We start from the raw sequence: 55,859 nt of genomic DNA, 5'->3' as shown, positions 1-55,859 counted from the left end.
CCTCGGCTTGATCATGCCTTCATGCCTTCATGCCTTCATGCCTTCATGCCGCAAGCCCTAGCAGTGCTTGCGATGGGCGTCACTCTTGAGGGGCGGACGGACGAGGCTCGCCGATGAAGCAGCCCACCACCACGAAACGGTCAAAACCTATGCCCCCCGTCACGCTGATGTCTCCTGCCACTGTCCAGGCGTGGGCCTGAAGACCATCCGAGCCCCGCTCCAGACCAAAGAAAATCGCATAGGGCACGCCATACAGCTTCAGCAGGCAACGCGCGGCAACCACCTGGGTGAAACAGGTGGATAACCAGGGGGTGTAACGGGCAACGGACTGCACCGTCCGGCCAATCATCCGCGCCCGGTTCCGCTGCCTCGGGTCGAGCGGCGCGGCAACGCTGTTCAGCTCGACCGCGCGACCGAGCCATGGAGCCACCTTCGCGAAGGGGATGACCCCAAGCAGCAGACGGGCGAGGCCCAGCACACTCCATACTGGCAGAGCCCAGAACAACTCGAAGCGTGAACGCCTCCGCAGCCATGAAAAACCACGTTGCACCACGTGCATACCCTAACGACTCAAAAGATCACGGAACCCGTAGGGCGATGGCCCAAGGCATATGAAGGAAGATAGGAGCCTGCGCAGGCTACCCAGCCAGGCTCACAACACCGTGTTTGACCAACTCCCGAACGAAAACCAGCATATCGCGCTGGCAGGTCGGCTCATCGACCTCATACTCGGCATGGATGGCCCGCACCAACGCCTCGACGCTCGCTGGCTGCTCGAGCAGCTCCCATATGCGGGTACCGACGCCGCTGATACCAAAGTACGCCCCACGCTCGATGCTCATCATCACGATGTCACCATTCATGTCGGCTGCGACGAGATCAGGGTTGCGGGCAATCAGGCTGTGCGGGGTAACTTCGACCATGGAAATCACATCTGGAATACTGAAGGGCCTGGCGAGCCTACCAGCCCAAGCCGCGCTGCATCCAGGCTTTTCATACCGGCGATGGATACATGAGAGGCGTTTGAGCAGGTCGGAAACGACCTTGCTATTTTCTTGCCATATGATTTTGCGCAATACTGGCACTTTCCATTCAGCTTCATCTGGAGAGACGCGTTATGGAACAGCAGAAAACAGCAACCGAAGCCGATTGCCTCAGTGTCACCAGCAGCGCAGCCACCAAGAAGTCCTATACCCCTCCTCATATCGAAGCGCTGGATGCTCAGGCCACGCGAATTAACGCATCTACTGGCAACGACGGCAATGGTCCGACAACTGGTTCTTGAGCACTCGGGCACTGCCCTTTAACGATTGTTGCCCTCGACATAACGGATGTAGTGCGCGGCTGCCATGCCGCGCATGAATTTCAGCCGATAACTTTTGATAACACCAGGCTTGTCCCAGCCATCTTTCGGCCAGCTGTCCAGCAGCCGCTGCATACCCTCCACATCGAGCACCCGTGCCACATCGGGGTGTTCTGCCAACTGCCGCAGCTCCTCACGTAACCGAGGTAATTCCCGAGCGATACCTTCGTACCAGTCCGCTGACTGGTAGCCTTTGCTGAAACTGTTCAGAATCTCCGGCGGCAGAATATTGGCCATCATCCGGCGCAGCAGCCAGCGTGTTTCGCCATTGCGCAGGTACTGGTGATCCGGCACGGACAGGCAAAACTCCACAAGACGCAAATCACTGGTCGGGTCTCGCACCTCGAACCCATACAGATCAACGGCCATCCAAAACTCGCCTGGGTCTCGCCGCTCTATCACGGCAATGCGCATCTGCCGACCATCATGCCAAGGCCGATAGCTGATATCCCAGCCCGTGTCGCGCGCCCGCTCCGTCAGCGCCATCTGACGCATCCATTCAGGGTTGATCGGTGAGTAATCGGTCAACGGCCCGGAGCGGTCGATGCGGCGCCCCAGCCAACGCCACACGGGGCGAGGCAACGAAGGCAAGATCGACTTACCGATCAGCCGCAGCGTGCTCTTGCGGTGAGCAGCTCCATAGGCGCGAAGCTCCCGCCACCAAACGCGCCAGCTACCGCGCCGAAGCAGTGACGCCAGATAGGTTTCACCGCTGTAGGAAATACTCATGTTCCCGAGCTGGCCGGTAAGCAAAACCTTGCATCCCAGTGCCTGCACCCGTCGATGAATGGCGCTTACCCACGCCATATTGCAGGGCGACAGGAGCAGAGTATCCGTGGCCTCTATAACTGACAGCAGCGCCTCCGCCGCAAGGGCATCGCCACCGCGAATCAGCTCATGGTCGATGTTGGGAAAACGTGCAGCCACGGCCGAGGCGCCAATACTTTCATCACCGTGCTGCCCCCTGGGTACGGGGCCGTCAAAACCTTCACGAGGTACCGCCGTGAACGCATGAAGACGCTGGTTGCTCTCGGCCAACTGCTGCGCGGCAAGCGCCGTTACGGTAGAGCTGTCGAAACCGGAGCTCAGCTGCGAGGCGATCGGACCAGATGAGCGCAGGCAGTTGGCAACGGCACGCTGCAGAAGCGTTTGGAAGGTTTTCAGGTAATCGCTGTCATGAGGCAATTTAAGTTCGCGTTGCCTATCGAAGGAGTGATAGCGACGGCTACTCACCTTTCCACTCTCAAGGACTACCAATTGCCCTGGCTCCACCCGATACACATCCTTGAATGAGGATTCCGGGCCTTTCAACGGCAACAGTGCCAGACGGTCGAGCATACGTATTTCGCACAATTCCCGGGGAACACCCGGCACGCAGAACAGCCCCTTGGGCAGGCTGGCAAACGCGAAAAAGCGCTCCTGGCGGTGCCAAAACAGCGGACGCTGTCCTAGCGGATCGCGAGCCAACCATAGACGCTGCCGCAACGGCTGCCAGAAGGCGAGCGCATAGGCACCATACATGTGCTCGACCGCCTCGGTGTCCCAACGCTGGCATGCCAGGAAGGCCAGATCGCTGTCAGCCAGGGGCGCGCTGTCGGCATGGGAGAGGCCAAGCTCCTCGGCCAGCTCCTCACGATTATCCAGTCGACCGTCGAACACCAATACACATGAGGCATCCGTGCCTACCAATGGCTGTCGGTCGAAACTGGCTTCCGGCGTCGTTCGCAGCAGGGTGTGCAACAACCCCGTTCCATCCTGCCGCCATTGATGCTGCGCATCCGGCCCATAAGGCGCAAAAACGGCCTGCATCCGATCCAGAGCGGCGCGATCCACGGGCTGTCGGTCAAGTCGAATGATACCGGCGATGGCACTCATGATATTCCTCTAGCGCAAGGCGCCATCCTGGGGCTGGGCTGATAACCAATCCAGCGCATCCTGCAGATAGCCGAAGCGAGCCATTACGTCTTGGTGATCCGTAACGATACGGCGGACCTGTTCGACGCTCAACGTGTCACGCCAGCCCCCGCACTCGCCACGCCGAAAGAACTGCCCGTTTGGTGCCTGGCGCTCCCTGAATCCGCTGCTGGCCTCCTGGGCGGACAATTCATGAAAGGAGCTTAAGGAGATCGCTCTCTTGATGCTCGCCGCGTCGCAAGGCAACCCCAAGAACCTGGCGGCACCGGCAAAGGTCTCCAGGGGAGTGTCATGCATGTCCTCGTAGCGAATTACGTGCATCGGGGCGCCTGTTGCATCGAGCCAGCTGAGCACATGCCCCGACCACGACAACAGCTTTTGCCGAACCTGACGACTGAGGCCACGAGAACCACTACAGAATGCCTTGTCAGGATCGCCCATTTGCCGAATCGCATCGTCCAGGCTGCAGCCCAGGTGATGGGCATATGAAGGAGCCACATCGAGCGGGTTTCTGATGATATAGAGGGTGCCCGACAGGTAGGCCGGATCGTTCAGGCCATCGATCACGCAGGCATCATGAATTTTGTAGTATGTGTCAGCTCCATTGATTGCAAGCCAGCGGTAAACGGCGGGGCGCAATTCATCAATCTCATCAGCAGGCAGGTCGGCGGTGTCGAACCCCAGTACGTCGTCCAGCAACTCCCGCTGACTGGCGATGCGGCCCTCGGTGAGTTGGTTGATCGAGTACGGATCGGACGAGTCGCTATTCAAATTACTCAGAAATACACGGAACCATGTATTTCCCGATTTGGGGTAAGAGGCTAGCCAGTAGAAGCCTGCCATGCTTCAGCCCCGCTCTTGCATATCGACAAGCATCGCCTCGATCAAACCATCCAGGTCAAAACCCGCGTTAGGTCGCAGGGCTTGCACCACGTGAGCGTCACCGGCCAGATCGCCGCAACGCTTGAGATGATCAGCGCCCCTGCCCATCCCCTCAACGAAGTGACGTCGATAGGTATTGTGCAGCAGCGGCATGAAACGTTGCATGCCCAAAGTAGGATGAAACTGCGGTCGCCCCACCGGTCCCTTGTCCAACTGGTAAATCCAGCGAACAGGCACCGGCTGAGGTTCGAACTGCGATCCCAGGGGATAATTGAACTTGCACACCCCCGGGCGTAATCGATGAAGACTGTCGGTATCCACGCCCAGTCGATCAGCCGAATCGCGCCATAGCTTGATCCTGGGAAAACCAGGCAGCGCCCGGCCCGCAGCATCGATCGGCACCACATCGTCGGCGAGGATTGAATAGCCTCGCTTCAGAAACCCACCTGCCAGGGTGGACTTACCGACTCCCGATGCGCCGACGCACACCAGACACTGATCACCGATACGAATGGCATTGCCATGCAGGACCAGCAATCCACGCTGCGCCAGCAATGCACCAATAGCCGAGCCCAGCAGGAATAGGCGGACGCTGTCCTCATCCGCTCCAGGCTCGACCTGAATGACGATGCTGCTACCTTGCCGAATCAGAAAACGGCCAACTTTCGGTACGCCCAGCCACAGCTCGTCACTGGTACACCAGGTATAAGGGCCAATTTGCCGACGGCCGCCATCTGCACCGTTTCCGACATCCCCCATGCGAATCACGACATCGGGTCTATCGGTACACTGCGCCCCCAGGAGCTCAGGGAGAGCGAGCTCGCTGTCGATCAGGAGCTGATAAGTCCAATACTGTTGCGAAACTGCCATATCGAGACTACATGCGAAAGGAGAAGCACTCGGAACATCTTCACTTGCGGGCCGAGCACTTGATACCGCTGGATTGACACGAGCACTGCGACCGCAATGCGGCATGCAACCTGTGCGGGCAAACCAGCCCCGTAATTGAGTCGCGAGACTACCAGCTCTCCAATCCTGAATGCATCCCGATTTCCACTCTTCACCCTCCTGCAAATACCTGCCCGTGAACACCGAATGGGAATTTCCCTGCTAGGCGATTTCGCGTAAAACGGGTATACGACGATCTCCCATGTCGAGGTAGCCATGACACAGCAAAAAGACACTGCCGCATCAAGTGCCGACGGCACCACTAGTGCAGGACTTACTACTGGCAAGCAGCCTTATGTCGCGCCAAGCCTGGAGCTACTGGACATAGAGGCCACACGCAATGGTCCAGGAGTTGCGCCTGATAGTGGTGGCATCGACTTCTCCTGACCTGCCCCCCGACTGCAGTACCACACTGAACTTGGCAGCGGCCGCTTACCGAGCAGGACGACATCGCTATAAATTCCCCTGCCCTGCGATTTCGCGTAAAACGAGGGCGCTTGCATTCCACGTCATCATGAGAGGCACTACCCCATGAATCATCAGAAAGCCGCTATCGAAACCGACTGCATCAATGCCGCCAGCAATATGGGTATCTCGAGTGCCAAAAAGGCCTATGTCGCCCCCAGTGTCGAGGTGCTGAATACTGATGACACGGAATCTGGCCCCGCAGGTATCTACGACGGAGCCACGTTCTCCTGAGTGCTTTTTCTGCCACTGCCACTTAAATGCGCAGCATCTATACCCCGTACAAGCCCCAGTTGGTGACTGTGGCTTTGCGGGTGCATTTCAAGAACAATGTCCTGCCCGACTGTTTTCAGCCTGTAGATCAAGCCCGGCGTACATGGCATTCGCAAATCCCGGAGCAAATGAAACGCTAGTGCTTCGCCAGCGATCATCTCCAGGAGCTCTATTCAGCGACGCACTCGAACATGTTGGGAGCATCTATCAGCGCTCCTGCCTGTAAGCTCGGCAGTTGGCTTTGCACTCAATCTCACCCCAAGGGGGCTCATCATGGAACAGCAGAAAACCACTACCAAAACCGATTGCCTCATTGTCGACGATGACAAGAGCATGACGAACACCAAGAAACCCTATGAGCCCCCTCGTGTCGAGTCTCTGAGCACCGATGCTACGGAAGCAGGGGCCGCTGGCGTCTCGGACGCTGGAATCTTTTCCTGAGTGCATGGGCCCTACACCTCAGCGGTTGCTGCCTTCGACATAGCGGATGTACTGCGCGGCGGCCATGCCGCGCAGTAGCTTCAACCGATGGCTGTTGATGACGCTGGCCTTTTCCCAGCCACTTTCAGGCCAGTTGTCCAGCAGCTCACGCAGCCCCTCCACATCGAGCATCTGCGCCACGCGAGGATGCTTCGCCAGCTGCTGTAGCTCCTCCCGCAACCGCGGCAGCTCCCGAGCGATACCCTCGTACCAATCCGCGCCCTGGTAGCCCTTGCTGGTGACGGCGGTAATCTCCGCGGGCAAGATATCGGCCATCATCCGACGCAATAGCCAGCGTGTTTCCCCATTACGCAGGTATTGGCTGTCCGGGACGGACAGACAAAACTCCATCAGGCGCAGGTCGCAAGTCGGATCACGCAACTCGAGCCCATACAGGTTCGCGTTCAAGAAGTACTCGCCGAGGTCTACCCGCTCTATCACGGCAATACGCATCTTCCGGCCATCGTGCCAGGGCTGATAACTAAGGTCCCAGCCACTCCTTCGGACGCGTTCAGCCAACTCATCCCGCCCGAGCCAATCGGCACGAATCGCCGAGTAATCCGTCAGCGACGCATAGCGATTGAGACGGCTAGCCAGCCAACGCCACAAGGACCTGGGCAGCGAAGGCACGATCGATTTTCCAATCAGTGCCAATCTGCTTCTGCGGTGAGTAACCCGATACGCGCAGAGCTCTCTCCACCAACTACGCCAGCAGCCACGCCGAAACAGCGCCGCCAGATAGGTTTCACCCGTATAGGAAATGCTCATGTTGCCGAGTTGCCCGGCAAGCAAGACCTTGCAGCCATGCGCCTGCGCCCGACGGTAGATCGCGTTCAACCAGATTATGTTACCGGGAGCCTGGGTGATGGAATCCGCAGCCTCGATACCCGCCAGCTGTTCGTCCGCAAAAGAAGCGTCTCCCGCTCCGCTGCGCACCACCTCATGGTCGATGTTCGGAAAGCGTGCCGCCAACGCCTTGGCTCCTGCACTCTCATCCCCATGCCGCCCCTTGGGTACGGGCCCGTCAAAGCCCTCTCGCGGAGCAGACGTGAAGGCATTGAGGCGTTGATCGCACTGGCTCAGTTGGCGTGCTGCCAGCGCTGTTACGGTCGAGCTGTCGAAACCGGAGCTCAACTGTGCAGCGATCGGCCCGGAGGAGCGCACGCAGTTGGCAATGGCACGTTGCAGATGCCCCTGAAAGGCTTCCAGATAATCACTGTCGTGGGGCAGTTTCAACTCGCACAGCGCATCGAAGTGATGGTAGCGCCTGCCGCTCACCTGCCCGCCCTCGAGGATCAGCAACTGCCCGGGCTCCACCCGGAACACATCCTTGAAATAGGACTCAGGGCCTTTCTGCGGTAGTAACGCCAAATAGTCGAGCATGCGCGCTTCGCACAACTCCCTGGGCACACCCGGCACACAGAACAGCGCTTTAGGCAGGCTGGCAAAAGCAAAGAATCGGTCTTGGCGATGCCAGAACAGGGGACGCTGCCCCAAGGGATCGCGAGCCAGCCAAAGACGCTGGCGCAACGGCTGCCAGACGGTCAGCGCGTAGGCGCCGTAGATATGGTCGACGGCCTGCGTATCCCAGCGCTGGCACGCAAGCCCGACCAGCTCACTGTCCGCCAGGTGTGCACTGGCAGCATGGGGTAGGCCAAGCTCCTCGGCCAACTCCTCACGATTATCCAGCCGCCCGTCGAACACCAACACACATGCAGCATCAGTGGTAACCAATGGCTGCTGGTCGAAACTGTCCTCCGGCGTGATCCGTAGCAGCGTACGCATCAAACCCACCCCCTCGTGCCGCCACTGATGCTGCGCATCCGGCCCGTAAGGTTCGAGAACGGCCTGCATTCGATCCAGAGCGGCACGGTCCACAGGTTGTCGGTCGAGGCGAATAATGCCGGCGATTGCACTCATGATGTTCTCTTGCGCCCAGCGCTATCTTGGGTTTGCGGCGAATGGCCAATTCAGCACTCCAGGTGATAGGAGTCGCCCTCACCTACGGCTGGATGCGCAAAACTACTGGCTTGGCAGGTACTCCGCTAGCCTTTCAACCTGCGGCAGGCAATGACGAACCTGCCCCTCGGTTGCTCCCACGGACCAATCCAGCGCGTCAAACTCGTATCCATCTTGTTGTTCCGCCACCCTCTAGCGGAGGGAGCACCGCCCGGTAAGTATCAGGCCGCTATCGCCGATGTAACAGCCAACAAAAGCAGCTAGCGACCTCACCGCCCCCAATCTGGGGTACGGGGCATAGAACTCTTGCCCTCAATATTGAGGTGTCTATTCGCGGGACGCGTCAGAAGATCAGCCAAATGCTCGAACAGCACAGCACTGACCTGATCAACCCTTTTCAACACCAGAGCATGACGATAGTAACGCGTGATCCCCTGGCCGCTGCCTATGGCCACCAAGTGGATAGCACCCGCGGCAATCCGTGCGATGGTGTGGTGCAAATGATCTTCGAGATAGCCACGGCCGTTGGCGCTGGCCGTGGCCTCATCGAACGGTATGCCATCCGAAAAGACGATCAGAATCTTCCTTGGCTCGGGTTGCTTCGCCAGCCTTGACGCCGCCCACTCCAGCGCCTCGCCATCGATGTTATCCCCCTCCTCGACCAGAGGTGCCCGTATAAGCAGCTGACGGCAGCGCCGCCAGGGCACGCTAGCCGACTTGTACAAGGTGTGGCGCAAGGCATTGAGACGCCCCGGCGAGGCTGGACAACCTGCATCCTGCCAACACTTGAGCAAGGGGTTGTCCATTCCGAACCGAGTACCGAAGCCCAGTACCTCAGTGCGGACGCCACTCGCCTCAAGCGCTTCCACCGCCAGATCAACGGACTGAAGAGTCAACTCCCAAGGCAAGCCACGCATCGAGCCTGATTGATCCAACAGCAGGGTGACGCAAGCCTGTGGGATCACCTGCTCAGACGCCTGCCGAAAAACCAGATGGTTACCTGCAGTCACCATGGAGTGCAGACGCCGACGCTCCAGAACACCTTGCTCCTGCTCATCCCTCCAGCGCTGCACCTGCAAAACCCTCAAGCGCTGCTGCAGACGCCGCGCCAGACGGCGGACCTCGGCCTGCTGCCTGGACGAAACCTGACCCTGCGATGACTGACGAGTATCGGAATGCAACTGGCGCGCATCGAGACATTCGTCCCACTCACGCGAGAACACCCGATAAGGCTGCTCGCTACTCCCCCCCTCAACCACACGCGACGCTCCCTGCTCGATCAGCACCTCGCAGGCTGATTGCTCGTCCTGCGACTGCACCTGAAGCGAATCCGCCTTCGCCGCGAATGTCGACAGCAACCGAATCAACGGGCGCAACTGCTCGGCAAACAGCCGCGCGTCCTGCAGATATGGGCGGCAGTTGTGCAACGATGGCAACAGCATCATTTGCACCAGTTGCTCAGGCGCAGGGCCACGCAGCCTCTGCAACCAGCGGGGCCTGGATGGGACACTAATCGGCAGGCGGATTTCGATATCGGTGAGCGACTCTCCCGCCAGCGACCGTCGAGCACACCGATATAGGTGAGCAGGCAGCGCTGCTACCGGCGCCAGCATGTCCAGTTCGGACAGATTCATCCGCATGCCAGCAAGATGCCTTCCAGCCAGCGTTTCCACCCTTGCACGCTCAAACAGAACGAACCAAGGACGCTCGCTCGCAGCAAAGCTCTCCAACGTCGGCAAATGATGCCAGCGCATCCATGCCGCCTGCGCGTCGACCAGCGGCCGCTCTTGCGGGGAGGTAGCCTGTTGCTTTGCAGACTCGTGCGCGTAGGTCCGCTGCCAGGCGCTGGATACGCCAACACTGGCCTCAGCCACTTGGCATCAATTCCACGGAGAAACAACGCTGGTAGATTTCCGCAACCAGAGCCTTCTCAAGGCTATCGCAGCGATTGAAGAAGCTCAGACGGAAGGCGTGGCCCATGTCGCCGAGCAGTCGATAGTTCTCTCCCCACGTCTGCAAGGTTCGCAGCGATAACAAGGACGTAAGATCACCCTGATGGTGCGCACGACGGCACAGCTCGGCGAGATCAAGCATACCGCGAAGCTCTTCGGCATCGAGCTGAGGGACCCGAGCATGGATGATCGCCCCCTCCTGCTCTCTCGGCAGATAGCCCAGTTCAGCGACCACACTCCACCTGTCCAACTGGGCCTGGTTCAGCACCTGAATACCGGCATAAATGCCCGACACATCCCCAAGACCTGCAGTATTGGCAGTGGCGAATAGGCGAAATGCCGGATGAGGAGTGATGACACGGTTCTGATCGAGCAGAGTCAAACGGCCATCGGCCTCAAGAAGACGCTGGATGACGAACATGACCTCGGGGCGGCCCGCATCATACTCGTCAAGCACCAGGGCAATCGGCCTCTCCATAGCCCAGACCAGAAGGCCGGGAACAAACTCGGTTACTTGCTTGCCGTCGCGTAGCACTACCATATCGCGGCCGATGAGATCCCCGCGGCTGATATGCCCATCCAGATTGATTCGCATGCAGGGCCAGTTGAGGCGCGCTGCCACTTGCTCGATATGAGAGGACTTGCCGCTGCCATGCGGACCATGGAGATAAACCCGACGATTGTGGGCAAAGCCCAGAAGGACAGCGCGGCATACATCGGGAACGAAACGGAAATCGGGGTCCAGTTGCGGTACATGCTCCTGAGTGCAGGTAAATGCCGGAACGGGCCAAGGCAGGTCGACGCCAAACGCGCCCATGCTATTGATCTGCCCGTCTGGAACGGACAGCTTGTACATATCATCCATTGCTAAATCCGTCTGAAGCCATTGTGCCGAGTACTGACCTATCACCGTAAGAGCGGCCGAGGCTCAGCCAGCCACCTTGAAGCAACGACGACCGGAAACGACAACGTTGCGCGACGAGGCATGTAGCCACGGCCACCTCCGACCGGGATAGTATCCTGCCGCTACGTAAAATGCCTCCGCGGCAGAGGCTGCCAACTGAAAGCGCATGTGGTGAGAGGAATACGATGGAACAAGGCAAGCGGCTACTTCCGCCTTACCAGATCATCAACGATTTCCTGGCTGATGATTTGGTCGATGAGCTACTGGAGCACGCCGCAAGGCACAAGGAGGAGTTTCAGGCGGCCGGTATTCGTGACGGATACGACCCAAGCCTTCGAGTGTCGCAAAAGCTGTATTTCAACACCCCGATCAGGCAGAAACTTCAGGACAAGATCCACCCGCTAGCCAAGAGCTTCATAAGCGCATTAGGGGTGAGTACATTCGAACCTGATGGCGTAGAACTGGAACTGGTTGCTCATGGTGATGGAGCCTTCTACTCCCGTCACATCGATACCTTTACCGGACAGACAAAAGATGCGACTTCTGAACGTCAGCGCCTGATCAGCGCCGTTTTATATCTGCACCGCTCTCCGAAAGCATTTTCAGGGGGCGCACTGCGCCTCTACGCTTTGGGAGGCACCGACACCGCCAACGACTTCATCGACATTGAACCCCGGCACAATTCCTTGGTTGTCTTCCCCTCATGGGCACCTCACTCGGTCGAGCGAGTCTCATGCCCTTCAAATGACTTCATGGACTCACGATTCGCGATCAATGCTTGGTTGTGGCGCAAGAAACCAGGGGCGAGTTGATCCTTTCAATCCGTAGCCACACTTGCAGCCACTTCATCTGCGCAACCTGCCTTGGGGAGGCAGAGGAAGCCGGCAAAGTATCGAGACTCGTTCCGGATCATTTCGGAACGCCAGCACTTGCGCTGACAGAACATCAACTAAAAAAGATCGCCACCTGAAAGAATAAAGCCCCGACTAATCAGGGCTTTAAAAGATGGCGGAGGCGGTGAGATTCGAACTCACGGATAGTTGCCCATCGACGGTTTTCAAGACCGTTGCCTTAAACCACTCGGCCACACCTCCGCATTCGCGGGCCGCCATACTACCCGAACGCAACACACTGTCAAACTCTCGTAATGGGCAGACTCGATGGAGCTGTTATGATCCGGGCTATCCGTCGCGGACCGTTCACGCCCCTAGGAGGGAAGCCATGCACGAACAAGACTACGCACTCGCCCACGCGCAGGCGGACCAGCTGGAAACCAGCAAGGTTCTGCGCAACACTTATGGCCTGCTGGCCATGACCCTGGTGTTCAGCGCGCTCTGCGCCTTCTTCAGCGCCCAACTGAATCTGCCGCACCCCGGCTTCATCGTTACCCTGGTCGGCTTCTACGGCCTGTTCTTCCTCACCGCCAAACTGCGTAACAGCGGCTGGGGCCTGCTCACCATCTTCGCCCTGACCGGCTTCATGGGCTACGTACTGGGCCCGATCCTCAACATGTACCTGGGTATGGCCAACGGCGGCGAGCTGATTGCCAGCGCTCTGGGCATGACCGCCCTGGTGTTCTTCGGCCTGTCCGCCTACGTGCTGACCACCCGCAAGGACATGAGCTTCCTCGGTGGTTTCATCACTGCCGGCTTCTTCGTCCTGCTGGGCGCCATGATCGCGGGCTTCTTCTTCCAGATCAGCGGCCTGCAACTGGCTATCAGCGCCGGCTTCGTGCTGTTCTCGTCGGCCTGCATCCTGTTCCAGACCAGCGCCATCATCCATGGCGGCGAACGCAACTACGTGATGGCCACCATCAGCCTGTACGTATCGATCTACAACCTGTTCATCAGCCTGCTGCAGATCTTCGGCATCATGGGCAGCGACGACTGATTCGTCGCACCGTTGAACGAGCCCGCTTCGGCGGGCTTTTTCATGCCTCGGCGTTTATCATGGCAGCATTGCAACGGCCGCAGACCCGCCATGAAGTTCGCCATCGCCCTGTTCGCCCCCGCCCACGCCCCTTCCTCGCGCCGCGCCCTGCGCTTTGCCCAGGCAGCGCTGGATGGCGGCCACGAGATCGTTCGCCTGTTCTTCTATCAGGACGGCGTGCACAGCGCCTCCAGCAACACAGTGAGCCCGCAGGACGAGCTCGACCTGGCCGGTGAATGGCACGGTTTCGTCCAGCAACACAGTCTCGATGCCGTGGTCTGTATCGCCGCCGCTCTGCGCCGTGGCGTGCTCAATAGCGAAGAAGCGCAGCGCTACGGCAAACCGGCCGCCAACCTGGATAAACCCTGGGAACTGTCCGGCCTCGGCCAGCTGCATGAAGCAGCGCAGATGGCGGACCGCCTGGTCTGTTTCGGAGGCCAGTCATGAAGTCGATGCTTATCATCAGTCGCCAGGCACCCTGGGCCGGCCCCGGCGCCCGCGAAGCGCTGGATATTGCCCTGGCCGGCGGCGCCTTCGATCTGCCGCTGGGCCTGCTGTTTCTCGACGATGGCGTGTTCCAGCTGGTCCCCGGCCAGCAGGCCAGCGCGCTGCAACAGAAGGACCTGACCGCCAACCTGCAGGCCCTGCCGCTGTTTGGCGTGGAGGAGCTGTTCGTCTCCGCCCGTAGCCTGGTCGAGCGCGGCTTGGGCGATTCCCAGCTGGCCCTGCCTGCCGAGAAGCTCGACGATGCCGCCCTCACCCAGCTGCTCGACCGTTTCGACCAGGTGGTAACTATCTGATGGCCACGCTGCATCTGCTCTCTCACTCGCCCTTCAGTGACAGCCGCCTGGCCAGCTGCCTGCGCCTGCTCGGCCCCGACGACGGCGTGCTGCTGAGCGGCGACGCGGTCTACGCCCTGCAGCCTGGCACCGCCCAGTTGCAGGCCCTGGAGCTGATGCCCGCCGGCATCGCCTTGTACGCCCTCGACGAGGACCTGCAAGCCCGCGCGCTTAACGTACCGGCCCGCGCCCAGGCCATCGACTATCCAGCCTTCGTCAAGCTCTGCGGCCGCTACGCCAAGGTCAACAGCTGGCTATGAGCACGCTGTCGATCGAGGGGCGCGAGATTGCCCTGGACAAGGACGGCTTCCTCGTCGAGCTCAGTGACTGGTCGCAGGCCACCGCCGAAGCCCTGGCCGCTCGCGAAGAGCTGCAGCTGTCCTCCGAGCACTGGGAAATCCTCGAGCTGCTGCGCGCCTTCTACGCCGAATTCCAGCTGTCGCCGGCTACCCGTCCGTTGATCAAGTACGTGGCCCTCAAGCTGGGCCCGGACAAGGGCAACAGCCTGCACCTCAACCGCCTGTTCAAGGGCACCCCCGCCAAACTCGCCGCCAAGCTTGCCGGCCTGCCCAAACCTACGAATTGCCTATGAACCTCGTCGCCCCGCCGGAACACCCCTTCGCCCAGTTCGTGCGCATCCTCGGCAAGGGCAAGCGCGGCGCGCGCAGCATGACTCGCGAGGAGGCTCGTGAGGCCATGGGCATGATGCTCGACGGCAAGGTCGAAGACACCCAGCTGGGCGCCTTCCTCATGCTGCTACGGCACAAGGAAGAAAGCTCCGAGGAGCTGGCCGGCTTCACCGAGGCCATCCGCGCACGCCTGGATGCACCGCAGATCGCCGTGGACATCGACTGGCCGACCTACGCCGGCAAGAAGCGTCACCTGCCCTGGTTCCTGCTGGCGATCAAGGCGCTGGCCAGCAGCGGCCTGCGCATCCTGATCCACGGCGGCGGAGCTCATACCGCCGGGCGCCTGTACAGCGAGCAGTTGCTGCAGACGCTGGAGATTCCACTGTGCTCCAACTGGAACGAAGTCGGCGCAGCGCTGGATCGCCACAACCTGGCCTTCACCCCGCTGGGCGCCTGGGCGCCGCAGCTGCAGCGGATGATAGACCTGCGCAACACCCTGGGCCTGCGCTCGCCGATCCACTCGCTGGCGCGCATACTCAACCCGCTGGGTGCACGGGTCGGCCTGCAGAGCATCTTCCACCCCGGCTACCAGGCGGTGCACCGCGAGGCCAGCCAACTGCTCGGCGACCACGCCATCGTGGTCAAGGGCGAAGGCGGCGAGATCGAGGTCAACCCGGACGGCACCTGCCACCTGTACGGCACCGAGAACGGCGAGAACTGGGACGAAGAGTGGCCCGCCCTCTCCGCCCAACGCCACGTCAAGCCGGATAGCCTGGAGCCGCAGCAGCTGCTGGCCTTCTGGCGCGGCGAGCTTAGCGACAGTTACGGCGAGCTGGCGGTGCTCAGCAGCATGGCCCTGGCGCTGCGTGGGCTAGGCCTGGACCGCGAGACAGCCTTCGCCGAGGCCCGCCAACGCTGGGATGCGCGCCACCAATCGATCTGATCGATAGTTGCAACCCTGATTTTGCGCTTTTTCATCGAACACAAATCCATAGACTGGGCTCCAACAGTTATCTGCAAAGGGAGCCCGCCATGGGACAGCTCATCGAAGGCCGCTGGCACGACCAGTGGTACGACACCAGCAAGGACGGCCGCTTCCAGCGTGAGAACGCCCAGCGCCGCAACTGGATCACCGCCGACGGCGCGCCCGGCCCGAGTGGCGAAGGCGGCTTCCGCGCCGAAGCCGGCCGCTACCATCTCTACGTTTCCCTGGCCTGCCCCTGGGCCCACCGCACGCTGATCTACCGCCAGCTCAAGGGCCTGGACGGGCTGATCGACGTCTCGGTGGTCAGCTGGCTGATGCGCGAGCAGGGCTGGACCTTCGATGCCGAGACCGGCTCTAGCGGCGATGCCCTGGACGGCCTGCACTTCCTGCACCAGCGCTACACCCTCGATGATCCGCGCTATACCGGCCGGGTCACCGTGCCTCTGCTGTGGGACAAGCAGCAACAGCGCATCGTCAGCAACGAGTCGGCGGAGATCATCCGCATGTTCAACTCGGCCTTCGACGGCATCACCGGCAACGATCTGGACCTCTATCCAGAAGCGCTGCGCGGCGAGATCGACGCACTCAACGCACGTATCTACCCGGCGGTGAACAACGGCGTGTACCGCGCCGGCTTCGCCACTACCCAGCAAGCCTATGAAGAGGCCTTCGGCACGCTGTTCGATGAGCTGGAGCACCTGGAGCAACTACTGGGTAAGCGACGCTACCTGGCCGGCGAACACCTGACCGAGGCCGATATCCGCCTGTTCACCACGCTGATCCGCTTCGACGCGGTCTATCACGGCCACTTCAAGTGCAATCTGCGGCGCCTGGCGGACTATCCCAACCTGAGCGGCTGGCTGCGCGAGCTGTACCAGCTGCCGGGCGTGGCGCAGACCGTGGACTTCCAGCACATCAAGCACCACTACTACGCCAGCCACCGCACCATCAACCCGACCGGTGTCGTGCCGCTGGGCCCGCAGCAGAGCTTCGCCGGCGCCCACGGCCGCGAACACCTGAGCGGCCAGGGCATCGCCCGCAAGGCGCGCTGAGACTCAGGCCTGGTCGAACCAGGCCAGCTTCTCGCGCAGGGTGACCACTTCGCCGACGATCACCAGGGTCGGCGCATGCACCTCGTGCTCGGCCACCAGCTGCGGCAGATTGGCCAGGGTGCCGGTGAACACCCGCTGGTTCTGCGTGGTGCCTTGTTGCACCAGAGCTGCCGGTGTGTCGGCGGCGCGGCCATGGGCGATCAGCTCCTGGCAAATGCTCGGCAGGCCGACCAGGCCCATGTAGAACACCAGGGTCTGGCCCGGCGCCACCAGGTCGGCCCAAGGGAGGTCGGTGCTGCCGTCCTTGAGGTGACCGGTAACGAAGCGCACCGACTGAGCATGGTCGCGGTGCGTCAGCGGGATACCGGCATAGGCCGCACAACCCGAAGCCGCAGTGATGCCCGGCACCACCTGGAACTGGATGCCCTCGGCCGCCAGCTGCTCGATCTCCTCACCACCACGACCGAAGATAAACGGGTCACCGCCCTTCAGGCGCAGCACGCGCTTGCCCTGCTTGGCCAGGTCGACCAGCAGTTGATTGATTTCGTCCTGCGGTACCGCGTGTTCGGAGCGGCGCTTACCAACGTAGACCCGCTCGGCGTCGCGACGGCACAACTCGATGATCGCCGGTGCTACCAGGCGGTCGTAGAGCACCACGTCGGCCTGCTGCATCAGGCGCAGGGCGCGGAAGGTCAGCAGGTCAGGATCGCCTGGGCCGGCACCGACCAGATACACCTCGCCCAGAGCGCGCGGCGCGGCGCCGGCGACCTTTTCCTCCAGCAGGCGATCGGCCTCGGCCAGCTTGCCGGCGAACACGCTCTCGGCGATCTGCCCCTGGAACACGTCCTCCCAGAACACCCGGCGCTGCTGCACGTCGGGGAACAGTTGCTTGACCCGCTCGCGGAATTTCTTCGCCAGACCGGCCAGCTGGCCGTAAGTGGCGGGAATCCAGGTCTCGATCTTGGCGCGGATCAGCCGCGCCAGCACCGGCGCATCGCCACCGCTGGTCACCGCCACGATCAGCGGCGAGCGATCGACGATAGCCGGGAAAATCACGCTGCACAGGGCCGGGGCGTCCACCACGTTGACCGGAATACCCAGCGCCTGAGCCTCGGCCGAGATGCGCGCATTGAGCGGCTCATCGTCGGTGGCGGCGATTACCAGGGCCACGCCCTGTAGATCCGCCGACTCATAGCCGCGCAGGAGCACACCCTCCTCGCCAGCCAGTTCACGCAGCTCGCCACGCACCTCCGGCGCCACCACGCGCAGCCGCCCACCCGCATCGCTGAGCAGGCGCGCCTTGCGCAGCGCCACCTCGCCGCCGCCAACGACCAGCACGGTGCGACCCTGAAGTTTGTGGAACAGCGGAAGGAAATCCATGACTCAATCTCACCAGAGGTAAAAAAACGGGGTGGCCATCGCCACCCCGCTATTGTGCGCTTGCTATCGACTCAGCCGATAACTTCGATGCCGCCCATGTAGGGTTTCAGCACTTCCGGCACGCGGATGCTGCCATCGGCCTGCTGGTAGTTCTCCAGCACCGCCACCAGGGTGCGCCCCACCGCCAGGCCGGAACCGTTGAGGGTGTGCACCAGCTCCGGCTTGCCGGTTTCCGGATTGCGGAAGCGCGCCTGCATGCGACGGGCCTGGAAGTCGCCGCAGTTGGAGCAGGAGGAAATCTCGCGATACTTGTCCTGGCTTGGCACCCAGACTTCCAGGTCGTAGGTCTTCACGGCGCTGAAGCCCATGTCGCCGGTGCACAGCGCCAGCTTGCGGTACGGCAGCTCGAGCAGCTGCAGCACGCGCTCGGCATTGCCGGTCATGCCCTCCAGGGCCTCGAAGGAGGTGGCCGGGTCGACGATCTGCACCATCTCGACCTTGTCGAACTGGTGCTGGCGGATCATGCCGCGGGTGTCGCGACCGGAGGCACCGGCTTCGCTGCGGAAGCACGGGGTGTGGGCGACGAACTTCAGCGGCAGCTGCTTGGCATCGAGGATCTCGCCGGAGACGATGTTGGTCAGGGAGACCTCGGCGGTCGGGATCAGGTAGAAGTCTGCCTCGCCTTCGCGGGTGATCTTGAACAGGTCCTCCTCGAACTTCGGCAGCTGACCGGTGCCCTGCAGGGCCGGGGCCTGTACCAGGTACGGGGTGTAGGCCTCCTCGTAGCCGTGCTCGCCGGTGTGCAGATTGATCATGAACTGGGCCAGAGCGCGGTGCAGGCGGGCAATGGGGCCGAGCAGCAGTGCGAAACGCGCGCCGGAGAGCTTGGCGGCAGTCTCGAAGTCCAGCCAGCCGTGCTGCTCGCCGAGGGCGACGTGGTCCTTGATCTCGAAATCGAAGCTACGCGGAGTGCCCCAGCGCGCCACTTCAACGTTGCCGTCTTCGTCGGCACCGACCGGCACGGACTCGTGCGGCAGGTTGGGGATGTTCAGCAGCAGGTTGTCCAGCTCGGTCTGGATGGTGTCCAGCTCGCGCTTGCCCTCTTCCAGGTCGCTGCCCATCTTGTCGACTTCCGCCAGCAGCGGCGCGATGTCCTCGCCACGCGCCTTGGCCTGGCCGATGGACTTGGAACGGGCATTACGCTCGGCCTGCAGCTGTTCGGTGCGCATCTGCACCGACTTGCGCTGGGACTCGAGCGCTTCGAAGCGCGCCACGTCCAGTTGGAAGCCACGGGTTGCCAGGCGATCCGCAATTTCCTGCAGTTGGGTACGGACCAGTTTGGAATCGAGCATGGGAGGTTCTCGTTCAGAGCTTGGTTAATGTCAGGCCGGCCCAGGTGGCGAGCAGGCCGCCCAATACGCTGGCGGCCGCATAGCCGATGGCCATGGGTGCCTGACCGTTTTCCAGCAGGCGCAGCGTGTCGAGCGAAAAGGATGAAAAAGTAGTCAGGCCGCCGAGGAAGCCGACCATCAGCCCCGCGCGCAGCGCTTCCGGTACTTCCGGACGCATCACGAACAGGCCATACAGATAGCCGATCAGCAGGCAACCGACCAGGTTGACCGCCAGGGTAGCGCCGTAGAAATGCTGGGGAAAGTGGCTGGTGACCCAGTTGCCCGTGGCATAACGCACCAGGGTGCCGATCATGCCGCCCAGCGCGACGGCGAATACCACACCGATCATGGCTTGCGTCTCCGTCGTGGGCTGGCGGCATCCAGGCTGGCCAGATGGGCCAGCTTGTCGCGAATCTTCAGCTCGAGGCCACGCGGCACCGGCTCGTAATAACGGCGCGGCTCCAGCTCCTCGGGGAAATAGTCCTCGCCGGCAGCGTAGGCATCCGGCTCGTCGTGGGCGTAGCGGTATTCCTCGCCATAGCCCAGCTGTTTCATCAGCTTGGTCGGCGCGTTGCGCAGGTGCAGCGGTACCTCCAGCGAACCGAACTCGGCCGCCTCGCGCAGGGCCGCCTTGAAGCCCATGTACACCGCGTTGCTCTTCGGCGCGCAGGCCAGATAGACAATGGCCTGCGCCACCGCCAGCTCGCCCTCGGGGCTGCCGAGGCGCTCCTGCACGTCCCAGGCGTTGAGGCACAGGGTCAGCGCGCGCGGGTCGGCGTTGCCGATGTCCTCGCTGGCCATGCGCACCACGCGCCGAGCCAGGTACAGCGGGTCGCAGCCGCCGTCGATCATGCGCGCGTACCAGTACAGCGCGGCATCCGGATTGGAGCCGCGCACCGACTTGTGCAGCGCGGAAATCTGGTCGTAGAAGGCCTCGCCACCCTTGTCGAAGCGGCGACGGCTGTCACCCAGCAGGTTGTGCAGCAGCTCGGGGCCCATCTCGCCGCCGTCCTCGGCCAGGTCAGCGGCGTTCTCCAGCAGGTTGAGCAGGCGCCGGCCATCGCCATCGGCGGCGGCCAGCAGGATCTGGAAGCTCTCCTCGGGCAGCGACAGGTTGCGCTTGCCAAGGCCCTTGTCCTCGCCCAGCGCGCGCGCCACCAACTTGCGCATCGCCGCCTCGTCCAGGCTCTTCAGCACATAGACGCGGGCGCGCGACAGCAGCGCGTTGTTCAGCTCGAAAGAAGGATTTTCCGTCGTCGCGCCGATAAAGATCAGCGTGCCGTCTTCGACATAGGGCAGGAAGGCGTCCTGCTGGCTCTTGTTGAAGCGGTGCACCTCGTCGACGAACAGGATAGTGCGACGGCCGTACTGGGCGGCCTGCTGCTTGGCCACCTCCACCGACTGGCGGATTTCCTTCACCCCGGACAATACAGCGGAAATCGTCTCGAAATGTGCCTCGGAAACCTGGGCCAGCAGCTTGGCCAGCGTGGTCTTGCCAACCCCGGGCGGGCCCCAGAAGATCATCGAGTGCAGCGCACCCTGCTCCAGCGCCTCGCGCAGCGGTTTGCCCTGCCCCAGCACGTGCTCCTGGCCGACGTATTCGTCCAGGCTGGTGGCGCGCAGACGCGCAGCCAGAGGCTGGGCGACGGGCGCGGCACGGAACAGGTCCACCGAGACTCCTTATTCCTGGATGACGTCGGCGCCTTCCGGCACCTGGAAGTCGAACTGCGCGGCATCCAGCTTCTCGTTCAGCTTCACGCCGAGGAACAGGATGTTGGTGCGCTGGCCGATGCTGTCGATCAGCTGCATGTCGTTGATCACGCCCTTGCGGAACGACAGGCGCAGGTTGTCGAACAGACTGTCCTTGGCCTTGGGCTTGAGGATGAAGTCGACCACGTCGCCGCCTTCCTTGTAGGTGATCTCGAAGTTCTCGCGGATCTTCGACACGTCACCGGACAGCAGCAGCGCCGGGGTGTGGGTCAGGCGCTGGTCGAGGGTCTGGATGGTCACCTGCATCAGGTCCGGATCGTACAGCCAGACCTTCTGGCCGTTGGACACCAGCAGCTGCTCCTGCGGCGCGTCGGTGTGCCAGCGGAACAGGCCAGGACGCTTGAGTGCCATCTGCCCGGAGGTTTCCTGCAGCTGGGTACCCGAGCCATCGAGGGTCAGCTGGGAGAAACGCCCGGTCAGGGTCTGGGCCTGGTCGAGCAGGCCGGTCAGGCGCTTGACCGCGGCCTCGTCGTCGGCATGGGCAAGAACGGGACTGCAGGCCAGCGCGGCCAGCAGCAACATGCGAATCAGGCGCATGGAAATCCTCTTTGTCAGTCTCGGGACGGCCCCGGCGCTATGACCTCGCGCGAGCCGTTGGTGTTCATTGGGGTCACGACACCGGCCATTTCCATGGCCTCGATCATGCGCGCAGCGCGGTTGTAGCCGATCTTCAGCTTGCGCTGCACCGCGGAAATGGAGGCGCGACGGCTTTCCAGCACGAAGTTGACTGCCTCGTCGTACAGCGGGTCTTCCTCGCTGCCCTCGCCGCCTTCGCCACCGCCACTGCTGCCGTCGAAGCCGCTGCCAGCTTCTTCGACGCCAGCCAGAATGTCTTCGATGTAGTCCGGCGCGCCGCGCTGTTTCCAGGCCTCGACCACACGGTGCACCTCGTCGTCGGAGACGAAAGCGCCATGCACGCGAATCGGCAGGCCAGTGCCCGGCGGCAGGTAGAGCATGTCACCGTGGCCCAGCAGCTGTTCGGCGCCGCCCTGATCGAGGATGGTACGAGAGTCGATCTTGCTCGATACCTGGAAGGCCATCCGGGTCGGGATGTTGGCCTTGATCAGGCCGGTGATCACGTCCACCGAGGGGCGCTGGGTCGCGAGGATCAGGTGGATACCGGCGGCCCGCGCCTTCTGCGCGATACGCGCGATCAGTTCTTCGACCTTCTTGCCGACGATCATCATCATGTCGGCGAATTCGTCGACCACCACCACGATGGTCGGCAGGGTCTTCAGCAGCGGCGCCTCGTCTTCCATCGACTGGCGTTTGTACAGCGGGTCGGACAGCGGCGTACCGGCTTCCTCGGCGTCCTTCACCTTGCGGTTGAAGCCGGCCAGGTTACGTACGCCCATGGCCGCCATCAGCTTGTAGCGACGCTCCATCTCGGCCACCGACCAGCGCAGGGCGTTGGCAGCCTCCTTCATGTCGGTCACTACCGGGCACAGCAGGTGCGGGATGCCTTCGTAGATCGACAGTTCGAGCATTTTCGGGTCGATCATGATCATCCGCGCGTCTTCCGGGCCGGATTTGAACAGGATCGACAGGATCATGGCGTTGACGCCCACCGACTTACCGGAGCCGGTGGTACCGGCCACCAACAGATGCGGCATCTTGGCCAGGTCGGTGATCACCGGCTTGCCGCCGATATCGTGGCCCAGTGCCAGGGTGACAGGCGACTTGGCGTCGTCGTATTCCGGCGAGGACAGCACCTCGGAGAAGCGCACAATCTGGCGATCCTCGTTGGGAATCTCGATACCGACGGTGGTCTTGCCCGGGATGACCTCGACCACCCGCACGCTGATCACTGCCAGCGAGCGCGCCAGGTCCTTGGCCAGGTTGGAAATGCGGCTGACCTTGACGCCGATACCCGGCTGAATCTCGAAACGGGTGATCACCGGGCCCGGGTGCACGGACTCGACCACCACTTCGACGCCGAACTCCTTGAGCTTGATCTCCAGCAGGCGTGACATGGCCTCCAGGGATTCGGGCGAGAAGCTCTTTTGTTTCTTCTCCGCTACGTCGAGGATGGATATCGGAGGCAGCGTGCCGGCGACGGCTGAATCTTCGAACAGGGAAACCTGTTTCTCCTTCAGCACCCGCTTGCTCGGCTCGGTGGCCTTGGGCGGTGGCGGCGGCGCGATGACCGGCGCAACGCGAGTCTCACGCTCGACCATGTGCTTGGCCAGGGTCTCCTCGCGCTCGATCAGACGCTCCTTGACCTTGGCCTGCTCGCGGCGATCCAGCGCTACTGGCGCGGCCACCTCGGCGACGCGCTCGTCCACCTCCCGCAGTTGGGCAACCAGTTGCTTGCGCTGCAGTCGGGCCTCCCACCAGCGGGTGATAAGGCTATGCACCAGCTCGATCAGGTCGAGAGTGATCTTGCCGGTCAGGTCCATCAGTTTGAACCAGGAAAGGTCGGTGAAAGCGGTCAGACCAAACAGGAACAGCGCCAGGAACAGCAGCGTACTACCTTGCACATTGAGGGCATCCCGGGCCAGTTGACCCAGGCTTTCACCCAGAGCGCCTCCCGCCGAGGCTGGCAACGATGGCGCGGATTCGAACTGGATATGAGCCAGCCCGGCGCCAGCCAGGACCAGGAAGACCAAGCCGATGAGCCGCCAAGAGAACATCCAGCCATTCCACTGCCAAGGCTGGTGGCGATTACGAAATATCTGCCAGGTCTTTATCGCCAGCAGTAGGGGAAAGAGATAGGCGAAATAGCCCAAGGCCATGAACAAGATGTCGGAAAGCCAGGCTCCGGCACGACCTGCGGCATTCTGCACTTGCTGGGAACTACTGGTATGACTCCAGCCCGGATCGTTCTGGTCGTAGGTCAGCAGAGCCATCCACAGGATCAGGCAGAGCGCGCCGAGCGCGATCAGAGCGCCCTCCTTGAGACGGTAGTGCAATTGCTGACGCCAGGCCGGAGCCTGGGCTGCTGTGCTGGAATTCTTCAAAACGCTGTCATTCCTGCGCGCGGGGCGCGACTGACGATCGGTGGAACACGCAAAGAGGCGACCATTGTACAAATTTACAGGTATCGCGCCAGGCTGCCGGGCCGTTTTGCCGGGTCATCCTGCTTCGGTGTAGCATATCCGGCTATCCCTTACGTGCGGCTCGATTGGAGCATGCATTCTCTTTTGTGACAAAGGCTTATGGGGTCTTTTTATGAGCGAAGTCAAGCATTCACGCCTGATCATCCTGGGCTCCGGCCCGGCCGGCTATACCGCTGCCGTCTACGCCGCCCGCGCCAACCTCAAGCCCGTTGTCATCACCGGCATTCAGCCCGGCGGCCAACTCACCACCACCACCGAGGTCGACAACTGGCCAGGTGACGTTCACGGCCTGACCGGCCCAGGGCTGATGCAGCGCATGCAGGAACATGCCGAGCGCTTCGAGACCGAGATCGTCTACGACCATATCCATACCGCTGAGTTGCAGAGCAAGCCCTTTACTCTCAAGGGCGACAGCGGCACCTATACCTGCGACGCACTGATCATCGCCACAGGCGCCAGCGCCCAGTACATTGGCCTACCCTCCGAGGAAGCTTTCGCCGGCAAGGGGGTATCCGCCTGCGCCACTTGCGATGGCTTCTTCTACCGCAATCAGGTGGTCTGCGTAATCGGTGGCGGCAACACCGCCGTTGAAGAAGCGCTGTATCTGTCGAACATCGCCAAGGAAGTTCACCTGATCCACCGCCGCGACAAGCTGCGCTCGGAGAAGATCCTGCAGGACAAGCTGTTCGAGAAAGCCGCCAACGGCAACGTGCGCCTGCACTGGAACCACACCCTAGACGAAGTGCTGGGCGACAACACCGGCGTCACCGGTGTGCGCCTGAAGAGCACCGCCGACGGCAGCACAAAAGAGCTGCAGCTGGCTGGCGTGTTCATCGCCATCGGCCACAAGCCCAACACTGACCTGTTCAAGGGCCAGCTGGAGATGCGCGACGGCTATCTGGTCGTCCAGAGCGGCAGCGAAGGCAATGCCACCGCGACCAGCATCGAGGGCGTGTTCGCCGCCGGCGACGTGGCCGACCACGTCTACCGCCAGGCCATCACCTCGGCCGGCGCCGGCTGCATGGCCGCGCTGGATGCCGAGAAATATCTCGACGCCTGAGCCCGGAAGGCGGGTGCGCTAGCGCCCGCCCTACCCTCCTCCGCATGCTGACCTGGCTGCAACGCGACTCGCTGGATTTCCCACCACTGGACCGCGCCCTGCACGAGCCCAACGGCCTGCTGGCTGCCGGCGGCGATCTATCCGCCGAACGCCTGGTCGCCGCCTACCGTCACGGCTGCTTCCCCTGGTTCAACGAAGGCCAGCCGCTGCTGTGGTGGTCGCCCGACCCGCGCACGGTTCTCTTTCCTGACGAATTCCATCTATCCCGCAGCCTGGCCAAGTTGCTGCGCCAGCAGCGCTATCGAGTGACTTTCGATCAGGATTTTGCCGCCGTCATCCAAGGCTGCGCTGGACCACGCGACTACGCCGACGGCACCTGGATCACCGACAGCATGCGCACCGCCTATCTGGAACTGCACTGCCGAGGCCTCGCCCACTCGATAGAGGTCTGGCTCGACGATGAGTTGGTCGGCGGGCTCTACGGCCTGGCCATGGGCAGACTGTTCTTCGGAGAATCCATGTTCAGCCACGCCGATAACGCGTCCAAGGTGGGTTTTGCCACACTGGTGAGTAAACTGTGCGAATGGGGCTTCGTCCTAATCGATTGCCAGATGCCGACCCAACACCTGCACAGCTTTGGTGCTCGCGCCATCGAGCGTCGAGAGTTCGCCGACTATTTGCAGCGCTATCTGGACCAACCAAGCGGCGCCGACTGGCGCGCATGACAGCGGGTGGTAGCACCCTCGGCCCTGGCATACACTTGCCCAAGAGGTTTACCGAGGATCAGCCATGACCGAGCTGGCTCGACTCAAGTTCTACGCCACTCAGCCTCATCCATGCAGCTATCTGCCCGAGGAACAGGCCACCACCCTGTTTCTCGATCCCAGCCAGCCCATGGACGTGCAGGTCTATGCCGAACTGTCGGAAATGGGCTTTCGCCGTAGTGGCGACCACCTTTACCGTCCGCACTGCCAGCGCTGCACCGCCTGCGTTCCGGCACGCATACCCGCCGACCAGTTCATTCCCAGCCGCCAACAGAAGCGCATCCTCAAGCGCAACGCGGACATCCAGGTACGCGCCGTGCGTCCCGCGTTCAACGAGGAGTATTATGCCCTCTACGTGCGCTATATCGAGCAGCGCCACGCCGATGGCGATATGTACCCCCCTAGCCGGGAGCAGTTCAGCACCTTCTTGGTACGCGACCTGCCCTTCGCACGCTTTTATGAATTCCGCCAGACCGGAAAGCTGGTAGCGGTAGCGGTTACCGACGTACTGCCCAATGGCCTATCCGCCGTGTACACCTTCTATGATCCTGCCGAGGAACGTCGCAGCCTTGGCCGTTATGCAATTCTCTGGCAGATTGGAGAAACTGCACGCTTAGGCCTGCAGGCTGTCTATCTTGGTTACTGGATCAAGAACTGCCGGAAGATGAGCTACAAGACCCAGTACCGGCCCATCGAGCTGTTCGTCAATCAGCGCTGGGTCGTGCTGACCTAGCCTCTGCCCCCTCTGCCCATTTCCCGACCCTCCAGCCACTTGGCGGCCCCGCCCCTTTTCGGGCACAATGCACGCCGCTTTTGCCTGGGCATCGTTGCACCGGGCCAATCTTTGGATACCGAGGGCTTTACTGCATGTCGAAAGAAGACAGCTTCGAATTGGAAGGTACTGTCGTCGACACCCTGCCCAACACCATGTTCCGTGTGGAGTTGGAAAATGGGCACGTCGTTACCGCGCACATCTCCGGCAAGATGCGCAAGAACTACATCCGCATTCTGACTGGCGATAAGGTCCGCGTCGAACTGACGCCGTACGACCTGAGCAAGGGCCGCATCACCTATCGCGCCCGCTGATTCCGCACTGCGGAATCCGGCAATAGAAGGTCCGAATACAAGAACGCCCGGCATTGCCGGGCGTTTTCGTTTGCCTGCAATCAGGCCGGCTCAGCGTTAGCCGTGGTCTCGAACTCGAAGTGCAACTCTCCACCTTCCAGTTCGATATGCACCACCCCACCGTGCTCGGCCAGTTCGCCAAAGAGGATTTCCTCCGCCAGCGGACGCTTGATTTTGTCCTGAATCAGTCGTGCCATTGGCCGCGCGCCCATCTGTACGTCGTAACCACGCTCCGCCAACCAGCCACGAGCTTCGTCGCTGACAAGCAACTGCACGCGCTTGTCTTCCAGCTGCGCCTGCAATTCGGTAAGAAACTTGTCGACGATGCTCTTGATCACTTCGTGCGTCAGGCGGCCGAACTGGATAATGGTATCCAGACGGTTGCGGAACTCCGGAGTGAAGCTCTTCTTGATCACTTCCATGGCATCGGACGAATGGTCCTGCAGCGTGAAGCCGATCGAGGCACGCGATGCCGTTTCGGCTCCAGCGTTGGTGGTCATGATCAGAATCACGTTGCGGAAGTCGGCCTTGCGCCCATTGTTATCGGTCAGGGTACCGTGATCCATCACCTGCAGCAGCAGATTGAAGACCTCCGGATGGGCCTTCTCGATCTCGTCCAAAAGCAGTACGCAATGCGGCTGCTTGGTGATGGCCTCGGTGAGCAGACCACCTTGGTCGAAACCAACATAGCCAGGCGGTGCGCCGATCAGACGTGAAACGGTGTGGCGCTCCATGTACTCGGACATGTCGAAGCGCACCAGCTCGATACCCATAGCCTTGGCCAGCTGCCGAGCCGCCTCGGTCTTGCCGACACCAGTCGGTCCAGCAAACAGGAAGGAGCCGACCGGCTTGTCTGGAGCCTTGAGACCAGCGCGAGAAAGCTTGATGGCGGTCGATAGCGAATCGATCGCCGCATCTTGGCCGAACACGGTGAGCTTGAGGTCGCGCTCCAGATTGCGCAGCAGCTCCTTGTCCGAGCTGCTGACATGCTTCGGTGGAATCCGCGCGATCTTCGCAACGATATCCTCCACCTGCGCCACCTCGATGCGCTTGGCGCGTTTTTCCTCAGGCTGCAGGCGCTGGTATGCACCAGCCTCGTCGATCACGTCTATGGCCTTGTCGGGCATGTGGCGATCATTGATGTAACGCGCCGCCAGCTCCGCAGCCGCACGCAGGGCTTCGTCGCTGTACTCGATATGGTGGTGCTGCTCGAAGCGAGCCTTCAGCCCCTTGAGAATGCCCACGGTGTCCTCGACGGAAGGTTCAGTGACATCAACCTTCTGGAAGCGCCGAGCCAGAGCCCGATCCTTCTCGAAGATACCGCGGAACTCCTGGAAGGTAGTGGAACCGATGCACCGAATCTCACCCGACGACAGCAGCGGTTTGAGCAGGTTGGACGCATCCATTACCCCGCCAGACGCAGCCCCCGCACCTATGATGGTGTGGATCTCGTCAATGAACAGAATGGCGTGCGGGCGCTTGCGCAGCTCATTGAGCAGCGCCTTGAAGCGCTTCTCGAAGTCGCCGCGATACTTGGTACCAGCCAGCAGCGCACCCAGGTCAAGGGAATAGACCACGCTCTCGGACAGCAGATCCGGCACCTGTCCATCGACGATGCGCTTGGCCAAACCCTCTGCTATGGCGGTCTTGCCGACGCCGGCCTCGCCGACCAACAGGGGATTGTTCTTGCGGCGGCGCGCAAGAATCTGCGCAACGCGCTCTACCTCGTGCTCGCGACCGACCAGAGGGTCGATCCGCCCCAGGCGCGAAAGTTCGTTGAGGTTGCTGGCGTAGGCATCAAGCGGATTCCCCGAGGACGAGGACTCACCGCCCTCCTCATCCTGCATTTCCTGCTCACTCTCATGCTGGTCAGTATGACCAGGCACCTTGGAAATACCGTGGGCGATGTAATTGACCACATCGATGCGGGCGACGCTCTGCTGTTTGAGCAGAAATACAGCCTGACTCTCTTGCTCACTGAAGATGGCGACCAATACGTTGGCGCCAGTGACTTCGCGCTTGCCGGAGCTCTGCACATGGAACACGGCGCGCTGCAGCACACGCTGGAAGCCCAGTGTCGGCTGAGTCTCACGCTCCTCGTCGTGTTGCGGAATCAGGGGGGTCGTGGAATCAATGAACTCCTGCAGATCATGCCGGAGCTTGTCCAGATTGGCGCCACAGGCGCGCAGTACCGTCGCTGCAGCCTCGTTGTCCAGCAAGGCAAGAAGGAGGTGCTCTACCGTCATGAACTCATGGCGCTTGGCACGTGCCTCCTTGAAGGCCAGATTGAGGGTGACTTCCAGCTCTCGATTCAACATAGCTTCACCTCTTGCCCAAGCGGGACGGCTTCAACCGTCCTTTTCTATCTCACAGAGTAGCGGATGCTGGCTCTCTCGAGCGTATTGATTAACCTGCATCGCCTTTGTCTCCGCGATATCGCGGGTGAACAGTCCGCACACTGCCTTTCCTTCGGTGTGAACAGTAAGCATGACCTTGGTAGCCAGCTCTCGGTTCATACCGAAAAACACTTCTAGCACTTCGACCACGAAATCCATCGGAGTGTAATCGTCATTGAAGAGCACCACCTTGTACATGGGAGGCGCCTGCAGCGAAGGCTTCGCTTCCTGCACGGCCAAGCCTGACGAATCGTCCTCATGCTCATCGGGGCGATCTTGATTGAATGTTAGTTGAATCTGGCTGCGTGGATGCATGCTGAACTAATGGTGTCACGACCGGTCGGAAAGGTGATGCCGGAGGGAGTTTGATCGGCTTCTCAGCCGGCTGTCCTGGCACCTTGACTAAAGGCAAAACGGTGTTACAAACAGTGAATACCCCTAATGGGTATCGGGGTTCCGCGGCTAGTGCCCATACGGCCGAAGTCGGACGTGGAGCTGAAGTGGATGATACTCCAGTGATGGAGTCCTTTGCAGAGGGATGTCAGCATGCTTAGCGGTAAGGTCAAGTGGTTCAACAACGCCAAGGGCTACGGCTTCATCGTCGCCGATGGCCGAGATGAGGACCTGTTCGCCCATTACTCGGCTATCCAGATGGACGGCTATAAGACTCTCAAGGCCGGCCAAGCGGTTAAGTTCGATATTCTGCAGGGCCCCAAGGGGCTACACGCCGTGAATATCAGCGCTGCTCTGGCAACCAGCGAATCTTCAGCGACCACCAGCTCGCTTCGAAGTACTCCGATAGAAGCCTGAACGCATAACAACCTCACAGCCCCATCACTGCAAAGGCGATGGGGCTGTGATCTTTATCCTCGCCTGAGCACCTTTCACATTTGATGATCCGCAGCGCCATGTGAGCGCTGTCCACATCATGAATAGCTTGAAATACCCGGTAGTAACCTCTGATCGGCGTCAATTGTCGAAAAAAGTGTACGCCCGTACACTTCGCCACCTTTCGTCTGCCGGTAGCTCGTTCAATGCTTTTCCTCGCGCGTATGTTGTTGATGGGGTTGCACTTTATTATTGCTGGCGTACTCGGCCTGCTGCTCGGCCTGTGCCGCCCGTTCAACCCGGACAACAGCCGCCTGTGCGCGCGCCTGTACTCCCTCCCAGCCCTGTGCATGCTGCGTCTACGGATAAAGACCGAGGTTGGCAGCCTGTTCGGCCAGGACCGGCCCTGCGTCGTGGTGGCCAACCATCAGTCCAACTATGACCTCTACGTACTCGGTCGTGTAGTACCGCCGCGTACCGTGAGCATCGGCAAGAAGAGCTTGAAGTGGGTGCCTTTCTTCGGCCAGCTCTACTGGCTCGCAGGCAACGTACTGATCGACCGGGGTAATGCCCGCAAGGCCAAGCAGGCCATGCTGGAAACCACCGACACCCTGCAGAATCGCGACACCTCCATCTGGGTATTCGCGGAAGGCACACGCAACCTGGGCAAGGGCCTGCTGCCGTTCAAGAAAGGCGCCTTCCAGATGGCCATCGCCGCCGGCGTACCCATCATCCCGGTGTGCGTCAGCACCTACGCAGGGCGCCTCAAACTCAACAGCTGGAGCAGTGGCAAGGTGATGATCCGCTCGCTGCCGGCCATCCCAACCCTGGGTCTGACCCTCGATGACCTGCCGCAACTGATGGAGCGCTGCCACCAGATGATGCGCGAGTGCATTGAGCAGCTCGATCAGGCTGTCAATGCCAAGGCTTCGGCCTGATCTTCCTGGCGAAGCAATGATTTTGAGGGCCCGGCACAGTCCGGGCCTTTTTCTACCTGCTGGATGGTCCTGGGTTAAGCTGCGGTATCGCCATGCAGAGGACAATCCATGGGCCAGGTCGTTGCCGCCGTCGCCTACCACAAAGGCAAGAAAGCCGCCGATATCACCCTCAGCGAAGGGCATCAGTGGGCCTCCAGGCCCGACCATTTCGTCTGGATCGGCCTGCGCGATCCCGGCAGCAGTGAGCTGCACACCCTGCAGGAACAGTTCAACCTGCACGAACTGGCCCTGGAAGACGCCATCGCTCAGCACACCCGTCCCAAACTGGAAACTTTCGGCGACGCGCTGTTCATGGTGCTTTATTCACCGATCCGTCATGGCGAGAAGCTGGACTTCGTCGAAACCCAGCTTTTTGCCGGCAAGGGCTATGTGATCAGCGCCCGCTACGGCGACTCCGCACCCTACTCGACCGTACGCCAACGCTGCGAGGCACGCCCCCTGCTGCTGGAGCATGGTGAGGACTTCGTCATCTACGCCCTGCTCAGCTTCGTGATCGAGAATTATCGGCCACTGCTGGACTGCATCCACGGCGAGTTGGAAGACATCGAACAGACCGTGCTGCAACGGCCACTGACCCAGTCCGACGTCGAGCGCATCCACAGCCTGCGCCGCGATCTGCTGCGACTGCGCCGCCAGGTCGCGCCACTATCGGAAATCTGCCAGGAGCTGCAACAGCTCGACTTCCCCTTCATCGACAAGCACATGCGACCGTACTTTCGTGACATCGCGATCCATGTCAACCGCCTGCTGGAAGACCTCACCGGGCTGCGCGAAATGGCCGACCACGCCATCGAGATCGGCCTGCTGCTGGAGTCTTCGCGGCAGAGCCTGACCCAGCGCAAGTTCGCCGCGTGGGCGGCGATCCTGGCCTTTCCCACCGCTGTGGCAGGCATCTACGGGATGAATTTCCAGAACATGCCAGAGCTGACCTGGCACTACGGTTACTTTGGCGTGCTAGGCATCATCGGCCTGGGCTGTGTCGGACTGTTCGCCAACTTCAAGCGGATGGGCTGGCTGTAGCGAAACCGCTCGCGAAGGACCGGATCGCCAGTGGGATCGCTTAGGCGCCGCGCCCCTGGGCCACGAAGCGCATCATCCACTCCGCCACAGTCGCGCCCTGGTGATCGTGCACCAGACTCTCCACCGCCTTGCTGTAGACCGGCTCGCCGATGCACGTCTGGCGGATATCCAGCAGGGTGCGCGAGTAGTCGTGGATGAACTCTGGGTGGCCCTGGAAGCACAGCACCTGATCGGCGATGCAGTACGCCGCCACCGGACAGAACTCGCTGGAAGCCAGCAGCGTGGCCTTCTCCGGCAGCGTGGTGACCTGATCCTGGTGGCTGATCAGCAGGGTCAACTGCTCCAGTGCAGGGCTCATCCACTGCGCCTGCTGCTTGATCTCGTAGTGGTGGATGCCCACGCCCCAGCCCTGAGTCGCGCGCTCGGTATGGCCACCCAGCAACAGTGCCAGCAACTGATGACCGAAGCAGATTCCGAGCAACTTGTCGCCGGCCTCGTAGCGCTGCAGCAGATAGGTCTTGAGGGTCTGGATCCACGGGTCGCTGCCGAAGGAGTCCGCCTTGCTGCCGGTCACCAGGTAGGCGTCATAGCGCTCACCGTCGGCTGGGTAATCACCCTGCACCACGTTGAACACCTCGAAGCGCGCCTCGACCGGCTGCTTGGCGAATAGGCGCTCGAACATGCGGCCGTAGCCCTGGTATTGGTCGATCAGTTCGGGGCGGAGTACATCGGTTTCCAGAATGCAGATGCGCAAGGACATGGAGCGGATTACCTGAGGCAGCCGAGGGTTGCGGGAAAGGTCATTAGCGTGCATCGAAGCACCCGCAAACGCAACCGCCACGGGCCTCCGAGCGATACCCGGCAATCATCACCGGGCTCGATACCCACCATGCTCACCATTCACTTCTGTCGATGGCGCGGCTCGGCAACTATGCAGCCGTACCCAATCACTTCCCCAAGGAGAAACAACATGGGCAGCTTCGCCGCCATCGCCAGCCTGATCGCCGCTTCCGCCTTCCATAGCGTTCCGGCACCTACTCACCACCAACAACAAGCCCGCGCCCGCCAGTAAGCCACTGGCGGTGTCACTCCCTCGGAGGATTTGCCATGTCCATCACCGAAGCCTTCTCCAACACCAGCAGCTACGGCGTGACCTACGTCAGCCTGGACGACTCCGGCCTGCACTTCGAGTCCGAAGCGGCCGTCCACATGGAAGACGGCAGCCTGCTGACCCTGCGCATGCCCACTCGGCAAAGTGAAAAGATGGCCATTCACTCGCTGATCTGCATGGAGAACGGCTGGTGCCAGGCAGCCTGACCGAGCCAGTTCAAGGCTCGCCCAGACGATCGGCCAGATCAGCCCCCAGATGGCGGATCAGAATGCGCCGCCAGGTGCCGTCACCCTGCATGTCCGCGAATGCCTGCTGCATCTGCGCGGCAAGCGACGATGCATCCCGCAGTACCGGGCTGCCGGCGACGAAGCTGCGATTGGCACTCACCGCCTGCCCCGACACAATCGAGTCCTCGGTATAGCCCAGGTGCCGCCAGAGGTAGAGCACGCGCAGGTCGATCTCGTACCAGGACAGCACCCGCCCGCTGCGCAGCATCCGCGCCGCCTGTTCCGGGTCAGTTACCTCCACCACGGACTGCCCCTCCTGACGTAGCTGCAGCGCCTCCTGAGCGCGCGGCGTGCCGCCCATCACCACCACAGGGCCGGCAGTCAGCGCATCCGTCAGGCTATCGAAACGCTGGTGTGTGCTGGCCAGTACATAGGACGTCGGCAACACCCCCAACAACCAGACGAAACCCTCTTCGCGCTCGGGCGTACGTCCGAGGTTGAGCACGATGCCGTACGGGTCGTTGGCCACCGTCACCTGAACTCGCTTCCAGGGCACGCTCTGATAGCGACATTCACGCTGCAGGCGCTTGCACAGCTCGTCCATCAGGTCGCCGTACACGCCTCGGTCGCTTGGGTTGTCATCGGCGAAGGGCATCTGCCCCTGGCCGATATAGATATTCAGCGGTTCGGTAGCAGAGGCCATGCCGGAGGCGGCCAGCAGACCTGCCAGCCACCAAGCACTGATCACCCTTCGCATGCTCACGCGCCGCTGCACTCCTCGCGGGGACTTCCCGGCACGATGACAGAAAGCCCCTGAAAAGCAAAACCGGCCACATGGGCCGGTTCTGCAGGCTGCATCACACTCAGAAGGTCTGGCCGTTGGCCGCTTTCTCCAGCAACAGGGCCGGCGGCAGGAAGCGCTCGCCATACTGCTCGGCCAGGTACTGGGCGCGGGCGACAAAGTCCTTCACCCCGTACTGGTTGATGAACTGCAGTGCCCCGCCCGTCCAGGCGGCGAAGCCGATGCCGAAGATCGAACCGATGTTGGCGTCGGCCACCGACTTCAACACGCCCTCTTCCACGCAACGCACGGTCTCGATGGCCTGGATGAACAGGATGCGGTCACGCACGTCCTCCTGGGATATCTGCGCGTCAGCCTTCTCGAAGTGCGCTTTCAGCTCCGGCCACAGGCGCTTCTTGCCACCTTCGGGGTACTCGTAGAAACCACCACCGGCGGCCTTGCCCGGACGCTTGTACTCCTTGAGCATCAGCTCGATGACGTTGAACGCTGGGTGCTGCGGAATGCTCTTGCCCTCGGCGGCCAGGTCCTTGATGGTCTGCTGGCGGATGTGCTCCATCAGGCTCATCGACACTTCGTCGCTGATCGCCAGCGGGCCCACCGGCATGCCGGCCTTGCGCGCCTCGTTCTCGATCATCGCCGCGCTCACACCCTCGCCGAGCATGGCAATGCCTTCGTTGGTGAAAGTGCCGAACACCCGCGAGGTGAAGAAGCCACGGCTGTCCTCGACCACGATCGGGGTCTTCTTGATCTGCAGCACGTAGTCGAAGCCACGCGCCAGGGTCTCGTCGCTGGTCTTCTCGCCTCGGATGATCTCCACCAGCGGCATCTTGTCGACCGGGCTGAAGAAGTGCAGGCCGATGAACTTGTCCTGCTTCTGCACCGCAGTGGCCAGGCCGGTGATCGGCAGGGTCGAGGTGTTGGAAGCGATCACCGCCTCCGGCAGCGCGGCGGCCTCGGCGGCAGCGTTGACCTTGGCCTTCAGACCGCGATCTTCGAACACCGCTTCGATGATCAGGTCGCAGCCTTCAAGGTCGGCATCGCTGGCAGTCGGTTTGATCCGCGCCAGAAAGGCGTCGCGCTTCTCAGCCGTCATATGGCCCTTGCTGACCTTCTTGTCGAGCAGCTTGGCCGAGTAGGCCTTGCCCTTCTCCGCCGCCTCGATGGACACGTCTTTCAGTACCACCTCAATGCCGGCGGCCGCCGACACATAGGCGATGCCGGCACCCATCATGCCTGCGCCGAGCACGCCGACCTTCTTGGTCACGTACTGCGGGATGCCCTGCGGGCGCGAGCTGCCGGCGTTGATCTCGTTGAGCTGGAACCAGAAGGTGCCGATCATGTTCTTCGCCACCTGGCCGGTGGTCAGCTCGGTGAAGTAGCGCGCCTCGATGATCTGCGCGGTGTCGAAGTCGACCTGGGCGCCCTCGACGGCGGCGCACATGATCTTCTCCGGCGCCGGGAAGCAGCCCTTGGTCTTGTCACGCAACACGCTCGGGGCGATGGCCAGCATCTGCGCCACGGCCGGGGTGCTCGGGGTGCCGCCGGGGATCTTGTAGCCCTTCACGTCCCACGGCTGCGCGGCGGTCGGGTTGGCGGCGATAAAGGCGCGGGCCTTGGCCAGCATCTCGTCCGGGGTGGCGGCGATATCGTGGATCAGGCCAGCCTTGAGCGCGGCGTCCGGGCGTACCTTCTTACCTTCGGCCAGGTACGGCAGGGCTTTTTCCAGGCCGAGGATGCGCACCATGCGCACCACCCCGCCGCCGCCCGGCAGCAGGCCGAGGGTCACCTCCGGCAGGCCCAGCTGCACGCTGGAATTGTCCAGGGCGATGCGGTGGTGGCAAGCCAGGCAGATTTCCCAACCACCGCCCAGGGCGGCGCCGTTGATCGCGGCCACTACCGGCTTGCCCAGGGTTTCCAGGCGGCGCAGCTGGCCCTTGATCTTGAGGATCATGTCGTAGAACGACTTGGCGTCGGCCTTGGTGACCTTGATCAGCTCGTTGAGGTCGCCGCCGGCAAAGAAGGTCTTCTTCGCGGAAGTGACGATCACCCCGGCGATGGAGTCCTTCTCAGCCTCCAAGCGGGCCACGGTGGCGCCCATGGCCTCGCGGTACACCGCGTTCATGGTGTTGGCGCTCTGGCCGGGCATATCGATGGTCAGGACGACGATATTGTCCTGGCCCTTTTCGTAACGGATGGCGTCAGTCATTTCTTCTTTCCTCGAATCCGGAGGGCCACGTAGGGTGGAAAACCCGCAGAGCGGTTTTCCACCAGGGCGGCTTCTGGTGGATGAGCTTCGCGTCATCCACCCTACAAATCGGTCAGATACGTTCGATGATGGTGGCGATACCCATGCCGCCGCCGACACACAGCGTGGCCAGGCCGTAGCGCAACTCGCGCTTCTCCAGCTCGTCGAGCAGGGTGCCGAGGATGGCGCAGCCGGTGGCGCCCAGCGGGTGGCCCATGGCGATGGAGCCGCCGTTGACGTTGACCTTGTCCTCGGACACGCCCATGTCCTTCATGAACTTCATGACGACGGAGGCGAAAGCCTCGTTGACCTCGAACAGATCGATGTCCTCCACCGAGAGCCCGGCCTTGGCCAGGGCCTTGCGGGTGGCCGGCGCAGGGCCGGTGAGCATGATGGTCGGATCGGTGCTGGTCACGGCGGTGGCGACGATACGCGCACGCGGCTTGAGGCCCAGCTCCTTGCCCTTGGCCGCGCTGCCGATCAGCATCAGCGCGGCGCCGTCGACTATCCCTGAGCTGTTGCCCGGGGTGTGCACATGCTCGATGCGCTCGACGTGGCTGTACACGCGCAGGGCGGTGGAGTCGAAGCCCATCTGGCCCATCATTTCGAAGCTCGGCTTGAGCTTGCCCAGGCCTTCCACGGTGGAGTCGCCACGGATGAACTCATCGTGGTCGAGGATGACGATACCGTTCTGGTCGGTCACCGGAATAAGCGATTTGTTGAACGAGCCATCGGCGCTGGCGCGTGCGGCCTTCTGCTGCGAGCGAAGGGCGAAGGAGTCCACATCGCTGCGGCTGAAGCCTTCCAGGGTGGCGATCAGGTCAGCGCCGATGCCCTGCGGTACGAAGCTGGTGTGGATATTGGTTTCCGGGTCCATCACCCAGGCGCCGCCGTCGGAGCCCATCGGTACGCGCGACATGGACTCCACGCCGCCGACCACCACCAGGTCCTCGAAGCCGGAGCGCACCTTCATCGCCCCCATGTTCACCGCTTCCAGGCCCGAGGCGCAGAAACGGTTGAGCTGCACGCCGGAGACGCTGACGTCCCAGTCCGCCACCATCGGCGCGGTCTTGGCGATGTCGGCACCCTGGTCGCCCACCGGGGTCACGCAGCCGAGCACGATATCGTCGACCTGACGGGTATCCAGCGCGTTGCGCTGCTGCAGCGCACGCAGCAGGCCGGCCACCAGATTGACTGGCTTGACGCTGTGCAGCGCGCCGTCCTTCTTGCCCTTGCCGCGCGGGGTGCGCACGGCGTCGAAAATATATGCTTCGGTCATGACGTCCTCGGTACATGGCAGCGGCGGATGCCGGGTTGTATAACCTTAATTGCCTGCCTTGAGGACTCAATGACCGATTCGCTCAGGCCTATTGACCGTTGGGCCCAGACGAATGGTCATTTTCGAGTTGAATGGCATCGCGCACCAACAACCGGTCTGGCTCGCGGGGCGGCGCCAGGCGGCGCCTCCAGGCAATAACTTCACGATTCTTGATCCGGTGACATAGAAACCAACCGATCTAAGAAAACCGTGACCCACGCCCTAGGATTAACCATGCAAGGTGCCGTCGCCGGGATTTGCCGGGACGGCTTTTTCATCTGTGCCACGGCGCTAACCAAGCCCACCAAGCGCAATGGGGGCTCGGCCAAGCGCCAACAAGAACAAAGGCAGTCGCTATGTTCAAACACGCCAAGTACCGGCAGGCGAGCCTGATCGTCCTTGCCACCACCGTTATCCTGATCCTGCCCAACGTGACTCGTCTGGTCAGCTGATCATTCTTCCCTGCCGTGGCCCGGTGCCGTAGTGCTCGGGCCGCGGAACACCTCTTCTACTCCCTCCCTGCTCATAACCTGGAAGGTCCAGATTCTCTTTCTATGAGCTGAGCGTAAAAACGGCTGAGCGCCCCAGGTGGCACGGCACGTGCCGGCTTAGTAAGCCAACACCCTACCCAAGACTGCGCAGACCTTGTCAACGCCGCGCACCAACTCTGCCTCGATCTCATCCATGGTGATGATGCCGTTGGCCTTTCCAGCCGCCGGGTTCACAACCAGCGCCAGGCAGGCGTATGGCAGCTCCAGCTCACGAGCCAGTGCAGCTTCGGGCATGCCGGTCATACCGACGATGTCGCAGCCATCGCGCTCCATGCGGGTGATCTCTGCCGCCGTTTCCAGCCGCGGCCCTTGAGTGGCCCCGTACACACCATGGATGCTATGGGGATAGCCCAGCGCCTGCAGCGCAGAGATCAAGCGGCCACGCAGCTCTTCGTCGTAGGGGAAGCTGAAGTCGATATGGGTGACACGCTCGAGTTCACCATCGAAGAAGGTATGCGCCCGGCCCCAGGTGTAATCGATGATCTGGTGCGCCACACACAGGTGACCACTTCCCATGGCCGCATGGATACCACCCACCGCATTGACCGCCAGGATCGCCTCGGCGCCGGCCTGCTTCAGCGCCCAGAGGTTGGCACGGTAGTTCACCTGATGTGGCAGGATGCGATGCGGGTGACCGTGGCGTGCCAGGAACAGCACCTCACGACCAGCGTACTCGCCACGTAGCACGTCGGCCGAAGGCGCGCCGTAAGGCGTGTCGATGTGCTGCGCATGCTTGAGGGTCAGGCCGCCGAGTTGGGTCAGGCCGGTACCGCCGATGATGGCATAGGTAGTCATGCGTTCTTTCTTATCAATCGATGAGCTGTGCCGCACGCAGAGCCGCCAAGCCCTGTAGCCAACGTGGCTGCTCGCGGTAGTCGGTACGGGCAAAGCCGCGACCGCGCATACGCACCAGGCCTCTAGGCGGCTGCACCTCGAGGCGCTGCAGGGCGCCAAGAGCCTGCTCAGCCGAAGCACGGTCGTTGCACACAAGGCCCATGTCGCAGCCGGCACTCAGCGCAGCCTCTATACGGCTGGCGGCATCGCCCACCACATGGGCGCCGGCCATGGACAGGTCGTCGCTGAAGATCACCCCATCGAAGCCCAGTTCGCCACGCAGGATCCCCTGCAGCCAGCGGCGCGAGAAACCGGCCGGACCGTCGTCCACCTGCGGATAGATGACATGAGCAGGCATAACAGCAGCCAGTTGCTTGCTCAGACGCTGGAACGGGATCAGGTCCCTGGCACGAATCTGGTCCAAGCTGCGCTCATCCACCGGGATGGCCACATGTGAATCGGCCTCGGCCCAACCGTGGCCGGGGAAATGCTTGCCGGTGGCGGCCATGCCCGCCGCATCCATCCCACGAATGAAGGCGCCGGCCAGGCGGGTCGCCAGCTCGGCATCGCCCTCGAAGCTACGGCTACCGACCACGGCGCTGCGCTGGTGATCAAGGTCCAGCACCGGTGCAAAGCTGAGATCCACGCCCACAGCCAACACCTCGGTGGCCATCAGCCAGCCACAGTGTTCGGCCAGTTGCTCGGCATTATCGTTGTCAGCCAAGGCACGCATGGCTGGCAGGCGCACAAAGCCGTTGCGCAGGCGCTGCACGCGACCTCCCTCCTGGTCCACCGCCAACAACAAGTCCGGGCGCACAGCTCGAATGGACGCGCACAGCTCGCGCACCTGGCGCGGATCTTCGATGTTGCGGGCAAACAGGATGAGGCCGCCCACCTCGGGCTGGCGCAGAATCCGGCGGTCCTCGGCGGTCAGCCAGGTGCCTTGAATATCCAGCATCAGAGAACCAAACAGAGTCGTCACAGAAGCGTCCTCAAGCGAGATCGGCCGTCGCCCACTGCGGGCACGGCGCCTCGTCGATCATTACCGCGCAGTGCGGCGGTACAAGGGGGAAAAGGTCCAGCAGGTCGGCATTGCGCAGGCGCACGCAGCCATGGGATAGCGGCACCCCCATCGGCTGAGTGTCCGGAGTTCCGTGCAGATAGACGTAACGGCGGAAGGTATCGACCTGGCCCAGACGATTGAAGCCGGGCTCGCAGCCGCTGAGCCAGAGAATACGGGAGAGAATCCAGTCTCGATCTGGGAACCGGGAATCCAACTCTTCGGACCAGACCTCGCCGGTCCAACGACGTCCGCGCAATACCGCGCCAAGCGGCAGGCCGTCGCCGATCTTTGCGCGCACCTGATGACGGCCACGCGGCGTGCAGTTGGAGCCACTCTGCTCCCCAGCGCCATTCAATGCGGTGGATACCGGCAGGCGCAGGCATAGCTCCCCGTCAGCGAAGCCGTACAGGCACTGGTCGGCAATGGATATATGCAGGAAATCGAGTGGGCGCATGGGCCGCTAGCTTAGCCCATCGACCCACTCGGGCACAGCATCAGACCGCCTTGGCGGCGACCTGAACCTTGCTGCGTGGCTTGAACTGGGCAGTGGCCAGCGCCTCATCGCTCAGTCCGCTGTCAGCACGCATTCCGGCAGCGAGGAACGGCACCATCAGACGCATTACCTGCTCGATCGAGGTATCGACGCCAAAGTCGTTCTCGGCAATGGCACGCAGTGCCTTTATGCCTGACATGCTGAACGCTGCGGCGCCGAGCATGAAGTGAACGCGCCAGAAGATCTCCAACGGTGGCAGCTTGGGCGCCACTTCATTCAGCAGCAGCATGTAGCGGCGGAAGACCTTGCCGTACACCTCTTCCAGATATTTGCGCAGGTGGCCCTGGCTTTGGCTGAAGGCAAGTCCGAGGAGGCGCATGAAGATAGACAGGTCGTTGCCACTGCGCGGCTTCACCGCCAAGGCCTGTTCTACCAGCATCTCCAATAGCTCTTCGAGAGTCGCCCTGCCTTCGGGCTTGGCCTGGCGGCGGTCCAACTCACGCTCGAGGCTGACGCAAAAAGGCCCTAGGAAGCGTGAGAACACTGCCTGGATAAGCGCCTTCTTGGACCCGAAGTGGTAATTCACGGCCGCCAGATTGACCCCAGCCTTGCTGGTGATCAGACGTAGGGACGTCTCGGCAAAGCCCTTCTCCGCGAATAGCTGCTCGGCAGCATCCAAAATGCGCTCAACGGTTTCTGATTGAGCCATGACGCCCTCACCTGACAAACACTTGTTTGAAACATACGTTTCAGGCTACTGCGCTGTCAAGCCTGGCGGGACCTTTCATGGCTGATCGGTCACGCATTTAACCATAGGCGAGTGAGCGAAAATCCCAAGCCGCTCCGCCAGGAAGCTTGAATGCTCTTCTTATCTCGTTTGAGGAAGGGGTTGCCAGCCCAGAATCACTGTATATAATCACAGCAACTGTATAAACAGACAGACCGCCAGCATGCTCAAACTGACGCCGCGACAATCCGAAATCCTCGCCTTCATCAAACGCTGCCTGGAAGACAACGGCTATCCGCCTACTCGCGCTGAAATCGCCCAGGAGCTGGGATTCAAATCGCCCAACGCCGCCGAGGAACACCTCAAGGCACTGGCGCGCAAAGGCGCCATCGAAATGACTCCGGGCGCCTCCCGCGGCATTCGCATTCCCGGCTTCGAGCCTGCAGCCAATGAAGAGGAAGGCCTGCCGGTAATTGGCCGGGTCGCCGCCGGCGCCCCCATCCTCGCCCAACAAAACGTCGAGGACTCCTGCAAGATCAACCCGGAGTTCTTCCGCCCCAAGGCCGACTACCTACTGCGTGTGCGCGGCATGAGCATGAAGGACATCGGCATCCTCGATGGCGACCTGCTCGCCGTACACACCACACGCGAAGTGCGTAACGGCCAGATCGTGGTGGCGCGTCTCGACGATGAAGTTACCGTCAAACGCTTCCAGCGTAATGGCAACAAGGTCCTGCTCATCGCTGAGAACCCCGAATTCGCCCCTATCGAGGTGAATCTGGAAGAACAGGACCTGGTCATCGAAGGACTGAGTGTCGGCGTGATCCGCCGCTAAGCATCAAGGAGAGCTTCATGCAGTTCCCGCAGTCGCTGAATCGCTCGCAACTCCCGCTGTTTGAAGTCTTCCTCGGCGCCAGCCTACCGCTGCTCGGCGAAGAACCCCAAGCCCCCTGGCTCGACGAACCCGAGCCGTTCAGCGAACTGCGTCTGTCAGGCTCGCTCGGTAACTGCCGCCATCTGCTCGGCCCGGTGCTGCGCGAGCTCAGTCGCAATCAGGATGCACGCTGGCTGACTCTGGTAGCCCCGCCCGCTTCCATCACCAACGCCTGGCTGCGCAGCCTCGGCCTGAACCTGGACCGCCTGCTCCTGCTGCAACCACGCGCCGGCCAGGATGCCGCGAAACTGGCACGGGAAGCCCTGCGCCTGGGCAGAAGCCATACGGTAGTGAGCTGGATCAACCTACAGCCCGCTCAACGCGCGAGCCTGACAAGCGCCGCGCGCCTGGGTTGCGCGCAAAGCCTGAATATTCAGCTGGATTGAACCTTGTGCCCCGGGACGGTCATCGTCCCGCATAAGAACCTATTGCAGGCTCCCGCTACTCAGTGCAGCACGCGTGGCTGCTCGTCCTGCTCCATCTCGCCCTCAGCCAGGCGACCAGCCATCTGCACACCGACATTGAGCATGGCCTTGGCCACCTCAACATGATGCCCCTGCAGGAAGGCCTTGGCGTCCGCCGAGAAGTCCAGAGTCACCAGCACTTCCTCATCTTCGGCGCGCCGCAGAATGATGCGCCCGTCAGGCAGTTCGACGATTTCGAGGAAGGAAGTGGACATGAGGGTAGGTCTCCTAGCAGACAGCCAGTGTAACAGCCATGGCGCTCGCGCCCTAGCCTGGCAAGCCAATCAGCACTCGCTGAGCGACTCGCGGTAGCGCAGCACCAGTTGCTTGAGCTGCTGCCGCCAGCTCTCCAGCTCCGCGTACCGCAGCGTCTCCGGCTCATCCTCGACACTGACTGCACTGATCAGCGGCAGAGTCGGGTCGACCTTGGCGGTCTTGGGTGCCTGCGGCGGCTGGAACAGCTGCGCGTAGCCGGCAAGCAATTGTGCCAGCCAGCTTTCCGGCTGCTGAGCAATCTCCATCAGCTCGGCCAGTTCAGGAGTCGGTGAAGACTGCAACACAGCCTGGTTCAACAACAGCTCGACCCGCGGCGCGCCCATCTCCGCCAGCTTGTAGTAGCCGGCGACCTCATGGCACAGCCCCAGCACCGCACCGTAGAGGTGGAACAGCACCGCTTCGCGCTCCGACTGCATCAGAGCCTGGGCATTCATCGCCTCACCAGCCTCAGCCTTGCGCAGGCTCTCCAGGGCCAGCCCGGCGAAGAAGATCTTCTGATTGGTGCGGGTATAGAGTTCGTGAGCCATGCCGATGCCTCGCAGCCGTCGCGCAGATTACTTGAGGGAGGACGCCGCACCTCAGAGCCGAGGTGCGGCCTGCGCGATCAGCGCTTGTCTTCCACCTTCCACTTGCCGCCATCGAAGAAGGCGCGCCAGCCGGTGGGCTTGCCGTCCACCTCGCTCTGCACATACTGCTCCTTGGTCTTGCGGCTGAAGCGGATCACCGCCGGGCGGCCTTCCGGATCCTTCTTCGGCGCCTCCAGCAGGAAGTGGTACTTCGGATCGATCTCGTCCTTGTGCGGGATCAGCTCCAGCACCAGCGGCGCACGGGTCTCGCGATTCTTGGGGAAACCGCTGGCCGCAAGGAAAAGGCCCGAGGCGCCATCACGCAGCACGTAGGTGTCATCGACCTTCTCGCACTTGAGCTCCGGCATCTTCACCGCGTCCATCTTGGGCGGCGCGGCCTCACCGCTCTTCAGCAGCTTGCGGGTGTTCTTGCACGCAGAATTGGTGCAACCGAAAAACTTCCCGAAGCGGCCGGTCTTCAGCTGCATCTCACTGCCGCACTTGTCACACTCCAGGCTTGGACCTTCGTAGCCCTTGATGCGGTACTGGCCCTGCTCGATCTCGTAGCCGGCGCAATCCGGGTTGTTGCCGCAGATGTGCAGCTTGCGCGTCTCGTCCAGCAGGTAGGCGTCCATCGCCGTGCTGCAGATCGGGCAGCGGTGCTTGTTGCGCAGCACGCGGGACTCGGACTCACCCTCGTCATCCGCAGCGATCTCGTCACCTGGGATCAGGTTGAGAGTGGCCTTGCAGCGCTCCTTCGGTGGTAGCGCGTAGCCGGAGCAGCCGAGAAATACGCCAGTGGAGGCAGTACGGATCATCATGTGCCGGCCGCAATCGCGGCAGGCGATGTCGGTAGGCGTCGGCTGGTTGGCACGCATGCCCTTGTCCGCCACCTCGGCCACTTCCAGCTTCTTCTTGAAGTCGCCGTAGAACTCGTCGAGCAGGTGCTTCCAGTCGCGCTCGCCCTGGGCCACATCATCCAGACGCTCTTCCATGGCGGCAGTGAAGCCGTAGTCCATCAGGTTGGAGAAGCTCTCGTCGAGGCGCTCGGTGACGATATCGCCCATCTTCTCGGCGTAGAAACGGCGGTTGTGTACGGTGACGTAGCCGCGTTCCTGGATGGTGGAGATAATCGCCGCATAGGTGGAAGGACGACCGATACCACGCTTTTCCAGCTCCTTGACCAGGCTGGCCTCGGAGAAGCGCGCTGGCGGCTTGGTGAAGTGCTGGCTGGGGTCGAGCTGCAGCAGCTTGAGCGCCTCGCCCTCCTTCATCTCCGGCAGCACGTCGTCCTCACCCGGCTTGCTCTGTTGCGACAGCACACGAGTGTAACCGTCGAACTTGAGGATGCGGCCCTTGGCACGCAGCTCGAAGCCACTGGCAGCGACGCTGACGCTGGTGGACAGGTATTCGGCCGGCGGCATCTGGCAGGCCACGAATTGGCGCCAGATCAGCTCGTACAGGCGCTCCGCGTCGCGCTCCATGCCGGACAGCTGGGTCGGGCGCAGATTCACGTCGGACGGGCGAATCGCCTCGTGCGCCTCCTGGGCGCCTTCCTTGCTCGAATAGAAGTTCGGCTTGGCCGGCAGGTACTTCTTGCCGAACTCGCCGTCGATGAAGCCGCGCACCATGTCGATGGCGTCGGCCGACAGGTTGGTCGAGTCGGTACGCATATAGGTGATGTAGCCAGCCTCGTAGAGACGCTGAGCCATCATCATGGTCTTCTTCACACCAAAGCCGAGGCGGTTGCTCGCCGCCTGCTGCAAGGTGGAGGTGATGAACGGGGCGGTCGGTTTGCTCGAGGTCGGTTTGTCCTCGCGCTTGACCACGCTATAGCTGGAGTCCTTGAGCTTGGCCAAGGCAGCCATGGCCTGGGTCTCGTTGAGCGGCTTGAAGGCCTCGCCATTCTCGCGAACCACCTCGAAGCGCACCTTGTCGCTCTTGGTGGTGCCCAGGTCGGCGTGCACTTCCCAGTACTCTTCCGGGACGAAGGCGCGAATTTGCTTCTCGCGCTCCACCACCAACTTCACCGCCACCGACTGCACGCGACCGGCGGACAGGCCACGGGCAATCTTGGCCCACAGCAGAGGCGAGACCATGTAGCCCACCACACGGTCGAGGAAACGGCGTGCCTGCTGCGCGTTGACCCGATTGATATCGAGCTCGCCCGGCTGGGAGAAGGCCTCCTGGATGGCCTTCTTGGTGATTTCGTTGAACACCACGCGCTTGTAGCGGCTGTCGTCGCCACCGATGGCCTCGCGCAGGTGCCAGGCAATGGCCTCCCCTTCACGGTCCAAGTCGGTTGCGAGATAGATGGTGTCGGCATCCTTGGCCAGACGACGTAGCTCTTCGATCACCTTCTCCTTGCCGGGAAGTATCTCGTACTTGGCTTTCCAGCCGTGCTCGGGGTCGACACCCATGCGCGAAAACAGCTGGCGCTTGGCCTTCTCCTTGGGCGACAGAGCCCGCGCCTCGGCAGCAGCAGCCTTGCCGCGCTTGGCTGGCTCCTTGCTGGCGCTGGCGGAACCGCTGGTGGGCAGGTCACGAATATGGCCGATGCTCGACTTCACCACGAACTGGTTGCCCAGGTACTTGTTGATGGTCTTGGCCTTGGCCGGGGATTCCACGATGACCAGCGATTTGCCCATGGATTGGAGAATTCCTGAAAACAAAAAAGGAAGAATAAGAGGCGGGAGCCTATCAAGGCACCGCTATATATAGTGGCTGTCGAGTCGCGGTCAAGCGCGATTCCCGGCAACGTCCTGTCCGATCACCGCCGGTTCGGCCTCGATCAGAGCAAAGCGCGCTACCGTCTCGCCGTCCAGTTCGACCGTTCCGCAGAACATCTCCAGCGGTCGCACCCACAGGCCGAAATCACCATAGAGCGCCTGGTAGACCACCACCCACTCCTCGGTTTCCGAGTGACGCGCTGAGCCGAATACACGGTACTGCGGGCCCTTGTAGTGACGGTAGAGACCGGGTTGCAGTTGCATGAAATTTCTCCTTGAAAAACAAAAACCGGGGCACCAGGCCCCGGTCTTTACACCCTCTGACGCTTAGACGGGGTCGCCTAGATGCGTTCGAAGATGGTGGTGATGCCCTGGCCGAGACCCACGCACATGGTGGACACGCCCAGAGTACCGCCGTTCTGCTTCATCACGTTCAGCAGGGTGCCGGAGATACGTGCACCGGAGCAGCCGAACGGGTGACCCAGAGCGATGGCGCCACCGTGCAGGTTGACCTTCTGCTCCATCTTGTCGAGGAGTTTCAGGTCTTTCAGCACTGGCAGGGCCTGGGCGGCGAAGGCTTCGTTGAGCTCGACGAAGTCGATGTCATCCATGCTCAGGCCGGCACGCTTGAGTGCTTTCTGAGTGGACGGCACCGGGCCGTAGCCCATGATCGCCGGATCGACACCGGCCACAGCCATGGCACGAACCACGGCCAGCGGCTGGATGCCCAGGTCCTGAGCACGCTGGGCGCTCATGACGATCATGCAGGAAGCGCCGTCGGTGATCTGCGAGGAAGTACCTGCAGTCACGGTGCCGCCTTTCGGGTTGAACGCCGGCTTCAGGGCCGCCAGGCTTTCCACGGTGGTCTCCGGACGAATGGTTTCATCGAAGTCAAACACCTTCAGGAAGCCGTTCTCGTCGTAGCCTTGCATCGGGATGATTTCATCCTTGAACTTGCCTTCGACGGTAGCCTTGTGGGCCAGACGGTGGGAACGCTCACCGAACTGGTCCTGGGCTTCACGGCTGATGCCGTGCATCTTGCCCAGCATTTCAGCGGTCAGACCCATCATGCCCGACGCCTTGGCGGCGTACAGGGACATGTGCGGGTTCGGATCGACGCCGTGCATCATGCCGACGTGGCCCATGTGCTCCACACCACCGACGACGAATACGTCGCCGTTGCCGGTCTGGATCGCCTGCACGGCAGTGTGCAGGGCGCTCATGGAGGAACCGCACAGACGGCTGACGGTCTGGCCGGCGCTGGTGTGCGGGATCTGGGTCATCAGCGACGCCATACGCGCGATGTTCCAGCCCTGCTCCAGGGTCTGGTTAACGCAACCCCAGATCACGTCTTCCACTTCGGCCGGATCGACCTTGGTGTTGCGCTCCAGGACTTTGCTGATCAGATGGGCCGACATGTCTTCGGCACGGGTGTTGCGGTGCATGCCACCCTTGGAACGACCCATCGGGGTGCGGCCGAAGTCGACAATGACCGCGTCTCTCGGATTCAGGCTCATATTTCTACTCTCGCTCTGTTCGCTGCGCGATTAACCGAAGAACTTCTGGCCCTTGGCGGCCATTTCACGAAGCTTGGCGGTCGGGTGGTACAGGCCGCCCAGGTCGGCATACTTGTCGGCCAGGGCGACGAACTCGGCGACACCGATGGAATCGATGTAACGCAGAGCACCACCGCGGAAGGGAGGGAAGCCGATACCGTAGATCAGGCCCATATCGGCCTCAGCTGCGGTCTCGACGATGCCGTCTTCCAGGCAACGAACGGTTTCCAGGCACAGCGGGATCATCATGAAGTTGATGATGTCTTCGTCGGTCAGCTCGCGCTGCTCTTTGACGATGGACTTCAGCAGCTCGTAGGCAACCGGGTCGGAGACTTTCTTCGGCTTGCCGCGCTTGTCGGTCTCGTAGGCGTAGAAGCCCTTGCCGTTTTTCTGACCCAGGCGATCGGCGTCGTACATCACGTCGACGGCGGTCTTGCCTTCAACGGCCATACGGTCCGGGAAGCCTTCGGCCATTACGTCACGGCCGTGGTGGCCAGTGTCGATACCGACGACGTCGGAGAGGTAAGCCGGGCCCATGGGCCAGCCGAACTTCTCCATGACCTTGTCGATGCGCACGAAGTCGACACCGAATTCCAGCAGCTTGGAGAAGCCGCCGAAGTACGGGAACAGTACGCGGTTGACCAGGAAGCCCGGGCAGTCGTTGACCACGATCGGGTTCTTGCCCATCTTCTTGGCGTAGGCCACGGTGGTGGCAACGGCCACGTCGCTGGACTTCTCGCCACGGATCACTTCCACCAGCGGCATCATGTGCACCGGGTTGAAGAAGTGCATGCCGACGAAGTTTTCCGGACGCTTCAGGGCCTTAGCCAGCAGGCTGATGGAGATGGTCGAGGTGTTGGAAGCCAGGATGGCGTCTTCACGCACCACGCCTTCCACTTCGGCCAGAACGATCTGCTTGACCTTCGGGTTCTCGACAACGGCTTCGACGACGATGTCGACATTGCCGAAGTCGCCGTAGGACATGGTCGGGCGAATGGCGTTGAGGGCTTCGGCCATCTTGGCCGGGGCCAGACGGCCCTTCTCGACGCGCTTGCCGAGCAGCTTGGAAGCTTCGCTCAGACCCAGCTGGATACCCTCTTCGCGGATATCCTTCATCAGGATCGGGGTGCCTTTGGAGGCGGACTGGTAGGCGATACCGCCACCCATGATGCCGGCACCCAGAACGGCAGCCAGTTTCACGTCACGAGCGATCTCGTCGTGCTGCTTGGCCTTCTTCTTCAGTTCCTGATCATTCAGGAACAGACCGATCAGGCTCTCGGCAACCGAGGTCTTGGCCAGTTTGACGAAGCCAGCGGCTTCTACTTCCAGGGCCTTGTCGCGACCGAAGTTCGCGGCCTTCTGGATGGTCTTGATGGCTTCAACCGGAGCCGGGTAGTTCGGGCCGGCCTGGCCAGCAACGAAACCTTTTGCGGTTTCGAAGGCCATCATCTGCTCAATGGCGTTGAGCTTGATTTTTTCCAGCTTGGGCTGACGCTTGGCCTTGTAGTCCAGCTCGCCGGAGATGGCGCGCTTGACCAGGTCCAGAGCGGCGTCCTTGAGCTTGGCGGAAGCGACAACAGCGTCGACGGCGCCTACTTTCAGGGCGTCGGCAGCTTTGTTTTCCTTACCGGAAGCGATCCACTCGATGGCGTTGTCGGTACCGATCACGCGCGGCAGGCGCACGGTGCCGCCGAAGCCCGGGTAGATGCCTAGTTTGACTTCTGGCAGGCCGATCTTGGCGCTCTCGGAGGCGACACGGTAGTCACCGGCCAGGCACATTTCGAAACCGCCGCCCAGGGCGATGCCGTTGATGGCGATGACGGTCGGAACGGCCAGGTCTTCGAAATCGCTGAAGATCTTGTTGGCTTCGAGGTTGCCGGCAACCAGCTCTTCGTCGGGCAGCTTGAAGTTGTCGACGAATTCGGTGATGTCGGCGCCGACGATGAACACGTCTTTGCCGCTGGTGACGATTACGCCCTTGATCGAACCGTCGGCCTTGATGGCGTCGACCGACTGGCGCAGCTCGCTCAGGGTCAGACGGTTGAACTTGTTAACGGACTCACCCTTGAGGTCGAAATTCAATTCGACGATGCCGCCCTCAAGAGCCTTAACCGTGATGGCTTTACCTTCGTAAATCATCAACTGATCTCCACGGTATGGAAGCTGAACTGTACACATCGGAGCCAACCGGCCGGGGCCGCTCTAGGCAAGAGCCGTCGAGCATAGTCCCAATCGATCCGACACACCCGCCGACGCGATAATCGGGCTGTAAAGGCGCTGCCTTCAGGGCAGAAACGCTCAATTCATACGCCCGTTTGATTTGGGTGGGCGTACATTCAGTGAAAACCCGGCAATTGTCAATTGCCCGTCGCAGGCGCCCGAAATGAGCGCAACGTCACGGAATGACCAGATACAGAAAAATAGCCACAAACTTCTTGCCGAAGCGGCTGTCGGCGCCGCAGGGGCGCGGCGTAATCAGGCAACGTCCGCTAGCAACGCCGCTATCTTGCGCAGTTCCTCCTCGCCACCGCGCTCGCCCCAAAACAGGGAAACCATCTGCGGGCCGGCCTCGACCTTGTAGACGTCGGCCGGCAAACCCTGCAGGCGCTCGAGCATGACTGCATCAGTACAGGACTCGCGCCACTGGTTGCACCACTGACCCGGCGCGACCTGCCAGTAGCTCCAGCTATCGCTGCGCCCACTGCGACGGCCGCGATGGTATTGGGCACAGCGCTCTGGCGGGTGCTCTGGCAGCCAGTGCGGCCACTGCTGCTGTCCCAACTGCATACCGAGCCCCAGGCGCCGCGCGGCCATGCGCAGCGCCATCTGCCCGCGCTGACGCGGCGAGGGACGCAACCAAACCAGGGGACTGAGTGCCACGCCAACGAGCAAAACCACGATCCACCAGGTCATATCTATCACTTGCAGGGAAAGGCTGTGTTATGAAGGGAGCAGAACCATACTGCAAGCATGACCACTCAGTGGAGGAGACTCAGATGCCCTATCAGCACATCCTGATCGCCGTGGACCTGACCGAGGAGTGCCATCCGGTTGCCGAACGCGCCTTGGCCATCGCTGCCAGCAACGGCGCCAAAACGTCACTGGTACATATCGTCGAGCCCATGGCCATGGCCTTCGGTGGCGATGTCCCGATGGACCTATCGATGCTTCAACAGCAACAGTTCGATCAGGCGCGCGAACATCTGGAAAGCTTCGCCAGCCGCTATCCGCAACTGGGAGCCGAGCATCGACACCTGGCCTACGGCCAACCGCGCCAGGAGATCCATCGCCTCGCCGAAGAGCAGGACTGCGACCTGATCGTGGTAGGCAGCCACGGCCGCCACGGTCTGGCGCTTCTACTTGGCTCCACCGCCAATGACGTGCTGCACAGCGCGCCATGCGACGTTCTGGCAGTCCGTCTCAAGAAACCCAAGGAATAAGGCAGCCGAGCCCGTCGCCAGTCAGCGGCGGGCCCGCCCGGAGCTACTCACCACCGTCTCCGGCGCTCATCACCAGCGGGCGGATCTTCTGCAACTGGGTCTCCATTGACACGGTCAGGCTCGACGACATGGAGAAGAAGGTGAGGAAAGCCTTGAGATTGGAGTCGCCCTCGCACACATCGAGAATACGCTGCCAGAACGCCTGATTGACCAGTTGAACCTGCTGGAACTGCTTGATCAGCCCCTTCAGATCCCAGTCCGCACGGCGCCCCTCTCGATAGTTGAAGTATTGCCGCGTCAGGTACAGCGAGATGGTACGCAGGATGAATTCCTGATTGTTGGCAAACGGCAGGTGGTGCTGCGCCATGGGCCGCAGCTTGCCCAACACAGGGCAGGCACTGGTGGCCATGATCACACCGAGCAGCGAACGCAGACCCTCCTCCAGCCCTACCTGCTTGGTGTACTCGCGCTCCGGTGTGCGCACCCATACATGGGCCTTCTTGACCGCCGGCAGACCATGGAAGTCCTCGATCACCTTGTGCAGGTCGACTGCCGCCGGGCAGCGACTGAATTGATCTTTCTTCAGTGGGCAATTGCTGCACTGATTGTGTTCGAGGCGCGTCCATTTCGGCGTCGCCTCGGCATCCCGGGCATCATACTGACGGTCCAGCTCTATCCTGTAGCTGAACTGATGGTTGTCATCCAGGGTGATGCGATACTCAATAGCCATGCAGGTCTCCAGCAGGCTCCTCAGGCTTCCAGTTCGGCCCAACGCTCCAGCAGTTGGTCCAGTTCTTCTTGCAGGCGCTGCAGGCGCTCCAGGGCTGCTCCAGTGACGGCCGGCGCCTGTTGGTAGAAAGCCGGATCGGCAATCTGTTCCTGCAGTTCTGCCAGCTGGGCCTCCAGGGCGTCGATCTGCCCGGGAATGGCTTCCAGCTCTCGCTGCAGCTTGTAGCTGAGCTTCTTCGCGGCCGGAGCCGCGGCAACACTTGTCACTACCGCCGGCGCCGGTTCCGGCGCACGCATGGTTTCGGCCTTGGCCGGTTTGGATTCACCGACACCCAGTAGCCGTGGCGAACCACCCTGGCGCAGCCAGTCCTGGTAGCCGCCAACGTACTCGCGCACTCGCCCCTCACCCTCAAAGACCAACGTGCTGGTCACTACGTTGTCGAGGAACGCCCGGTCGTGGCTGACCATCAGCACGGTGCCTGGGAAATTCAGCAGGACTTCTTCGAGCAACTCGAGGGTTTCCACGTCCAGGTCGTTGGTCGGCTCGTCCAGCACCAGCAGGTTGGCCGGCTTGCTGAACAACTTGGCCAGCAGCAGGCGCGCCCTCTCTCCCCCGGACAATGCCTTGACCGGGGTACGCGCGCGCTGCGGACTGAACAGGAAATCCCCGAGATAGCTCAGCACGTGACGGCTTTGACCATCGATGCTGATGAAGTCGCGCCCCTCTGCGACGTTGTCGATCACCGTCTTTTCCGGCTCCAGCTGATGGCGCAGCTGATCGAAGTACGCCACTTCGATCTTGGTCCCTGCCACTATCGTGCCACCAGTCGGTTGCAGGTCTCCCAACAGCAGCTTGAGCAGCGTGGTCTTGCCGGTTCCATTGGCCCCGAGCAGACCGATGCGGTCGCCACGCTGCAGCACCAGGGTGCAGTCCTGGATCAGCAAGGGTCCCCCTGTGTGCGCAAAACTGACATTTTCCGCCACTATCACCTGCTTACCGGACTTCTCCGCGGAGTCCAGCTGGATATTGGCCTTGCCCTGGCGCTCGCGACGCTCGCTGCGCTCCATACGCATCGCCTTGAGGGCACGCACGCGCCCTTCGTTGCGGGTACGCCGGGCCTTGATGCCTTGGCGAATCCACACTTCCTCCTGCGCAAGGCGCTTGTCGAACAGCGCGTTGGCGGTCTCCTCGGCGGCCAGTTGCTGCTCCTTGTGCACCAGGAAGCTGGCGTAGTCACCGTTCCAGTCGATCAAGCCGCCACGATCCAGCTCGAGGATGCGGGTGGCCAGGTTCTGCAGGAAGGAGCGGTCGTGGGTGATGAACAGCACAGCGCCGCCGAAATCCTTCAGCGCCTCTTCCAGCCAGGCGATGGCACCGATGTCCAGGTGGTTGGTCGGCTCGTCGAGCAGCAGCAGATCGGGCTCGGACACCAGGGCCTGAGCCAGCAGCACGCGGCGGCGCCAGCCACCGGAGAGCTCGGCCAGGGTCTTGTCGGCCGGCAGCTGCAGGCGACTCAGGGTGCTGTCCACCAACTGCTGCAGGCGCCAGCCATCCTTCGCCTCCAGCTCCTGCTGCACATGCATCAGCTGATTGAGGTCTTCTTCGCCCTGGATGTTCTGGCTGAGATGGTGATAGCGCGCAAGCAGCTCGCCAACGCCAGCCAGACCTTCCGCGACCACGTCGAACACCGTCCGCTCGTCGGCCCGCGGCAATTCCTGCGGCAATTCACCGATCTTCAGCGCTGGTGCGCGCCAGATTTCGCCGTCGTCGGGCATCTGGTCACCCTTGACCAGCCGCAACATGCTCGACTTGCCAGTGCCGTTGCGGCCAATGATGCATACCCGCTCACCCCTGGCTATCTGCCAGGACACCTTGTCCAGCAAGGGCATGGCGCCGTAGGCCAGGGAGACATCGGAAAACTTGAGCAGGGTCATGGTTACACCTCAAAAAACAGGCGCGCATTCTAACCGAGTTGAGCTGGCCCAATGCTGGCGCATTGCTGCGTACGCCCTGCGGCATTCTCGCGCAGGGAGCAACAGGCTAAGCTAGGCGCAATTTTGGAAGCACGTTGCTTCATGTCGTTCCCTATTTATCCGGATGTGTCATGCGCCGCCCTCTGTATTGCCTGCTCTCCGCTCTCCTCTCCTGCACCCTCGGCTTCTCCGCCGCCCAGGCCGCCAGCCTGGCCCAGCAGCGGCAGATGTATGACGAAGCCAAGCGCGCCTTGGCCAAGGGCGACAAAGGCCCCTACCAACGCTATGCCAATGCACTGCGTGACTATCCGCTGGAACCCTACCTGGCCTATGACGAGCTGACCGCACGCCTGAAGTGGGCCGGTAACGACGAGATCGAGGCCTTCCTCACCGAGCACGGTGACCTGCCCCAGGCCGGCTGGATGAAGCTGCGCTGGCTACGCTGGCTGGCCGAGCGTGGCGAGTGGCAGACCTTCGCCAGCTACTACGACCCCAAGCTCAACTTCACCGAACTGGATTGCCTGTATGGTCAGTATCTGTACAGGCAGGGGCTGAAGGCCGAGGCACGCGCTGCTTCCGAGAAACTCTGGCTGGTCGGCAAGTCCCAACCCGAGGCCTGTGACGCCCTGTTCAGCACCTGGCGCGCCGACGGCCAGCTCACCGAGGAGAATCGCTGGAAACGCGCCAAGCTGGCCGCCGAAGCCCGCAACTATGGACTGGCCAGCTATCTGGTGAAGGGTTTGCCGACCTACGGCAAGCAGGGTCAACTGATGATCGATGCGGCGCAGAAGCCCGCGATGATGAGCCAGACCGCCCGTTTCACCCCGGCAGACCGCCACATGGCCGACGCCGCTGGCCTCGGCCTGCGCCGCCTGGCTCGCCAAGACCCGGAGAAGGCCCTGAGCCTGCTCGAGGTATACGCCGGCAAGCTGCCGTTCTCCAGCGACGAGAAAGTCGCCATCGCCCGTGAAATCGGCCTGACCCTGGCCAAGCGCTTCGACATCCGAGCCCTGCAGGTCATGGCCCAGTACGACCCGGAACTGCGCGACAACACGGTCTCCGAGTGGCGCGCCCGCCTGTTGCTGCGCCACGGCCAGTGGGAAGATGCCTATCAGTTGACCAGCCGCCTGCCAGCCGATCTGGCCACCACCAGCCGCTGGCGTTATTGGCACGCACGCAGCCTGCAGCTGGCCAGACCACAGGACCAGCAGGCCATGGCCCTGTACGAGCAACTGGCCAAGGAGCGCGACTTCTACGGTTTCCTCGCCGCCGACCGCATCCAGGCACCCTACAGCCTGAACAACAAGCCGATGGTCATCGCCCCGCAGGTCATGCAGAAGGTGCGCAGCACCGCCGGCATCCGTCGTGCACTGGAATTTCATGACCGTGGCCAGATCGTCGATGGCCGCCGCGAGTGGTACCACGTCAGCCGCCTGTTCAGCCGTGAGGAACTGG

At 61.9% G+C, this 55,859-nt stretch carries 57 protein-coding genes and 1 tRNA gene (2 of these 58 cut by a window edge); 24 read left to right on the top strand and 34 right to left on the bottom strand.

The window, feature by feature from the left end; genetic code table 11:
* A protein-coding gene (locus IB234_RS10735) for an O-antigen ligase family protein (RefSeq protein ID WP_192317308.1) crosses the window boundary here: on the top strand, positions 1–11 show its 3' end. 1,213 nt of this gene lie to the left of the window's left edge; 11 of the gene's 1,224 nt are visible here — the last part of the coding sequence; the start codon falls outside the window, past its left edge; its stop codon occupies positions 9–11.
* Between the two features lie 68 nt (positions 12–79).
* Here the strand turns inward: IB234_RS10735 and IB234_RS10730 are convergent, their stop codons facing one another.
* Positions 80–559, bottom strand: coding sequence for a lasso peptide biosynthesis B2 protein (locus IB234_RS10730; protein ID WP_192317306.1), 480 nt, complete (start codon positions 557–559; stop codon positions 80–82).
* A 79-nt stretch (positions 560–638) separates the two neighbouring features.
* Positions 639–923, bottom strand: a complete 285-nt coding sequence (locus IB234_RS10725) for a lasso peptide biosynthesis PqqD family chaperone (protein ID WP_192317304.1) — start codon at positions 921–923, stop codon at positions 639–641.
* A 194-nt stretch (positions 924–1,117) separates the two neighbouring features.
* Between IB234_RS10725 and IB234_RS10720 the strand changes: the two genes are divergently transcribed.
* A complete protein-coding gene (locus IB234_RS10720; protein WP_192317302.1) occupies positions 1,118–1,285 on the top strand; it encodes a hypothetical protein in 168 nt (55 codons plus the stop codon).
* A gap of 18 nt (positions 1,286–1,303) precedes the next feature.
* Here IB234_RS10720 and IB234_RS10715 read toward each other — a convergent pair whose 3' ends face one another.
* The 3 genes from IB234_RS10715 to IB234_RS10705 are packed head-to-tail and all read right to left on the bottom strand — an operon-like array spanning position 1,304 to position 5,029.
* Complete coding sequence (locus IB234_RS10715; RefSeq protein ID WP_192317300.1) at positions 1,304–3,238, bottom strand: asparagine synthetase B family protein; 1,935 nt, start codon at positions 3,236–3,238, stop codon at positions 1,304–1,306.
* A gap of 9 nt (positions 3,239–3,247) precedes the next feature.
* On the bottom strand, positions 3,248–4,120 hold the full coding sequence (locus IB234_RS10710; RefSeq protein ID WP_192317298.1) for a sulfotransferase domain-containing protein: 873 nt from the start codon (positions 4,118–4,120) through the stop codon (positions 3,248–3,250).
* Between the two features lie 3 nt (positions 4,121–4,123).
* Positions 4,124–5,029, bottom strand: a complete 906-nt coding sequence (locus IB234_RS10705) for a hypothetical protein (protein WP_192317296.1) — start codon at positions 5,027–5,029, stop codon at positions 4,124–4,126.
* 609 nt (positions 5,030–5,638) lie between these two features.
* Between IB234_RS10705 and IB234_RS10700 the strand changes: the two genes are divergently transcribed.
* Positions 5,639–5,806, top strand: coding sequence for a hypothetical protein (locus tag IB234_RS10700; protein ID WP_192317294.1), 168 nt, complete (start codon positions 5,639–5,641; stop codon positions 5,804–5,806).
* Between the two features lie 312 nt (positions 5,807–6,118).
* The gene (locus IB234_RS10695) at positions 6,119–6,286 is read left to right on the top strand and encodes a hypothetical protein (protein WP_192317292.1); all 168 of its coding nucleotides are present in this window, start codon (positions 6,119–6,121) and stop codon (positions 6,284–6,286) included.
* Between the two features lie 18 nt (positions 6,287–6,304).
* Here IB234_RS10695 and IB234_RS10690 read toward each other — a convergent pair whose 3' ends face one another.
* From IB234_RS10690 to IB234_RS10680, 3 genes are all read right to left on the bottom strand, one after another.
* Positions 6,305–8,245, bottom strand: coding sequence for an asparagine synthetase B family protein (locus IB234_RS10690; RefSeq protein WP_192317289.1), 1,941 nt, complete (start codon positions 8,243–8,245; stop codon positions 6,305–6,307).
* A 308-nt stretch (positions 8,246–8,553) separates the two neighbouring features.
* Complete coding sequence (locus IB234_RS24230; RefSeq protein WP_192317287.1) at positions 8,554–10,158, bottom strand: cobaltochelatase CobT-related protein; 1,605 nt, start codon at positions 10,156–10,158, stop codon at positions 8,554–8,556.
* Positions 10,151–11,101, bottom strand: a complete 951-nt coding sequence (locus IB234_RS10680; protein WP_225580468.1) for an AAA family ATPase — start codon at positions 11,099–11,101, stop codon at positions 10,151–10,153. The genes IB234_RS24230 and IB234_RS10680 overlap by 8 nt, the downstream gene beginning before the upstream one ends.
* A 224-nt stretch (positions 11,102–11,325) precedes the next feature.
* Here IB234_RS10680 and IB234_RS10675 point away from each other — a divergent pair, with 224 nt between their 5' ends.
* Positions 11,326–11,952: a 2OG-Fe(II) oxygenase gene (locus IB234_RS10675; protein WP_192317285.1), complete on the top strand. Its 627-nt coding sequence runs from the start codon at positions 11,326–11,328 to the stop codon at positions 11,950–11,952.
* A 194-nt stretch (positions 11,953–12,146) separates the two neighbouring features.
* On the opposite strand, the gene IB234_RS10670 is transcribed toward IB234_RS10675, so the two are convergent.
* Positions 12,147–12,234, bottom strand: a tRNA-Ser gene (locus IB234_RS10670).
* A 127-nt stretch (positions 12,235–12,361) separates the two neighbouring features.
* Between IB234_RS10670 and IB234_RS10665 the strand changes: the two genes are divergently transcribed.
* The 7 genes from IB234_RS10665 (at position 12,362) to IB234_RS10635 (ending at position 16,574) form a co-directional block, all read left to right on the top strand.
* Positions 12,362–13,030, top strand: coding sequence for a Bax inhibitor-1/YccA family protein (locus IB234_RS10665; RefSeq protein WP_192317283.1), 669 nt, complete (start codon positions 12,362–12,364; stop codon positions 13,028–13,030).
* A gap of 90 nt (positions 13,031–13,120) precedes the next feature.
* Positions 13,121–13,516, top strand: a complete 396-nt coding sequence (tusD, locus tag IB234_RS10660) for a sulfurtransferase complex subunit TusD (RefSeq protein ID WP_192317280.1) — start codon at positions 13,121–13,123, stop codon at positions 13,514–13,516.
* Positions 13,513–13,869 (top strand): sulfurtransferase complex subunit TusC, encoded by a 357-nt coding sequence (gene tusC / locus IB234_RS10655; protein WP_192317278.1) that lies wholly within the window; start codon positions 13,513–13,515, stop codon positions 13,867–13,869. The genes tusD and tusC overlap by 4 nt, the downstream gene beginning before the upstream one ends.
* Positions 13,869–14,168 carry a sulfurtransferase complex subunit TusB gene (gene tusB / locus IB234_RS10650; RefSeq protein ID WP_192317276.1) on the top strand — a complete coding sequence of 100 codons (300 nt, stop codon included), beginning with the start codon at positions 13,869–13,871 and terminating at the stop codon, positions 14,166–14,168. The genes tusC and tusB overlap by 1 nt, the downstream gene beginning before the upstream one ends.
* Positions 14,165–14,500, top strand: coding sequence for a TusE/DsrC/DsvC family sulfur relay protein (locus IB234_RS10645; RefSeq protein ID WP_192317274.1), 336 nt, complete (start codon positions 14,165–14,167; stop codon positions 14,498–14,500). The genes tusB and IB234_RS10645 overlap by 4 nt, the downstream gene beginning before the upstream one ends.
* Positions 14,497–15,480 carry a glycosyl transferase family protein gene (locus tag IB234_RS10640; protein ID WP_192317272.1) on the top strand — a complete coding sequence of 328 codons (984 nt, stop codon included), beginning with the start codon at positions 14,497–14,499 and terminating at the stop codon, positions 15,478–15,480. Before IB234_RS10645 ends, IB234_RS10640 begins: the two co-directional genes overlap by 4 nt.
* Before the next feature lie 89 nt (positions 15,481–15,569).
* Entirely contained in the window at positions 15,570–16,574 is a 1,005-nt protein-coding gene (locus tag IB234_RS10635) for a glutathione S-transferase family protein (protein WP_192317270.1), read from the top strand.
* Between the two features lie 3 nt (positions 16,575–16,577).
* Here IB234_RS10635 and cysG read toward each other — a convergent pair whose 3' ends face one another.
* The 6 genes from cysG to ftsK all read right to left on the bottom strand — a co-directional run bounded on the left by cysG (position 16,578) and on the right by ftsK (position 24,075).
* The gene (gene cysG / locus IB234_RS10630) at positions 16,578–17,954 is read right to left on the bottom strand and encodes a siroheme synthase CysG (RefSeq protein WP_192317268.1); all 1,377 of its coding nucleotides are present in this window, start codon (positions 17,952–17,954) and stop codon (positions 16,578–16,580) included.
* A 71-nt stretch (positions 17,955–18,025) separates the two neighbouring features.
* Positions 18,026–19,306 carry a serine--tRNA ligase gene (gene serS / locus IB234_RS10625; RefSeq protein ID WP_192317266.1) on the bottom strand — a complete coding sequence of 427 codons (1,281 nt, stop codon included), beginning with the start codon at positions 19,304–19,306 and terminating at the stop codon, positions 18,026–18,028.
* 13 nt (positions 19,307–19,319) lie between these two features.
* On the bottom strand, positions 19,320–19,694 hold the full coding sequence (gene crcB, locus IB234_RS10620) for a fluoride efflux transporter CrcB (RefSeq protein WP_043311323.1): 375 nt from the start codon (positions 19,692–19,694) through the stop codon (positions 19,320–19,322).
* Positions 19,691–21,016, bottom strand: coding sequence for a replication-associated recombination protein A (locus tag IB234_RS10615; protein WP_192317264.1), 1,326 nt, complete (start codon positions 21,014–21,016; stop codon positions 19,691–19,693). The genes crcB and IB234_RS10615 overlap by 4 nt, the downstream gene beginning before the upstream one ends.
* A gap of 9 nt (positions 21,017–21,025) precedes the next feature.
* Entirely contained in the window at positions 21,026–21,652 is a 627-nt protein-coding gene (lolA, locus tag IB234_RS10610) for an outer membrane lipoprotein chaperone LolA (RefSeq protein ID WP_192317262.1), read from the bottom strand.
* A gap of 14 nt (positions 21,653–21,666) precedes the next feature.
* Positions 21,667–24,075, bottom strand: a complete 2,409-nt coding sequence (ftsK, locus tag IB234_RS10605) for a DNA translocase FtsK (RefSeq protein WP_192317260.1) — start codon at positions 24,073–24,075, stop codon at positions 21,667–21,669.
* A gap of 211 nt (positions 24,076–24,286) precedes the next feature.
* Between ftsK and trxB the strand changes: the two genes are divergently transcribed.
* The 4 genes from trxB (at position 24,287) to infA (ending at position 27,084) form a co-directional block, all read left to right on the top strand.
* Entirely contained in the window at positions 24,287–25,234 is a 948-nt protein-coding gene (gene trxB, locus IB234_RS10600) for a thioredoxin-disulfide reductase (RefSeq protein ID WP_192317258.1), read from the top strand.
* A gap of 44 nt (positions 25,235–25,278) precedes the next feature.
* A complete protein-coding gene (aat, locus tag IB234_RS10595) occupies positions 25,279–25,959 on the top strand; it encodes a leucyl/phenylalanyl-tRNA--protein transferase (RefSeq protein WP_192317256.1) in 681 nt (226 codons plus the stop codon).
* 64 nt (positions 25,960–26,023) lie between these two features.
* Positions 26,024–26,731: an arginyltransferase gene (locus IB234_RS10590; RefSeq protein ID WP_192317254.1), complete on the top strand. Its 708-nt coding sequence runs from the start codon at positions 26,024–26,026 to the stop codon at positions 26,729–26,731.
* Between the two features lie 134 nt (positions 26,732–26,865).
* On the top strand, positions 26,866–27,084 hold the full coding sequence (gene infA / locus IB234_RS10585; RefSeq protein WP_137973350.1) for a translation initiation factor IF-1: 219 nt from the start codon (positions 26,866–26,868) through the stop codon (positions 27,082–27,084).
* A gap of 80 nt (positions 27,085–27,164) precedes the next feature.
* On the opposite strand, the gene clpA is transcribed toward infA, so the two are convergent.
* Entirely contained in the window at positions 27,165–29,441 is a 2,277-nt protein-coding gene (clpA, locus tag IB234_RS10580) for an ATP-dependent Clp protease ATP-binding subunit ClpA (protein ID WP_192317252.1), read from the bottom strand.
* 30 nt (positions 29,442–29,471) lie between these two features.
* Positions 29,472–29,834: an ATP-dependent Clp protease adapter ClpS gene (gene clpS, locus IB234_RS10575; RefSeq protein WP_192317250.1), complete on the bottom strand. Its 363-nt coding sequence runs from the start codon at positions 29,832–29,834 to the stop codon at positions 29,472–29,474.
* A gap of 231 nt (positions 29,835–30,065) precedes the next feature.
* Between clpS and cspD the strand changes: the two genes are divergently transcribed.
* The 3 genes from cspD to IB234_RS10560 all read left to right on the top strand — a co-directional run bounded on the left by cspD (position 30,066) and on the right by IB234_RS10560 (position 32,365).
* Positions 30,066–30,329, top strand: a complete 264-nt coding sequence (cspD, locus tag IB234_RS10570) for a cold shock domain-containing protein CspD (protein ID WP_192317248.1) — start codon at positions 30,066–30,068, stop codon at positions 30,327–30,329.
* Positions 30,330–30,553: 224 nt separating this feature from the next.
* A complete protein-coding gene (locus IB234_RS10565) occupies positions 30,554–31,285 on the top strand; it encodes a 1-acylglycerol-3-phosphate O-acyltransferase (protein WP_192317246.1) in 732 nt (243 codons plus the stop codon).
* A 108-nt stretch (positions 31,286–31,393) separates the two neighbouring features.
* Positions 31,394–32,365, top strand: coding sequence for a magnesium and cobalt transport protein CorA (locus tag IB234_RS10560; RefSeq protein WP_192317244.1), 972 nt, complete (start codon positions 31,394–31,396; stop codon positions 32,363–32,365).
* Positions 32,366–32,405: 40 nt separating this feature from the next.
* Here IB234_RS10560 and IB234_RS10555 read toward each other — a convergent pair whose 3' ends face one another.
* The gene (locus IB234_RS10555; protein WP_192317242.1) at positions 32,406–33,125 is read right to left on the bottom strand and encodes an amidotransferase; all 720 of its coding nucleotides are present in this window, start codon (positions 33,123–33,125) and stop codon (positions 32,406–32,408) included.
* A gap of 347 nt (positions 33,126–33,472) precedes the next feature.
* On the opposite strand from IB234_RS10555, the gene ptrC reads away from it, so the two are divergent.
* The gene (gene ptrC, locus IB234_RS10550; protein ID WP_192317240.1) at positions 33,473–33,682 is read left to right on the top strand and encodes a type III secretion system co-regulatory protein PtrC; all 210 of its coding nucleotides are present in this window, start codon (positions 33,473–33,475) and stop codon (positions 33,680–33,682) included.
* Between the two features lie 10 nt (positions 33,683–33,692).
* On the opposite strand, the gene IB234_RS10545 is transcribed toward ptrC, so the two are convergent.
* The 7 genes from IB234_RS10545 to IB234_RS10515 form a co-directional block, all read right to left on the bottom strand.
* The gene (locus tag IB234_RS10545; RefSeq protein ID WP_225580538.1) at positions 33,693–34,460 is read right to left on the bottom strand and encodes a substrate-binding periplasmic protein; all 768 of its coding nucleotides are present in this window, start codon (positions 34,458–34,460) and stop codon (positions 33,693–33,695) included.
* A gap of 106 nt (positions 34,461–34,566) precedes the next feature.
* Positions 34,567–36,711, bottom strand: coding sequence for a 3-hydroxyacyl-CoA dehydrogenase NAD-binding domain-containing protein (locus IB234_RS10540; RefSeq protein WP_192317236.1), 2,145 nt, complete (start codon positions 36,709–36,711; stop codon positions 34,567–34,569).
* A gap of 112 nt (positions 36,712–36,823) precedes the next feature.
* Positions 36,824–38,029, bottom strand: coding sequence for an acetyl-CoA C-acetyltransferase (locus IB234_RS10535; protein WP_192317234.1), 1,206 nt, complete (start codon positions 38,027–38,029; stop codon positions 36,824–36,826).
* Positions 38,030–38,676: 647 nt separating this feature from the next.
* The gene (locus tag IB234_RS10530) at positions 38,677–39,414 is read right to left on the bottom strand and encodes an S-methyl-5'-thioinosine phosphorylase (RefSeq protein WP_192317232.1); all 738 of its coding nucleotides are present in this window, start codon (positions 39,412–39,414) and stop codon (positions 38,677–38,679) included.
* Positions 39,415–39,427: 13 nt separating this feature from the next.
* A complete protein-coding gene (nagZ, locus tag IB234_RS10525) occupies positions 39,428–40,426 on the bottom strand; it encodes a beta-N-acetylhexosaminidase (RefSeq protein ID WP_192317808.1) in 999 nt (332 codons plus the stop codon).
* Positions 40,427–40,445: 19 nt separating this feature from the next.
* Entirely contained in the window at positions 40,446–40,970 is a 525-nt protein-coding gene (locus IB234_RS10520) for a L,D-transpeptidase (protein WP_192317230.1), read from the bottom strand.
* Between the two features lie 40 nt (positions 40,971–41,010).
* On the bottom strand, positions 41,011–41,718 hold the full coding sequence (locus IB234_RS10515; protein ID WP_192317228.1) for a TetR/AcrR family transcriptional regulator: 708 nt from the start codon (positions 41,716–41,718) through the stop codon (positions 41,011–41,013).
* Between the two features lie 241 nt (positions 41,719–41,959).
* Here IB234_RS10515 and lexA point away from each other — a divergent pair, with 241 nt between their 5' ends.
* Together lexA and sulA are read left to right on the top strand one after the other, a co-directional pair.
* The gene (lexA, locus tag IB234_RS10510) at positions 41,960–42,571 is read left to right on the top strand and encodes a transcriptional repressor LexA (RefSeq protein WP_192317226.1); all 612 of its coding nucleotides are present in this window, start codon (positions 41,960–41,962) and stop codon (positions 42,569–42,571) included.
* A 17-nt stretch (positions 42,572–42,588) separates the two neighbouring features.
* Positions 42,589–43,056, top strand: a complete 468-nt coding sequence (sulA, locus tag IB234_RS10505; protein WP_192317224.1) for an SOS-induced cell division inhibitor SulA — start codon at positions 42,589–42,591, stop codon at positions 43,054–43,056.
* A 59-nt stretch (positions 43,057–43,115) separates the two neighbouring features.
* On the opposite strand, the gene IB234_RS10500 is transcribed toward sulA, so the two are convergent.
* The 7 genes from IB234_RS10500 to IB234_RS10470 all read right to left on the bottom strand — a co-directional run bounded on the left by IB234_RS10500 (position 43,116) and on the right by IB234_RS10470 (position 51,174).
* Positions 43,116–43,349 carry a hypothetical protein gene (locus tag IB234_RS10500; RefSeq protein WP_192317222.1) on the bottom strand — a complete coding sequence of 78 codons (234 nt, stop codon included), beginning with the start codon at positions 43,347–43,349 and terminating at the stop codon, positions 43,116–43,118.
* Positions 43,350–43,418: 69 nt separating this feature from the next.
* Positions 43,419–43,937 (bottom strand): DUF6586 family protein, encoded by a 519-nt coding sequence (locus IB234_RS10495; RefSeq protein WP_192317219.1) that lies wholly within the window; start codon positions 43,935–43,937, stop codon positions 43,419–43,421.
* A 77-nt stretch (positions 43,938–44,014) separates the two neighbouring features.
* Positions 44,015–46,624 (bottom strand): type I DNA topoisomerase, encoded by a 2,610-nt coding sequence (topA, locus tag IB234_RS10490; RefSeq protein ID WP_192317217.1) that lies wholly within the window; start codon positions 46,622–46,624, stop codon positions 44,015–44,017.
* A 90-nt stretch (positions 46,625–46,714) separates the two neighbouring features.
* Positions 46,715–46,969 (bottom strand): DUF1653 domain-containing protein, encoded by a 255-nt coding sequence (locus tag IB234_RS10485; protein ID WP_043310072.1) that lies wholly within the window; start codon positions 46,967–46,969, stop codon positions 46,715–46,717.
* Positions 46,970–47,046: 77 nt separating this feature from the next.
* Entirely contained in the window at positions 47,047–48,222 is a 1,176-nt protein-coding gene (gene fadA, locus IB234_RS10480) for an acetyl-CoA C-acyltransferase FadA (RefSeq protein ID WP_192317215.1), read from the bottom strand.
* A gap of 30 nt (positions 48,223–48,252) precedes the next feature.
* The gene (gene fadB / locus IB234_RS10475; protein ID WP_043310074.1) at positions 48,253–50,400 is read right to left on the bottom strand and encodes a fatty acid oxidation complex subunit alpha FadB; all 2,148 of its coding nucleotides are present in this window, start codon (positions 50,398–50,400) and stop codon (positions 48,253–48,255) included.
* Positions 50,401–50,736: 336 nt separating this feature from the next.
* Positions 50,737–51,174, bottom strand: coding sequence for a hypothetical protein (locus tag IB234_RS10470; protein WP_192317213.1), 438 nt, complete (start codon positions 51,172–51,174; stop codon positions 50,737–50,739).
* A gap of 83 nt (positions 51,175–51,257) precedes the next feature.
* On the opposite strand from IB234_RS10470, the gene IB234_RS10465 reads away from it, so the two are divergent.
* Positions 51,258–51,701, top strand: coding sequence for a universal stress protein (locus tag IB234_RS10465; protein ID WP_192317211.1), 444 nt, complete (start codon positions 51,258–51,260; stop codon positions 51,699–51,701).
* Positions 51,702–51,744: 43 nt separating this feature from the next.
* On the opposite strand, the gene IB234_RS10460 is transcribed toward IB234_RS10465, so the two are convergent.
* Complete coding sequence (locus IB234_RS10460; protein ID WP_192317209.1) at positions 51,745–52,431, bottom strand: DUF6901 family protein; 687 nt, start codon at positions 52,429–52,431, stop codon at positions 51,745–51,747.
* Positions 52,432–52,451: 20 nt separating this feature from the next.
* On the bottom strand, positions 52,452–54,365 hold the full coding sequence (locus tag IB234_RS10455) for an ATP-binding cassette domain-containing protein (protein ID WP_192317207.1): 1,914 nt from the start codon (positions 54,363–54,365) through the stop codon (positions 52,452–52,454).
* A gap of 170 nt (positions 54,366–54,535) precedes the next feature.
* Between IB234_RS10455 and IB234_RS10450 the strand changes: the two genes are divergently transcribed.
* Positions 54,536–55,859 carry the 5' portion of a transglycosylase SLT domain-containing protein gene (locus IB234_RS10450; RefSeq protein WP_192317205.1) on the top strand. Its footprint extends 605 nt past the window's final position, so 1,324 of the gene's 1,929 nt are visible here — the first part of the coding sequence; it begins with the start codon at positions 54,536–54,538; its stop codon lies beyond the right edge, outside the window.

This window comes from Pseudomonas sp. PDM16 (assembly GCF_014851865.1).
Classification (GTDB): Bacteria; Pseudomonadota; Gammaproteobacteria; order Pseudomonadales; family Pseudomonadaceae; genus Aquipseudomonas.
The sequence above is the reverse complement of the archived record's forward strand: the minus strand, read 5'-3'. Positions and strand labels throughout refer to the sequence as shown.

Bases quoted from the DNA above. Each gene is read 5' to 3' on its own strand.
- fadA (WP_192317215.1), bottom strand. From the start codon at position 48,222: ATGAGCCTGAATCCGAGAGACGCGGTCATTGTCGACTTCGGCCGCACC.
- cysG (WP_192317268.1), bottom strand. From the start codon at position 17,954: ATGGATTTCCTTCCGCTGTTCCACAAACTTCAGGGTCGCACCGTGCTG.
- cspD (WP_192317248.1), top strand. From the start codon at position 30,066: ATGCTTAGCGGTAAGGTCAAGTGGTTCAACAACGCCAAGGGCTACGGC.
- fadB (WP_043310074.1), bottom strand. From the start codon at position 50,400: ATGATTTACGAAGGTAAAGCCATCACGGTTAAGGCTCTTGAGGGCGGC.
- IB234_RS10535 (WP_192317234.1), bottom strand. From the start codon at position 38,029: ATGACCGAAGCATATATTTTCGACGCCGTGCGCACCCCGCGCGGCAAG.
- IB234_RS10565 (WP_192317246.1), top strand. From the start codon at position 30,554: ATGCTTTTCCTCGCGCGTATGTTGTTGATGGGGTTGCACTTTATTATT.
- IB234_RS10645 (WP_192317274.1), top strand. From the start codon at position 14,165: ATGAGCACGCTGTCGATCGAGGGGCGCGAGATTGCCCTGGACAAGGAC.
- IB234_RS10520 (WP_192317230.1), bottom strand. From the start codon at position 40,970: ATGCGCCCACTCGATTTCCTGCATATATCCATTGCCGACCAGTGCCTG.
- IB234_RS10465 (WP_192317211.1), top strand. From the start codon at position 51,258: ATGCCCTATCAGCACATCCTGATCGCCGTGGACCTGACCGAGGAGTGC.
- IB234_RS10515 (WP_192317228.1), bottom strand. From the start codon at position 41,718: ATGGCTCAATCAGAAACCGTTGAGCGCATTTTGGATGCTGCCGAGCAG.
- crcB (WP_043311323.1), bottom strand. From the start codon at position 19,694: ATGATCGGTGTGGTATTCGCCGTCGCGCTGGGCGGCATGATCGGCACC.
- tusC (WP_192317278.1), top strand. From the start codon at position 13,513: ATGAAGTCGATGCTTATCATCAGTCGCCAGGCACCCTGGGCCGGCCCC.
- IB234_RS10720 (WP_192317302.1), top strand. From the start codon at position 1,118: ATGGAACAGCAGAAAACAGCAACCGAAGCCGATTGCCTCAGTGTCACC.
- clpA (WP_192317252.1), bottom strand. From the start codon at position 29,441: ATGTTGAATCGAGAGCTGGAAGTCACCCTCAATCTGGCCTTCAAGGAG.
- tusD (WP_192317280.1), top strand. From the start codon at position 13,121: ATGAAGTTCGCCATCGCCCTGTTCGCCCCCGCCCACGCCCCTTCCTCG.
- IB234_RS10680 (WP_225580468.1), bottom strand. From the start codon at position 11,101: ATGGATGATATGTACAAGCTGTCCGTTCCAGACGGGCAGATCAATAGC.
- IB234_RS10530 (WP_192317232.1), bottom strand. From the start codon at position 39,414: ATGACTACCTATGCCATCATCGGCGGTACCGGCCTGACCCAACTCGGC.
- topA (WP_192317217.1), bottom strand. From the start codon at position 46,624: ATGGGCAAATCGCTGGTCATCGTGGAATCCCCGGCCAAGGCCAAGACC.
- serS (WP_192317266.1), bottom strand. From the start codon at position 19,306: ATGCTCGATTCCAAACTGGTCCGTACCCAACTGCAGGAAATTGCGGAT.
- IB234_RS10470 (WP_192317213.1), bottom strand. From the start codon at position 51,174: ATGACCTGGTGGATCGTGGTTTTGCTCGTTGGCGTGGCACTCAGTCCC.
- IB234_RS10455 (WP_192317207.1), bottom strand. From the start codon at position 54,365: ATGACCCTGCTCAAGTTTTCCGATGTCTCCCTGGCCTACGGCGCCATG.
- IB234_RS10730 (WP_192317306.1), bottom strand. From the start codon at position 559: ATGCACGTGGTGCAACGTGGTTTTTCATGGCTGCGGAGGCGTTCACGC.
- IB234_RS10715 (WP_192317300.1), bottom strand. From the start codon at position 3,238: ATGAGTGCCATCGCCGGTATCATTCGACTTGACCGACAGCCCGTGGAT.
- IB234_RS10500 (WP_192317222.1), bottom strand. From the start codon at position 43,349: ATGTCCACTTCCTTCCTCGAAATCGTCGAACTGCCTGACGGGCGCATC.
- IB234_RS10545 (WP_225580538.1), bottom strand. From the start codon at position 34,460: ATGCGAAGGGTGATCAGTGCTTGGTGGCTGGCAGGTCTGCTGGCCGCC.
- IB234_RS10560 (WP_192317244.1), top strand. From the start codon at position 31,394: ATGGGCCAGGTCGTTGCCGCCGTCGCCTACCACAAAGGCAAGAAAGCC.
- IB234_RS10705 (WP_192317296.1), bottom strand. From the start codon at position 5,029: ATGGCAGTTTCGCAACAGTATTGGACTTATCAGCTCCTGATCGACAGC.
- clpS (WP_192317250.1), bottom strand. From the start codon at position 29,834: ATGCATCCACGCAGCCAGATTCAACTAACATTCAATCAAGATCGCCCC.
- IB234_RS10725 (WP_192317304.1), bottom strand. From the start codon at position 923: ATGGTCGAAGTTACCCCGCACAGCCTGATTGCCCGCAACCCTGATCTC.
- lolA (WP_192317262.1), bottom strand. From the start codon at position 21,652: ATGCGCCTGATTCGCATGTTGCTGCTGGCCGCGCTGGCCTGCAGTCCC.
- lexA (WP_192317226.1), top strand. From the start codon at position 41,960: ATGCTCAAACTGACGCCGCGACAATCCGAAATCCTCGCCTTCATCAAA.
- IB234_RS10540 (WP_192317236.1), bottom strand. From the start codon at position 36,711: ATGACTGACGCCATCCGTTACGAAAAGGGCCAGGACAATATCGTCGTC.
- IB234_RS10460 (WP_192317209.1), bottom strand. From the start codon at position 52,431: ATGGCTATTGAGTATCGCATCACCCTGGATGACAACCATCAGTTCAGC.
- IB234_RS10555 (WP_192317242.1), bottom strand. From the start codon at position 33,125: ATGTCCTTGCGCATCTGCATTCTGGAAACCGATGTACTCCGCCCCGAA.
- sulA (WP_192317224.1), top strand. From the start codon at position 42,589: ATGCAGTTCCCGCAGTCGCTGAATCGCTCGCAACTCCCGCTGTTTGAA.
- IB234_RS10690 (WP_192317289.1), bottom strand. From the start codon at position 8,245: ATGAGTGCAATCGCCGGCATTATTCGCCTCGACCGACAACCTGTGGAC.
- IB234_RS10700 (WP_192317294.1), top strand. From the start codon at position 5,639: ATGAATCATCAGAAAGCCGCTATCGAAACCGACTGCATCAATGCCGCC.
- IB234_RS10640 (WP_192317272.1), top strand. From the start codon at position 14,497: ATGAACCTCGTCGCCCCGCCGGAACACCCCTTCGCCCAGTTCGTGCGC.
- ptrC (WP_192317240.1), top strand. From the start codon at position 33,473: ATGTCCATCACCGAAGCCTTCTCCAACACCAGCAGCTACGGCGTGACC.
- IB234_RS10710 (WP_192317298.1), bottom strand. From the start codon at position 4,120: ATGGCAGGCTTCTACTGGCTAGCCTCTTACCCCAAATCGGGAAATACA.
- trxB (WP_192317258.1), top strand. From the start codon at position 24,287: ATGAGCGAAGTCAAGCATTCACGCCTGATCATCCTGGGCTCCGGCCCG.
- infA (WP_137973350.1), top strand. From the start codon at position 26,866: ATGTCGAAAGAAGACAGCTTCGAATTGGAAGGTACTGTCGTCGACACC.
- IB234_RS10675 (WP_192317285.1), top strand. From the start codon at position 11,326: ATGGAACAAGGCAAGCGGCTACTTCCGCCTTACCAGATCATCAACGAT.
- IB234_RS10695 (WP_192317292.1), top strand. From the start codon at position 6,119: ATGGAACAGCAGAAAACCACTACCAAAACCGATTGCCTCATTGTCGAC.
- IB234_RS10635 (WP_192317270.1), top strand. From the start codon at position 15,570: ATGGGACAGCTCATCGAAGGCCGCTGGCACGACCAGTGGTACGACACC.
- IB234_RS10590 (WP_192317254.1), top strand. From the start codon at position 26,024: ATGACCGAGCTGGCTCGACTCAAGTTCTACGCCACTCAGCCTCATCCA.
- tusB (WP_192317276.1), top strand. From the start codon at position 13,869: ATGGCCACGCTGCATCTGCTCTCTCACTCGCCCTTCAGTGACAGCCGC.
- IB234_RS10495 (WP_192317219.1), bottom strand. From the start codon at position 43,937: ATGGCTCACGAACTCTATACCCGCACCAATCAGAAGATCTTCTTCGCC.
- IB234_RS10665 (WP_192317283.1), top strand. From the start codon at position 12,362: ATGCACGAACAAGACTACGCACTCGCCCACGCGCAGGCGGACCAGCTG.
- aat (WP_192317256.1), top strand. From the start codon at position 25,279: ATGCTGACCTGGCTGCAACGCGACTCGCTGGATTTCCCACCACTGGAC.
- IB234_RS10485 (WP_043310072.1), bottom strand. From the start codon at position 46,969: ATGCAACTGCAACCCGGTCTCTACCGTCACTACAAGGGCCCGCAGTAC.